Raw genomic sequence first — 55,908 nt, forward strand, 5'->3', positions numbered from 1 at the left:
GCAATACGTGCTTTCAATTGCTGGTTTTCTTGTCTTAACTGTTTATTTTCGTTGATGAGTTTTTCGATGGTCTGTGCTTGACGTTCGATGTTTGCCACCATGCTTTCGAGTGTGAAGACCGCTTCTTGGAAGCCAAAAGCAACATTTGCCATTGTGTTCACCTCCCATGTCTATGATGGTAATTAGTATAGACAAGGAAGGTACGAACAAACCGGCTCTCGTAAATTTTTTCTATGTACGGGCTGAATAGTTACTTTCACTAAGTATGCGAAAAAAGTCATCTTTCATTATTTATTCTACCGAATGTTACCTTTAGCAATATCCGATTGGTCAATTGCTTACTTTGTTCAATATGTAAATTTTTTGTCATAATTAAGAGAAAGAATGAGAAGCCAAATCGACACACACTGGTTGGATGAGAGAGCCTAGCCAGTGTTTTTTTGTGACAGAAGGCAAGAACTTTTCTCTTTTCTCTCCTTGTCTCCGGATATGAAGATCAAAACTTTATGATGAATAACTCGAAAAAACTTTGTTTGTATTATGGACAAACAAATAAAATTGCTTTATAATTTACTTGAAAGTTTCTTGAAAGTTTTTAAAAATTACTACCTATTAGGGGGGATATTATGAAGAAAGCTTCAAGGTTCCTAAGTCCTGTCTTATTCCTTTTTCTCTTTCTCATCCTATTGTTGTCGGCCTGCGGGCAAGATGTTGCCAAAAATGAAAGCGGAAACAACAGTGGAGGTCAGGCAAGTCAAGACAAAAAAATTAAAATTGGTTTTTCTGTATCCGACCTTACACTGGAAAGATGGCAACATGACCGTGATATCTTTGTCGAAGAGGCGAAAAAGCTGGGAGCTGATGTCATTGTCCAGTCAGCAAATGGGGATAGCGAGAAACAATTATCCCAAATACAAAATATGTTATCTCAAGGAATTGACGTTTTAGTCATTGTAGCTGTTAATACGGAATCCTTATCCCCTGTTGTGCAACAGGCTAAAAAAGAAGGAGTCAAAGTGCTTGCCTATGACCGTCTCATCATGAATGCAGATGTCGATGCGTATGTGTCTTTTGACAACGTGCGTGTTGGGGAGATGCAGGCCGATTACTTGGTAAAAAAAGTACCTAAAGGGAACTACTTCTTGTTAGGCGGCTCACCGACTGATAATAATGCCAAGATGTTTAGAGAAGGACAAATGAAGGTATTGCAACCACTAATCGATAAAGGTGATATCAAGGTTGTGGGGGATCAGTGGGCTAAAGACTGGCAGGCCTCTGAGGCAATGAGAATTATTGAAAATGCATTGACGGCTAATAAAAACCAAATTGATGCGATTGTTGCATCGAATGATAGTACCGCAGGTGGAGCAATCCAAGCATTAAAGGCTCAGGGACTCGCCGGCAAAGTAGCCATTTCTGGTCAGGATGCCGACTTGGCTGCTGTGCAACGGATCGTGGAAGGAACTCAATCTATGACAGTATATAAGCCGATCAAAAGCATTGCAACCAAAGCGGCTGAAGTCGCTGTCCAGTTGGCTAGAGGAGAAAAAATTCAAGCAGATGAAACGGTGAATAACGGCAAAGTAGATGTGCCATTTATTAAACTGGATCCCATTATGGTAGATAAAGATAATGTCATTGATACTGTTATTAAAGATGGATTCCATTCGTATGACGAAGTATATAAAAATGTACCTGAGGACAAACGCCCGCCGAGGCCATAATCTGATGTGATTCGGTATACGGACAGCATTCCAGACTGATGGTATATGGATGCTGTCCGTCATTTCCTGTTAAATTTGATAGATTGGTGGGTGGGATCGATGCAACCATACGTTTTAGAGATGAAGGGGATTACAAAAGAGTTTCCGGGAGTTCGAGCGTTAGATAAAGTGACCTTTTCTGTCCGCAAAGGGGAAATTCACGCTCTTTGCGGTGAAAATGGCGCAGGAAAATCAACCTTAATGAAAGTGTTAAGTGGTGTTTATCCGCATGGGTCGTATGATGGCAAGATTTATATAGAGGGGAAAGAGGTCCAGTTTCGAAACATTAAAGAATCACAGGAAGCAGGAATTGCTATTATTTATCAGGAACTAGCGGTTGTCGAGGAAATGAGTGTCGCTGAGAATCTATTTCTCGGTCATGAGTTGATGAGAGGAAAGTATATCGACTGGAACCGCGTGTATGCGGAGGCACGAAAATGGCTAATGAAAGTGGGTTTAGATGTTGATCCGGAAACCAAGGTTAGAAACTTAACCGTCGGCAAGCAACAATTAATTGAAATCGCCAAAGCATTGGCTAAAAATGCCAAAATTATTATTTTAGACGAGCCGACGGCAGCATTGACGGACAATGATGTAGAAGTTTTAAAACAGATCCTCCGTGATCTTCGCGCTCAAGGGGTCACTTGTATTTATATTTCTCATAGGCTGAATGAAGTGATGGAATTGGCTGATACAGTAACTGTCTTGCGTGATGGACAAACGATCAGTACGGATCCTATTGATCAACTGACAGAAGAGCAGATTATTGCCAAGATGGTAGGGCGGGAGCTGAATGAATTATACCCGTACGAGCCCAGGGATATAGGCAGAGAAGTGCTTAAAGTGGATCATTATTCTGTTAGTGATGAACGCACAGGAAGAAAAATCATTGAAGATGTGTCATTTTCTTTGAGGTCAGGTGAAATTCTTGGAATTTCAGGACTGATGGGTTCAGGGAGAACAGAGCTGTTCACTAGCCTATTTGGAGTTTACCACGGAAAGAAAGAAGGAAACGTATGGATTGACGGCAAGCAGGTTGAGATTCATCGCCCTGCTGAAGCGATTCGATACGGTATGGCTTATGTGTCAGAAGATCGAAAAAAATATGGTCTTGTTTTAGAAATGGATATTATTCAGAATGCTACACTTGTAGCTTTGAAAAAAGTGGCAAAGCGAAACATTATTGACCATGCCTTAGAAGTGAAGCGGGCGGAGGAAATGACAAAAAAAATGAAATTAAAAGCTCCTAATTTAGAGGCAAAAGTATCCCAATTAAGCGGTGGAAACCAACAAAAAGTCGTGTTGAGCAAATGGCTGTTGAATAATCCGAAAATATTGATTTTAGATGAGCCGACCCGGGGAATCGATGTCGGAGCAAAGTATGAGATTTACAAAATTATGAATGAACTCGCTCGACAAGGCGTCGGTATTGTTCTAATTTCATCTGAATTGCCGGAAGTAATGGGTATGTCCGACCGAATTTTGGTTATGTCGGAAGGGAAATTTGTTGGAGAGTTTCAACATCACGAGGCAACACAGGAAAAAATTATGGCTTGTGCAACAGGGGGGAAAAGAAGATGAAGGGATCAGCAATTGAGGCAACATCAAATCATCGAAAGGAAGAGAAGAAACTGCAGTTGAAGTTTGATTTGCACTCTTATACGTTGATCGTTGCTTTAATCGTTATTGCTGTGATTTTTGGCGTTTTGACTGACGGGGAGTTTCTATCATCACGGAATTTATCCAATTTGTTTATGCAAATGTCCGTCATATCTATTCTAGCGATTGGCATGACGCTAGTGATCATAGCGGGTCATATTGATTTATCGGTCGGATCGGTAGTTGGGTTGACTGGAGGAATTGCGGCCATTTTACAAGTTTGGTATGGTTGGGGGACAGTTCCTGTTATTCTTATAGCTATTATGGTTGGCGCCTTCATTGGGTTATGGCAAGGTTGGTGGGTGGCCTATCGGAATGTTCCTGCTTTTATTGTCACCTTAGGGGGGATGCTTGTTTTTCGCGGAATTTTGATTGGGATCAGCAATGGGGAAACTGTAGCTCCGTTAGATAACAGTTTCGAAGCCATCGGCAATAGCTATCTTCCGTACGTGATCGGTTATATATTAGCGGCCATTGGCATCATTTTATTGTTTGTTTCTGTCGAGCGAAATAGAAAAAAACGGAAAGCATTAGGATTGACGCTCAGTCCAAAAATCAGTCACTATGGGAAAACAACACTTTACTCGTTTTGTATTTTGGTGTTGGTATATATGTTAAACCGTTATTACGGCGTCCCCATTCCGATGCTTATCGTTGTTTTATTGGCGATGATCTTTGTATTCATTGCCGTCAAAACACCTTTTGGGAGATATATTTATGCCATTGGGGGCAATATCGAAGCGGCTGCTTTGTCTGGAATCAACATTAAACGCGTTGTGTTAGCTGTTTTCGTTTTAATGGGAATTCTTTCAGCTATAGCTGGTATTATCTTGACAAGTCGGCTCAATGCAGCGACAGTGAGTAGCGGAGAAATGTACGAATTGGACGCCATTGCGGCTTGTGTCATTGGGGGCACAAGCCTCATGGGAGGAAGAGGAAATATTGTGGGTGCCATTGTCGGTGCCTTGATCATGTCTAGTATTGACAATGGCATGAGTATGATGAATATTGAAACTTTCTGGCAATATATTGTGAAAGGATTAATTTTAATTATCGCCGTTTGGGCAGATATCTCAAGTAAAAGTAAGGCAAGTTGAGTTCAAGATGTAAAAAAGCGGGAAGAGGCTAGCTCATTTTAATGCTAGCCTATCTCTTTGAAAATCGAAAGGAGAGAATGAAAAATGAAACGCCAAGTCCACTTTGGCATCATCAGCACCGCCGCTATTGCCAAAGAGGTGATGATTCCGGCGATTCGCCGAACGAGTCATGCGGAAGTTGTGGCAATCGCCAGTGAAAATGGAAAGGCCAATCAGGTGGCGCGGGAACTCGGGATTCCGAAGGCGTATGACAGCTATGAGAAGCTGCTCGATGATCGTGACGTCGATGCAGTGTATATTCCGCTTCCCAACAGCTTGCACGTCGAATGGACAATCAAAGCAGCGAAGAAGAAAAAGCACGTGCTTTGCGAAAAACCCGCCGCCTTATGCGAAGAGGATGTCCGGCGTATGATCGGGGGATGCGAGGAAAACGGCGTTTTATTTATGGAGGCATTCATGTACCAATTCCATCCGCAGCATGAACGGGTCAAACAGCTTTTGGCCGCTGGCGAGATCGGCGAAGTCAAGTATATGCGCACCCATTTCTCCTTTTACTTGCAAGACCGAGAAACGAATATCCGCATGAACGATGAGCTTGGCGGGGGAAGCCTGCTCGATGTGGGCTGCTATTGCGTGCACTCGACGAGACACATTCTTGACGCCGAGCCCGTTGAGCTGTTCGTCCAATCTCGTTTTGATCCGCATCGTTCGGTCGATTTGACGACGAGCGGCTGGATGAGGATAGAAAATGGCGTTTTTGCCCAGTTCATGTGCAGTTTTGATATGTTTCCGCAAAATGAATACGAAGTTATTGGCACGAAGGGGAAAATCATTGTTTCGCGGGCGTATCGGCCGGATGTGGATAGTGGAGAGGGACGGATTACGATCGTAACGGCTGATGGCAGCGAGCGCGAGGAAACGGTGGCAGGCGACCAATACGCGCTGCAAATCGAGCACTTTTCGCGCGCCATTCTCGAAGGGACGCCGCTGTTGTATTCGCCGGAGCGCATGATCAAACAGGCGCGGGCGCTCGATGCTTGCCGCACATCGATGAAAACGGGAGCGATCGTACAGTTATATAAGGAAGGAGAATCGAGATGAACATTACATACGAAAAGTGGTCCGAACTTAATGGAAACGATATTCTGTTGTTCACCTTGGTCAATGATCGCGGCATGGAACTGTCGGCGACAAACTACGGATGCATCGTGACGGACATCCGCGTTCCAGACCGGAACGGCAATATCGAAAATGTCGTACTTGGGTTTGATCGGTTTGAACCGTATTTAACCAACGCTCCTTATTTTGGGGCGGTGATCGGCCGGGTGGCGGGGCGCATTCAAGGGGCGAGTTTTGAGCTTGATGGCGTCACGTACCGGTTGGCGAAAAATGAGAACAACAACCACTTGCACGGCGGCCCGAACGGATTCCATCGTGTGCTTTGGCAGGCGGAACCGGTTCAGCGCGATGATGCGGTTGGGATCGTCTTTTCGTACACAAGCCCGGACGGGGAGGAGGGATATCCGGGAACGGTTCATGTTCAAGTAGCGTATTGGCTCAATAATAACAACGAATGGACCGTCACGTACCGGGCTCGTTCGGACAAAACGACGCTCGTCAATTTGACGAACCATACGTATTTTAACTTGAGCGGCAACGGCAAGCGTGATATTTTGGATCACACGCTGACCATCCAAAGCTCCCGTGTGTTGGAGCTGAATGAGGAGTTGATTCCGACAGGCCGCGTCTTGGATGTCGCCGGCACGCCGTTTGATTTGCGGAATGGAAAGACGATACGGGAGGCGGTCGAATCCGGGCATCTGCAAATCGAACTCGTTGGCGGAGGCTATGACCATCCGTTTTGGCTCGACCGGCATCATGACAAAGAGATTGTGCTTTCCGATCCAGAGAGTGGGCGGATATTGACCGTCGAGACGGATGAAGTCGGCGTCGTCGTGTACACGTCGAACCAGTTGCCGGAAGGGTTGGATTTGGGCGGCGTGCCGTCGCGGAAATATCTCGGCATTTGCTTAGAAACGCAAGGGCTTCCGGATGCCATTCACCATCCGCAGTTTCCGTCGATCGTATTGCCGGCTGACAAGGAGCAGGTGTCGATGACAAGGTATCGATTTAGTGTTGACTAAGTTGAATTTTAAAATCAAAGCAGTTGTGGAAACAGAAAGTCATCATAACAAGTGTCGGGATGTAAAGCATTACGTAATAAAAAACGGTAACATCTAGAGTGTGGGGGATCGTATGCCCATCCCCCCTGTAAAACTTCAACCAACATAGTTGTGGTTTTACAGGTGAGAATACTTTGTTTATATGATAGACAAACAAATATGAAAGCGTTATAATAAAACTGAAACAAATCATTCTCGCTTATTTAAGGAGGACTTGGACATGGCGTATTTCCCGAATATCGGAAACATTCCATATGAAGGACCGGAGTCGCGCAATCCGTTGGCGTTTAAGTTTTATAATCCGGAAGAAAAAGTCGGCGACAAAACAATGGAGGAGCATTTGCGTTTTTCGGTCGCCTATTGGCATACGTTCACGGGGGATGGATCGGATCCGTTTGGCGTCGGCAATATGATTCGCCCGTGGGACAAATACAGCGGCATGGATTTGGCCAAGGCGCGCGTGGAGGCGGCGTTTGAACTGTTTGAAAAGCTGAACGTTCCGTTTTTCTGCTTCCATGATGTCGACATCGCGCCGGAAGGGGAAACGCTCAGCGAGACGTACAAAAACTTGGATGAAATCGTCGATATGATTGAAGAGTACATGAAAACAAGCAAAACGAAACTGCTGTGGAATACGGCGAACTTGTTCAGCCATCCACGCTTCGTTCACGGGGCGGCAACGTCATGCAATGCCGATGTGTTCGCCTATGCGGCGGCGAAAGTGAAAAAAGGGTTGGAGATCGCCAAACGGCTCGGAGCGGAAAACTACGTGTTCTGGGGCGGCCGGGAAGGTTATGAGACGCTGCTGAACACGGACATGAAGCTGGAGCTTGACAATTTGGCTCGCTTCTTGCACATGGCGGTCGACTATGCGAAAGAAATCGGCTTTGACGGCCAGTTTTTGATCGAGCCGAAGCCGAAAGAGCCGACGAAGCACCAATACGATTTTGATGTCGCGACGGCGTTGGCGTTCTTGCAAACGTACGGGCTGAAAGATCATTTCAAATTCAATATTGAAGCGAACCATGCGACATTGGCCGGGCATACGTTTGAACATGAACTGCGCGTCGCCCGCATTCACGGCATGCTTGGCTCGGTCGACGCAAACCAAGGGGATACATTGCTTGGCTGGGATACGGACGAATTCCCGACGGATTTGTACGCTACGACGTTGGCGATGTACGAAATTTTGCAAAACGGCGGCCTTGGACGCGGCGGCTTGAACTTTGACGCGAAAGTGCGGCGGGGCTCGTTTGAACCGGAAGATTTGTTCTACGCTCATATCGCCGGGATGGACAGCTTTGCGATCGGCTTAAAAGTCGCGCATCGATTGTTGGAAGACCGCGTGTTTGAACAGTTCATCGAAGAGCGGTACAAAAGCTATACGGAAGGCATTGGCCGCGAAATTGTCGAAGGAACGGCCGATTTCAAAAAACTCGAGGAGTATGCCTTGCAGCTCGGCGAAATTCGCAATACGTCCGGCCGCTTAGAGCGGCTGAAAACGCTGCTCAACCAATATTTGTTGGAAGTCAGCGTGCCGAGCGTATCCCGTTCGTGAAAGAGGGATGACTTTGGAATACGTCATTGGCGTCGATTTAGGAACGAGTGCAGTCAAAGTATTGCTTGTCGATCGAAACGGGCAGGTAAGAGGGGAATGGACCGAGTCCTATCCTCTCTACCAGCCGCATTCCGGCTATAGCGAGCAGCGCCCCGACGATTGGGTGGAAAAAACGATCGTCGCACTGCGCCGCGTCTGGGAGACGGCGGGCGTTTCCCCGGAGTCGATCGTCGGCTTGAGTTTTTCTGGACAAATGCACGGGCTTGTGCTGCTTGATGACGACGGGAACGTCGTGCGCAATGCGATTTTGTGGAATGATACGAGAACGACAGCACAGTGTCGGGACATTGAAGAAAAGGTCGGCCAAGACGCGCTGCTGGCAATCGCCAAAAACCAGGCGCTTGAAGGATTCACCTTGCCGAAGCTCCTTTGGGTGAAACAACACGAACCCGAGCTGTACGAGCGGGCGCGGGTGTTTTTGTTGCCGAAAGATTACGTCCGCTTCCGCTTGACCGGGCACATCGCGATGGATGTATCGGATGCGGCGGGGACGTTGCTGTTGGATATGGAAACGAAAATGTGGAGCGAGATGATCGCCCGGGCGGTCGGCGTCGATCTTTCGCTTTGCCCGCCGCTTGTTGAAGCGACGGCGTTCGTCGGGACGCTGCGCCCGGAGATTGCCGAGCAGACCGGGCTGCCGTCATCGGTGAAAGTGTTCGCCGGTGGGGCGGACAATGCTTGCGGCGCGGTTGGCGCGGGCATTTTGGCAGAAGGCCGCATGATGTCAAGCATCGGCACATCCGGCGTCGTGTTGGCGTATGAACAAAGCGGGGAAAAAGATTTCGCTGGAAAAGTGCATTACTTCAACCACGCCGAGCCGGATGCCTACTATATTATGGGAGTGACGCTGGCGGCGGGCTACAGCTTTGACTGGTGGAAGCGCACGTTTGCCGAAGACGTGCCGTTCGCTGAGATTGTAAAACGCGCGGCCAAGTCGCCGATCGGCGCGAACGGCTTGTTGTTTACGCCCTATCTTGTCGGCGAGCGGACGCCTTATGCCGATGCCGATGTTCGCGGGTCGTTTATCGGCGTCGATTCGCGGCAGACGAAATGGGATTTTGCCCGCGCGGTCATGGAAGGCATTACGTTCTCGCTCAACGAATCGGTTGAGATCATCAAAGCGAGCGGCAAAACGATCGAATCGGTCGTCTCGATCGGCGGCGGGGCAAAAAGCGCCGAGTGGCTGCAAATCCAAGCCGATATTTTCGATCTCCCGGTGGAAAAGCTGAAGAACGAACAAGGGCCGGGACTAGGCGCTGCGATGATCGCCGCGTGCGGCGTCGGCTGGTTCGATTCGCTCAAGCAATGCGCGGATGCGTTCAAACAAGTCGAATCCGTCGTCGAACCGCGGCCGGATGCGGTCGCCCGATACAAAGAGCTGTTTGCGATTTATCGCGATGTATATCCGCGTACGAAAGAACTGGCGAAACGGTTAAAGGCGTTTCGGCCTTGACGACAAACTCCCTAAACCAAATGGATGGTTTGGGGAGTTTTTTGATCGGGCAACGAGGCAGGATGACCCGCCACGTTTGTCGAAAGGAGAACTTGAAAGGTGGAGATGAAACATGGACATTCGAAAAGAGTTCGAACATCTTCAATATTTCTTCGACTCGTATTACAGACCTGCGAGCGAGAAAGCCCACTCCTTTAGGGGTGGGATGAAAGCGAGCCGTTTTCTTATATTGAATGATTATGAAAAAAACGGTATCCTGTAATCGTCACAAGGAGGTGAATCCATGCCCACGATCACACTAAGGCTGGAAYTGCACAAACCAACGAAAGTCAAACAAGACATGTAYGAACGGATGACAGAAGTGAATACAGCGTTTGCGAATTGGCTGTTGAATCATCCCGAGCTGAATCAAGCGACGAGCAAACTATTTAAAGAGTTTTCGTCGCAGCRGTTTCCTTCTGCCGTCGYGAATCAGACGATTCGAGAAGTGAAGTCCCAAAAGAAAAACCAGAAAACAAAGAAGTTTCGAACATTATGGTGTTGCTTCAACAATCAAAACGYAAAGGTGGAAAAGAAAGGAGAGTTCTACACCGTTTCATTCCCCACACTGGAGAAGCGAATTGGCGTRCCGGTGGTCACGCGCCCCTATCAAGAAGCATGGCTGAATCGATTGTTGGACGGAACCGCCAAACAAGGGGCAGCCAAGCTCTACAAAAAGAGAAAGAAATGGTACTTGGCTATCGCGATCACATTTGAAGTGGAGCCGCGACACGAAACAAAGGTGATGGGGGTTGACCTTGGGCTTCGCTATATCGCCGTTGCCAGCGTAGGAACGAAATCGCTGTTTTTCAAAGGGAACCGATGCGCCTTCATTCGCCGACGATATGCGGCTTTGCGGCGAACGTTGGGCAAAGCCAAGAAGCTCCATATGATTCGCAAAATCGGCCGTAAAGAGTCCCGCTGGATGAAGGATATAAACCATAAAATCAGCCGTCAAATCGTCCGTTTTGCCCTTGCCAACGGTGTTGGCGTGATTCGGATGGAAGAGTTGACGGGGATTCGAAAACGGGCAACATCGGCCAAAGAAGCAGGACGAAGCCTTCATTCCTGGTCGTTTCATCAAYTGCAAACGATGATTGCCTATAAAGCGGAAATGGCGGGCATTCGGGTGGAGTGGGTGAAGCCGACCTATACAAGCCAAACATGCCGATGCGGGCATCGAGAGAAAGCGAACCGAAACGGCATCCACTTCCAATGCAAAAAATGCGGATATACGATTCATGCCGACTTGAATGGCGCGATCAACATCGCCAAAGCGATTTCGGGCTTCGCCGCCGAACCTAGCGCACTGGTCACAGGTGCGCCGCCCATTGGGGTACATCTTAACCCGATGGGACGGGGTGATGACACACCCCTAAACTTGGGCGTTGTCCGAACCAGAAATGGATGAGGGCGCAAACGACCCAAGAATCCCACGCCCTTTAGGCGTGCGGAGTGTCAAATTTTTGTTAATGTCGACGCGAGGCCGTTCTATCGGCGTTCGTTTTGACATAAGACATATATGGTGCGACATAGGCAAGGAGGGATGGAAATGGGCGATGTGATGAGACGCCTCTTGGCGGTGGCTGGTGTGGCGGTATGCGTCGGACTGTTGTTTCTTGTCGGCGCCAACGGATGATTGGATGAATATTCGCAAAACGGTTGTCCTTTCTTGCGGTAATGCGTTATAATGAGAAAAACAGCAGGAGAGGAGAAACACCGATGTTGACCGATTATCATAACCATTTGGAACGAGGGACGTTGACGCTTGATTATTTGCGCCAGTTCACGGATGCAGCGGTCAAAAAAGGCATCCAGCATTTCGGCATTTCCGAGCACGCGTACCATTTTTACCAAACGAAAAACATTTTGTCCAATCCGTGGGTCGACGCGCGCCGCTGCTACGATATGGACGATTATGTCCGGCTGTTCCACGAAGCGTGGGATGCGGGCCTCGATGTGAAAATGTCGATCGAAATGGATTATACGCCGGGCAAACACGAGGAAATGGCCGCCTTTATCCGCTCATACGAGTTTGACTATGTCATCGGTTCGATCCATTGGGTCGACGATTTCGGCATCGACTTAGCCGAATATCGCCACGAGTGGGAACGGCGCGATTTGTACGATACATACCGCAAATATTTCGATCAAGTCGTGACGCTCGCCGAGTCGAATTTGTTTGACATTATCGGCCACCTCGATTTGGTGAAAATTTTTAAATACGTCCCGGAAGATGAGGAATTTTTGCTTGAACAATACGACCGGGCGACAACAGCGCTCGCCAATTCGAAAACGTGCGTCGAAATCAGCACCGCCGGGCTGCGCAAGCCGGTCGGCGAACTGTATCCGGATCCGCGCCTGCTCCAAATGTGCTATGACAAAGGCATTCCGATTGTGTTGTCGTCCGACGCGCACGTGCCTGAGCACGTCGGCGCCGACTTTGACAAGGCGGTCGAACTCGCCCGCAGCGTCGGCTACACCGAACTGATGACGTTCTCGAAAGGCGAGCGTAAGGCGGTGCCGCTCGGCTGAACGGAACTGACAAAACACGAGGGTGTCCCAAAAGGATCAGGACACCCTTTCTTATTACCGTATGTAGGCATAAAACAATCATTAAGAAACGATGTGTTGTGTTTTGTTTAAGGAAAAACAACCTTTTGGGTCAGCCCCATTTCATCACCGCTTTTTCGCAAGAGGGAACTATACGATGCGAATGGCTGCTGTGGGGCTTGCTCGAACGAAAAACGCAGGCTCCTTTCTGGGAAGGCCTGCGTTTCGGTATGATCTGCCCGCAGAAGCGGGTGGTTACGCTTCGAGCCGTTTCACCGTTTCGATGTCATCAATTTGCGCCAACGCCTGCAATACCTCATCATCGACCGGTTTGTCAAGCGATAAGATCATCATCGCCTTGCCCCCCGCTTCTTGGCGGCCGACTTGCATGGTGGCGATGTTGACATCGTACGCCCCAAGCACGTTCCCGACTTTGCCGATCATCCCCGGCCGGTCTTGGTGCTGAATGTATAGGAGATGGCCTTCCGGGGCAAAGTCGATGGCGACGCCGTCAAAATGGACGATGCGGTCGCCGTAGTTCGGCACGTGCGTTCCTTTGATCGTGAACGTTTTGTTTTCGCCATGGACGGTGAGCGAAATGCAGTTCGCATAGCCGTGCGTTTCATCGGAAAATTTTTCGCCGTATGTGATGCCGCGCTCTTTGGCGACCATGGCGGCGTTCACCTCGTTGACGGTTGAGGCGACGCGCGGCCGCAGGAAGCCGGCGAGCAGGCTGCGGGTGATGTACGTCGTCTCCAGATCAGCGACCGTGCCGGCGTAGGTGACCGACAGCTCTTGCACCGGGATGTTCATAAACTGCGATGCAATCAAGCCGAGCTTCCGGCCTAAATGATAGAATGCTTGAATTTTTTCATAGACGTCTTTCGATAACGCCGGCAAGTTGATCGACGACGTGACCGGCCGCCCTTCAAAAAAGTGGAGCAGCTCTTCCGCGACTTGGGTGGCGACGTTCAGCTGCGCTTCGACGGTCGACGCCCCTAAATGCGGCGTGACGATCACATTGTCAAACGCCAAAAGCGGATGATCCCCTGGCGGCTCTTGTTCAAAGACGTCGAGGGCGACGCCGGCGACATGTCCGTTTTCCAAAAACGGAATGAGCGCCTGTTCGTCGATGATGCCGCCGCGGGCGCAGTTGATCAAATAGACGCCTTTTTTCGTTTTGGCTAAGTTGTCTTTGCCCAGCAATCCTTTTGTCTCTTTTGTCAACGGCGTGTGGACGGTGATGATGTCAGCCACGGCCAGCACTTCGTCAAGCGAGTGAATCGAGACGCCGAGTTTTTCGGCTCGATCTTTTGTTAAAAATGGGTCGTACACGTGCACGCTCATGCCAAAGGCGCGCGCCCGTTTGGCGACCTCCGAGCCAATGCGGCCGAAGCCGATGATGCCCAATTTCTTGCCAAACAGCTCGTTGCCGACAAACGCCGAGCGGTTCCATTCCCGCGATTTGACGGAAATGTGCGCCTGCGGGATGCGTCGGACGAGGGCTGCCATCATGGCAAAGGTATGCTCGGCGGCCGAAATCGTATTGCCGTTGGGCGCGTTAATGACGACGATGCCGCGTTTCGTCGCTGCTTCGACATCAATGTTGTCGACGCCCACCCCGGCGCGGCCGATAATTTTTAAGTTCGGCATTTTTTCCAATAGTTCTTCCGTCACTTTGGTGGCGCTGCGCACGAGCAAAGCGTCAAATGTGTGCAATTCCTCTTCCGCTTCGCTTACTTTCTTTTGTACGATGTCGATCTGCGCCGATGCGCAGAGCGGCGCCAAACCTTCTTCACTGATGGCGTCGGAAACGAGTACGCGAAACACAGTGGGTGCCCCTTTCTGTTTCAAGGATGTTAAATTTCTGATAATTTAACATGCGAAAGCGGTTTCTGTCAATGGGGAGAGAAGAAGTCATACCAATGAAAACGTTTTTTTGAGTAGGAATGTTCGGGTTTTGAAAAAGAAAAGCGCCCATATCAAACGACATGGGCAAAATTGTTCGGAAATGGAAAAAACGGCGTCTGACGAAATGATATTTTGGGCGGATTACTTGTTTTTCTGTTCGTTGTAGCGGGCGATGCATTCGTCGATCAATTTGGCCGCGGCTTCCGGCCCTTCCCATGTGCCGATTTCCGTCCGTTTCCCTTGCAAGTCTTTATACCGCTCAAAGAAGTGGGCGATTTCTTTCAGTTTGTGCTGCGGGAGGTCTTCAATCGAGCGCACTTCGTCAAAGCGCGGATCTTCGACCGGAACGCCGATCAATTTCGCATCTTCTTCGCCGCTGTCGACCATGTTCAAATAGCCGATGACGCGTGTATCGATGACGCAGCCCGGGAACGTCGGGTTTGTCGTGATGACCAAAATGTCGAGCGGGTCGCCATCCAGCGCCAACGTATTTTGCAAGTAGCCGTATTCAGCCGGGTAAAACATCGGCGAATACAAGACACGGTCGAGCTTGAAAATGCCCCGTTCTTTGTCGAATTCGTATTTGTTTTGGCTTCCGGTTGGAATTTCGATAAACGCTTCGACAATTTTATTTTCGAATGCCATAACCCGTTCCTCCTTTGTTGGTTATGTATACATGAAAACTTGTCCACCCAGCAGGCGCGGCGGACAAGCCAATCTTATTGTAGCACGTTCGCTCAAGATGCGCTACTTGTGAAATGCCATTTTTTCACGCTTGCATCAAAAAACCCTCTTGCCGACAAAGCAAGAGGGGGAATGTCAGTCGAATTTATTCGGATCGCCGTCAAACGGCTCGTCAGCGACTTTAATCGACTCGGTCGGACAGCCTTCGAAGGCGTCCATCATATCGTCAATCAAAATCTCCGGCACTTCGACGATGCCTTGGTTGTCATCAAGGGTGACGTAGGCAATGCCGTCCTCGTCGTAGTCGTAAATGTCCGGAGCGGCGGCGCCGCAAGCTCCGCAGGCGATGCAAGTTTCTTTATCAACAATCGTATACTTTGGCATAAAAATCGAACCTCCCCAAGTTTATTGGAAACGGACGGGCCATCTCCGTGTTGCCTGCTCGGAAATGAACTTTCACTTTTATAATAAGACCGTACGGCCGGCTTTTCAACAAAAAAATCGCTCTCTTGTATTTTTACACATATGCATCTTATTTAATTTTGTTATCATATGGCGGAACTGTCAACCGATCGATTTTTTCTGCCGACCAGTCGGGCGATTTTTTGCTACAATAGAGGCGAGGGAGGAACGTAGGATGCGGCATGGCTATGCCTCATTTTTGCTCGCCCATTGCTTGCGCCGCTTCAACGGCGAACGGACGCTGGCGGCGGCGTATCATTTGTTTTCGGGAAAAAAATCGGCACAAACGCTCCAAGACAGCAAATGGTTTCAGCTTGAGCCGCTGTTTGGCACATGGAAGAATGTGACGATGACGGCGCTCGAGGCGGCGGCAGCGGCGCTTGTCGAACAGCGACTCGCTTTATCCGCGAAACAGCGGACATACACGTTGACCGCGGCGGGGGAAGAGTGGTTTGTTGGGCAGGCGGCGCTTTTCCCCCGCCATCTGAACGGCTGGCGCTATCATGAGGCGGAACCGCTGTTTTGGCAGCGTCTTTCCTTGATCGGGCAGACATTGTCAAACCTCGTCTATGGGCGGCGTTTTGCGCCGATTTGCCGCGATGAGCGAACGCTTCAATGGGTGAAGCAATATTTGCTTGCAAAAGGATCGCGCCAGATGTTGGCCGAGGCGCTGTATCAAGAGCTCATCCGGCTGCTTGAGGCGGTTTCGGAAGAGGCGGCGGCGATCTTTACGCTGCGTTTGACGAGCGCGGTCCGCATCGGTTGGACGATGGAGCAAATCGCCGCCCATTTGCAAAAGGACGCGCTCTACGTGCAGTTTCAATTCCGCAACGTGCTTCATTACATCATGGCGGAAGCTGAGGCTGGACGCGCTCCGATGATGGCCGAATTGATGAGCGGGCTGACGCCGGCGGTGCTGACACAATCGGCGCAAAAAACGTACGAATGGCTGCGGAAAGGAAAAACGGTGGAAGACATTGCCAAGCTTCGCCGCTTGAAGCGAAGCACGATTGAGGATCACGTTGTCGAAATCGCTGCCAATGTGCCCGGTTTTTCGATCGCCCCGTTTGTCGACGATGAAAAGGCGGCGGCCATTCGAGCGGCGGCGCAGGCGCTTAGGACGCGGAAATTGAAAGAGATTCGCGAGGCGCTTGACGGCAAAGTCAGCTATTTTGAAATTCGGCTCGTGTTGGCAAAGGAAGTGGGACGTTGGACGAGTTGACGAAAACGCTGCACATGCAGTTCGGATATGCTTCATTCCGCCCGGGTCAGCGGGAAGTGGCAGAAGATGTGCTTGCTGGGCGCGACGTGCTGGCGATGCTGCCGACCGGAAGCGGCAAGTCGCTTTGCTATCAGCTGCCAGCGTATTTGCTTCAAGGCAGTGTGCTGATCGTTTCGCCGCTTGTGTCGCTCATGGAGGACCAAGTCGAGCAGCTGCGCCGGCGCGGGGAAAAGCGAGTGATTGCTTTTCACAGCCTGCTTGATGCCGAAGAAAAATGGCAGGCGCTCGCTTCGCTTGCGAAGTTTCGCTTTATTTACGCGTCGCCGGAGATGCTGCAGTCGGCAAAATTTTTAACGGCGCTTCGGCGCGTATGCATTTCGCTTTTTGTCGTCGATGAGGCGCACTGCATTTCTCAATGGGGATATGACTTTCGCCCGGACTTTTTAAAGCTTGGGGAGATCCGGCGCACGCTCGGGGCCCCGCCGTGTCTGGCGTTGACGGCGACGGCGCCGCCCGAGGTGCAGGAGGATATCATTCGCACGCTCGGGATGGATGGCGCCCGCCGCCATATTTATTCCGTCGACCGTCCGAACATCGCCTTACGGGTGGAGCATTGTTCATCAACGGAGGACAAAGCGGCGCGCTTGGCCGACTATGCCAAGCGTCTCGAAGGCCCGGGAATCATTTATTTTTCGAGCCGTCAATGGGCGGAAGAGATGGCGCGCCGGCTCGAGCAGCGCGGCGTGGGACGGGTCGCCTATTACCATGCCGGCATGGACGGGGAGCAGCGGTTGCTCGTGCAGCAGCAATTTTTCTACGGCCAGCTTGACATCGTATGTTGTACGAGCGCATTCGGCATGGGCGTGAACAAAGAAAACGTCCGATTTGTGCTTCATTTTCATATGCCGGCCCAGCTCGAGGCGTACGTGCAGGAAATCGGGCGCGCCGGGCGCGACGGAGCGCCAAGCCTTGCCGTGTTATTTTATGCGGACGGCGACCGAGCCATTGCCCAGGCGATGGCGGAGGCGGAGCTGTTAAGTCCGCGTGAGCTGCGTGAGTGGTGTCGGCGGCTGCCGGAAGGAGCCGGATGGGAAGCAGTGATGGCGGCGCTCGAGACTGCCGGATTCACCGACATACAAAAGCGGCTGTTGGCGTATTTTTTAGAACGGGAACAACGGGCGATGCCGGGCTGGCTGACAGCGGAGGCGAAAGAGCGGCTGTACGGCAAGATGGCAGCCGCCATCGAGGCGCGGCGGCGCTGGAAGCGGAAAAAACTGCAGGAAATGGATGAATGGGTGCACTTGTCTTCGTGCCGGCGTCAAGCGCTCGTCCGCGCGTTTGGCGAGGAGCTGACGGATCGGCGGAATGTCTGCTGTGATCGCTGCGGGCTTTCGCTTGACGGCTATGAACGAGCCGTCCGGCGTCCAGAGGCGGCGCCGGTTCGCCATTGGCGCGAGGAGTTGTGGGACATGTTTTTTGGCGGGGGGCGGACGAATGAAGCGGCAAAGTGAACAAATCCGGCAGATGACGGAGCGCGAGGTGCTTTTTCACCTTTATGTAACGCAAGGGCTCCTGCTTCTTGCTGCCGGCGGCTGTTCGCTCTTTTTGTTCGATTGGGCGGAGTGGCACCGGCTTTGGCGGTTTGATCTCACCGATGTGCTGCTATACGGAGCGGGCGGGGCGGCGCTCGTGCTGGCGGTCGATTTTTTGGCCATGCGCTATTTGCCGGATGATTGGCATGACGACGGCGGGGTGAACGAAAAAATATTCCGCGGCCGTTCGATTCCGCATCTCTTTTTTTTATGCGCACTCATCGCTGTGACGGAAGAATGGCTGTTTCGCGGCGTTGTGCAGACGCATTGGGGGCTTGGGGCGGCAAGCGTCATTTTTGCTGTGCTGCATGTGCGCTATTTGGAAAAATGGTTTTTGTTTCTGATGGTTGTGCTCATCAGTTTGTTTCTCGGTGCACTTTACGAACAGACCGGGAGCTTATGGGTGACGGTTGTCGCCCACTTTTTGATCGATGTGGTGCTCGCTTTGCATATTCGGCTGCAGCGGGAGGAAGGGGTGAAGCGATGAAAGGAACACAGGAGCGCCGAGCGGGGCGGCGCTTGCGGCTCGATGAGAGCGCGCCGTCCTCACGCATCAAACGGCGGAGGGAAAAAGAAGAACAAAAGCGAAAATATGTCCCGTCCCGCCTGCTCGTGTTCTTGTTTTTGGCGTTGCCGGCAGTCGTGCTGGCCATCCACCATGTCCAATCGAAGTCCGACACGGTCACAGTCGTTCGGCACGAAGATCAAAGCGGCCGTGAGACGGTGCGCATTATTCAGGACGACGAAGTCAAGGGGACAGAACAAGCGGCCAAACCGAAGCAGAAGGGCGCCGCCGATCGAGGAAACGTCGGCGGTCGGGAAAAGACCGACCAACGGGGAAAGACCGGTGATGAACAAGGAAAAATCATCACCCATGTCGTCGCAGCCAATGAAACGCTCTACAGCATCGCCATGAAATATTACGGCACACCGAGTGCGATCGACCGCATCAGAAAGGAAAACGGCTTGTCGACGGGCCGTCTTAAGCCAGGGCAAACGTTGCGCATTCCGCTTGGCGAAAACCATTGAGCGACCCCGTCTTTTTTTGAACAAAGCATTGTCTGCCGCTCCCTTCTTTGTTCTAATGCTACCTTCTGCGGCATATGATGGACAATAGAAACGGGACAAGGGGGAGAGCATGATGGCCCATTTTCCAGATGAATTTCCCCTCGATGAAGTGGCGAAGGAAATGTTGATGGCCGTCATCGAAAAAAAGAAAAAATGGGAGCGGCTCGAAAAGCGGACGTTGCTCTTGCAGGCGGCCGCGTTTTCCGGTTTGGCCATTTTCCTTCTTTATCTTTTGGCCAAGGCGGCGGCTTTCGGGACGTGGGGGGAGAGGATCGCCTGGTTTTTCGCTGCGCCTGCCCATGTGTTTATTCTGCTTCTTTTAAGCACCGTTTATTGGGCAGCCGTCTACTACAAAGGAAAAAGCGAAAAGGCGGAAGACGATTTTCACGCCCTCCGCTGTGAGATCATTCAAAAAAGCATCGATTTATGGCAGAACCAAGAACAGTGGAACGGGCGCCATCGGCTGTTTGAATGGATGAAGCGGGAGTATGGCATCAATCTTTATTATGAACAAAGTTGAGCGGGGGTTCCGCTCAGCTGCTGTTGGCTTAGAAAACCTTTTTATGGTTGCGCTCCTCTTTTAAAATTTCCACCGCTTCACGGAACCGTTGGGCATGGATGATTTCCCGCTCGCGCAAAAAGCGGAGTCCGTCGTTTAAATCCGGGTCGTCGCTCATATTGATGATCCACTGATACGTCGCGCGCGCTTTTTCTTCGGCCGCGATGTCCTCATACAAGTCGGTGATCGGGTCGCCTTTCGCCTGGATGTACGTCGCCGTGAACGGAACGCCGGCGGCGTTATGGTAAAAGAGGGCGCGCTCATGGTCGATGTAATGCGGCTCCAGCCCGGCTTCTTTTAGCTGCTCAGGCGTCGCGTCTTTCGTCAGTTTGTACACCATCGTTGCGATCATTTCAAGGTGGGCGAGTTCTTCCGTACCGATGTCGTTTAGCAGCCCGATGACTTTCGGCGGCAGCGTATAGCGCTGGTTTAAGTAGCGGAGCGCCGCCGCCAGCTCCCCGTCTGCCCCGCCGTATTGCTCGATCAAATATTTTGCCAGCCGCGGATTGCACGTGCTGACGCGGACCGGGTATTGCAATTTTTTTTCATAAATCCACATGATCCGTTCCCCCTTGCGTTCGTGATGGATCGGCTACACTTGCCAAGGCCATGGCGCATCGTCCCAGTTCCACGGATAGTTGGAATAGCTATGGCCAAACTGTTCAAGCGGACCGTAGGCGGCTTCAAATTGTTTTTTCAGCTGTTTCCGTTTTTGGGCGAGTTGGTTAAATTGTTGAATCGCTTGATAGTCGGTCGGGTGGGTGTCCAAGTAGAGTGTCAGTTCGACGAGAGCAAAGTCGACGGCTTGCAGCTCTTCAAGCTGTTCATAATACTCCTTTGGCATTTGTTTCATGAGCCATCACCTTTTGTCTTTGTTTCGTAAGGGCTGTAGTACGGATCGTAAAACACTTGCCAAAGCGTCCCTTTCATCAACGCTTCACGAAGAGGGAATTGCGGCAAGTTGGGCGGCTGGAATCCGACGTATAAGTTTGGTGCGGTGACGTATGTTTTCACGCGGATCGGCGGGCATGGGTCAAACGGGCTGGTGTACGGCTCATATTGTTTGCGCGTTGTAAACATGAAACCCCTCCTTTTTTGGCAAAGTTCAGTCTATATGTATGATAGAGCAGTATCGTTCATGCCTGTTTGTCATGGCGAATCATGGCAATAATAAGGAGGAAAAAATGGGCCGCCTATGGATGATCGCCTTTGTCGCTGTCTTGTGCACGTATTTGTTTTTTCGCTGGCTGCCGCCCCTTGAGCCGTTTTCCCCAACCTTGTTTTTGACGCAGCTGTTGTTTTCCCCGCTTCGAACATGGCTTGCTTTTGCCTGTTTTTTGCTCGGCGTCGCCGCCAACGGGGCGCTTCTTTGCATCGCTGTAACCGGGATGATGCGCCTGTTGTCCGGCCGGCGGCTTCGCTTAGGCCAATGGTTGCTCAGCTTGGCGGCGCTCGGCCATTTTTATTGGGCGTTTCAGTTCCATTGGCGGTTGGCGGTGCTTTTTTTCGTTTTTTCCTTCTTTTATGGTATGATGATGTTGAGAGATCGCCAGGCGATGCCGCATCGCTGGCCATGACAGGGGAGGAAGTATGCTCATCGGGGGAACAGTCATTGCTTTGCTTGCTTTGCTCAGTTATATGTGGAAAGAGGCGCACAGAAACGAAGTTCGCCATTTGACACTGTCATTTCCCAATTTCCCTGACGACTGTCCGAGACTGGCGATTTTCTTTATCTCTGATATTCACCGGCGGACGGTATGTGCCCAAATGCTTGAGACGGTGAAAGGAAAAGCCGACTTCGTCTTGATCGGCGGGGATTTGGCTGAAAAAGGGGTGCCGGCGGCGCGCGTCCGTGAAAACGTGCGCCGGCTGCGATCGGTTGCCCATGTTTATTTTGTTTGGGGAAACAACGATGATGAAGTCGATTACCCGGAAAACGGGGCGGTCGAGAAAAAATGCTTGTCTAAAACGGGGAAAACGATGTAAACTCATTAATAACAACAAACGAACCAATCGCCGATTGCATCATACAATAACGGTAAGAGATGGCTCTGTAGGTAAGGAGGGGTGCCGATGCGTCTTGAGCGCTTGACCCACAACAAAATCAAAATTTTCCTGACGTTTGACGATTTGCTGGACCGCGGGTTGACGAAAGACGATTTATGGAAAGATACGTTTAAAGTCCATCAGCTGTTCCGCGATATGATCGAGGAAGCAAGCGAAGAGCTCGGTTTTGAAGTGAACGGATCGATCGCGGTCGAAGTGTACTCTTTACCGGCGCAGGGCATGGTCGTTATCGTTACGAACGAAGGCGACTACGACGACATGGAAGAAGAATTCGCCGACGATTATATTGAAATGCAAGTAACGCTCGATGAGAGCGATGACATATTTTACGAATTCCAAACGTTTGAAGATGTCATCCAGCTCGCTCATCGCCTGCATGCGGTCGGCTGCCTCGACGGCACACTTTATTCCTATCAAGGCCGCTTTTACTTGCATGTTCCCGAAGAACCCCCTATTCCGCTCGACAACTTTGTCGCCTTGCTGGCCGAGTTTGGCAACCCGGCTACGATAACGATACATCGTGTGCAAGAATATGGGAAGCGACTGATTGAACGCCGCGCGATCGAACAGCTCGTTCGTTATTTCCGCGCCAACTAAGGCATAGAAAGACTCCTTGAAATGGACAAGGAGTCTATTTTTTGCGCCAACTGTTCGGCGCCGCTTCGCCATTTTTCCTTTGCATCCGGCCACAGAAGGTGTATACTATGACATGAAAGGCGACAAATTATTATAGCGAGCTTATAGGAGGTTTACGTATGGCAGCCGATAAGCATACGGAAGAGAAGGAGCAACAATACGACGTGTTGGCGTCGACACAAATTGTTATACATAGAGCATTGGAAAAGCTCGGCTACCCGGAAGAAGTGTATGAGCTGTTAAAAGAGCCGATCCGCGTGTTGACAGTCCGCATTCCGGTGCGCATGGACGACGGGTCGGTGAAAATTTTTACCGGCTACCGCGCGCAGCATAACGATGCGGTCGGCCCGACGAAAGGCGGCGTGCGTTTCCATCCTGATGTGACGGAACGCGAAGTGAAAGCGCTGTCGATTTGGATGAGCTTAAAGTGCGGCATCGTTGACTTGCCGTATGGCGGCGGCAAAGGCGGCATCGTCTGCGACCCGCGCACGATGTCGTTCCGCGAGCTCGAGCGGCTAAGCCGCGGCTATGTGCGCGCCATCAGCCAAATCGTCGGACCGACAAAAGACATTCCGGCGCCGGATGTGTTTACGAACTCGCAAATTATGGCGTGGATGATGGATGAGTACAGCCGCATCCGCGAGTTCGATTCGCCGGGTTTTATCACCGGGAAGCCGCTTGTCCTCGGCGGTTCGCACGGCCGGGAAACGGCGACGGCCAAAGGAGTGACGATTTGCATCCGCGAGGCGGCAAAAAAACGCGGCTTGTCGCTCAAAGGGGCGCGCGTCGTCGTGCAAGGGTTCGGCAACGCCGGCAGCTATTTGGCCAAATTTATGCACGACGCCGGGGCGAAAGTCGTCGGCATTTCCGATGTGTACGGCGCGCTGTACGACCCGAACGGGCTCGACATCGACTATTTGCTTGAACGGCGCGACAGCTTTGGCACGGTGACGAAGCTGTTTAAAAATACGATTTCGAATCAAGAGCTGCTTGAGCTCGATTGCGATATTTTGGTGCCGGCGGCCATCGAAAACCAAATTACGGCCGAAAACGCTCCGCGCATTAAGGCGAGCATCGTCGTCGAGGCGGCGAACGGGCCGACGACGCTTGAGGCGACGGAAATTTTGACGCAGCGCGGCATTTTGCTCGTTCCGGACGTGCTTGCAAGCGCTGGGGGCGTGACCGTGTCGTACTTCGAATGGGTGCAAAACAACCAAGGTTACTATTGGACGGAAGAAGAAGTCGAACAGCGGCTTGAGAAAGTGATGGTCAAAGCGTTCAACAACGTGTATGAAATGGCGCAGACGCGCCGCGTCGACATGCGCCTTGCCGCCTACATGGTCGGCGTCCGCAAAATGGCGGAAGCGTGCCGGTTCCGCGGCTGGGTGTGAGCGCAGCAAGCGCCAATGTTTGCAAGCTTTGGTGAAATCCCCTATCATAAGATAGGGGATTTTTTGCTTCGTGCGAGGTGACAAGAACGATGAAAGAGGAGAAAATCATTATTGTCGGCGGCGGGCCGTGCGGGCTGGCGGCGGCGATCGCTTTGCAAGACGCCGGATTTTCGCCGCTGGTGATCGAGAAAGGAAACATCGTCCATTCGATTTACCGTTTTCCGACGCATCAGACGTTTTTCAGCACGAGCGACCGGCTGGAGATCGGCGGCGTGCCGTTTATCACCGAAAACCGGAAGCCGACGCGAAATCAAGCGCTCGCTTATTATCGGGAAGTCGTGGTCCGCAAGCAAGTGCGCGTCAATACGTTTGAAGAAGTGAAAAACGTCAAGCGGCAGGAAGACGGGACGTTTTTTATTGAAACGACAAAAGGGACGTACCGCGCGCAGTACGTCGTCATCGCCACCGGCTATTACGACCATCCGAACTATATGAACGTGCCGGGGGAAGAGCTGCCGAAAGTGATGCATTACTTTAAAGAAGCGCATCCGTACTTCAACACCGACTGCGTCGTCATCGGCGGGAAAAACTCGAGCGTCGACGCGGCGATGGAGCTTGTGAAAGCCGGGGCGCGCGTGACGGTGCTGTACCGCGGCAACGAGTATTCGAAAAGTATTAAGCCATGGATTTTGCCGGAGTTTGACTCCCTTGTGAAGAAAGGCGTCATCCGCATGGAGTTTCGCGCTCATGTGAAAGCAATTACCGAAGATGCGGTCGTTTATGAAGTGGACGGGGAAACGAAAACGATCAAAAACGACTTTGTGTTTGCCATGACCGGCTATCATCCGGACCATCGCTTTTTGACGAACATCGGCGTTCAGATCGACCCGGAAAGCGGCCGGCCGCATTATGATCCGGAGACGATGGAAACAAACGTGCCGGGGGTGTTTATCGCCGGGGTGATCGCCGCCGGCAACGATGCGAATGAAATTTTTATCGAAAACGGCCGCTTCCATGGAGACGCTATTGCTGCCTGCATCGTCCGGCGCGAACGGGAGGCGTCAGCCAAGCAGCTGCAGTAGCGCTTCATTGGCCAATATCTTAATGATGCTAAAGCGAGAAAGCGAGGATGGCTTGCGTGACGAAACGGAAAGTGGTGCTCCTGACAACCGGCGGCACGATTGCGAGCAAGCGGAACGAACGCTCTGGCCGCCTGCGGGCCGGGGCGCTAAGCGGTGAAGAGCTCGCCGCGATGTGCCATTTGCCGAAGGAGATTGAGGTCATCGTTGAAAGTGTATTTCAACTTCCTAGCATGCATTTGACGTTTTCGCATTGGCTTGAGCTGAAAAAGCGAATTGAGGCGCATTTCACCGATCCATCCGTTGATGGCATCGTCGTCACTCACGGAACCGATGCGCTCGAAGAAACGGCCTATTTCCTTGATTTGACGATCGATGACCCGCGGACGATCGTCGTCACCGGTTCGCAGCGGGCGCCGTCTGATTTGGGCAGCGATGTGTACATCAACATCCGCCATGCCATTTACGCCGCGTGCGCCGAGCCGCTGCGTGGGGCGGGGACGGTCGTTGTGTTCAATGAACGCATTTTTGCCGCGAAATACGTGAAAAAAGAACACGCCTCGAACATTCAAGGATTCAACGCTTTCGGCTTCGGCTATTTAGGCATCATTGACAACGATGAGGTGTACGTGTACCAAAAGCCGATCCGACGCGAATATTACAAGCTTGTGCGCCCGCTTCCGCCCGTGGACATTGTGAAATGCTACTTGGAGGCGGACGGCAAGTTCATTAAAGCGGCTCGAGAAAGCGGCGTCGCTGGCATTGTGCTCGAAGGGGTCGGCCGCGGGCAAGTGGCGCCAAAAATGGTCGATGAAATCGTCAAAGCCATCGAAGCGGGGATCAAAGTCGTTGTGACGACGAGCGCCGAGGAAGGGGCGGTGTATACAACATACGATTACCCCGGCAGCGCCTACGATTTGCATAAGAAAGGAGTTATTCTTGGCAGCGACTACGATGCGAAAAAGGCGCGCATCAAACTCGCCGTGGCTCTCGCAGCCGACGCCGCCCTCGACGGCTTGTTCGCCTATTAGGCGACAAGCGGGCCGGCAATTCCCCTTTTTTTCTCCCTCGTTTCGTGGTACGATGAAGTTAAAAATGCCAAAGAAACGGGGATCGGGGATGTTTTCGTTGATTTCCGCCGGCGTCGCCCCCGGGGTGGCGTTGCTTAGTTATTTTTATTTAAAGGACGAGTATGAGGCTGAGCCGCTTTCGTTTGTGTTGCGCATGTTTTTGTTCGGCGTCTTGCTTGTGTTTCCGATCATGTTCATCCAATACGTGCTGGCGGCAGAAGGGATCGTCGCGTCGCCGGCAGCCGAGGCGTTTCTTTCCGCCGCGCTCCTTGAGGAGTTTGTCAAATGGTTTGTCGTTTATTTTTTTGTGTATGACCACGACGAATTTGACGAGCCGTATGACGGCATTGTGTACAGCGCCAGCGTCTCGCTCGGGTTCGCGACGCTGGAAAACATTTTGTACTTATTGGCCAACGGAGTGGAGACGGCCATCGCCCGGGCGCTTTTGCCGGTGTCCAGTCATGCGCTCTTTGCCGTCATCATGGGGTTTTATTTCGGCAAGGCGAAGTTTGCCGGCCAAAAGCGCCGCTATTATTTATGGGCGTCGTTTTTGTTGCCGTTTTTCCTTCATGGCGTCTATGACTGGCTGCTGCTCGCCAAAGAGCGATGGGGCTATTACATGGGGGTGTTTATGCTCGCCTTATGGTGGGTGGCGTTGCGCAAAGTAAAACAAGCGAAAGGATACGCCCGCTGTCAGGCGGTGCCGCCTGTGAAAAGCCAAGCGTAAAAGCTTTGGCTTTTTTCTTTTTTTCGCATAAAAAAGGGAAACGGAAGGAAAATAGGGGTAAAAACGGTGAGTGTTGACGGGAGGTTCACATATGGCAAGGAAATGGGTCCTATTCATCGCATTGGTTGTTTGGACATGCATTTACCCATCAGGCCATGCTTCTGCGTTTTCCCCGCAAGTGATTCAGCGCGGAGCGGTTGGCGATGATGTCATTGAACTGCAGGCGCGGCTGCAATACCTTGGGTTTTACAACGGCAAAATCGACGGCGTGTTCGGCTGGCGCACGTATTGGGCGCTGCGCAATTTCCAGTACGAATACGGCTTGCCGGTCGATGGACTAGCTGGATCGGAGACGAAACGGAAGCTTGTGAACGCTTCAAAATATTACGAGCAGTTTGTGAAAGAGCAAATCCGCCAAGGGAACGATTTCACCCATTATGGCGGCATTCCGCTCAGCCAGCAGGTGAAAAAACGCGGCGGAGGATCGTCGCGAGCAGCGAAAACGACGGCGTCGAACGTGCCGAAAGGGTTTTCGCAAAACGATATTCGGCTGATGGCAAACGCCGTTTACGGGGAAGCACGCGGGGAGCCGTACATCGGACAAGTGGCTGTTGCCGCTGTCATTTTAAATCGGCTGGAACATCCATCGTTTCCAGATACGGTCGCCGGGGTGATCTTTCAGCCAGGCGCGTTCACCGCGGTCGCCGATGGGCAAATTTGGCTGACGCCGAATGAAACGGCGAAAAAAGCGGTGCTTGATGCGATCAACGGCTGGGACCCGACCGGCGGAGCGATTTACTACTTCAACCCAGCCACGGCGACGAGCTCATGGATTTGGAGCCGTCCGCAAATCAAGCGGATTGGAAACCATATTTTTTGCAAATAAAAGGAGGGAGACGAGATGATGCGAAATTTACTGATTGCAGCGCTTGTCGTCGCTGTCGTCGGTACTGGTTACTGGGGCTACCGCGAGCATCAGGAAAAAAACGCGATCTTAATTCATGCGGAAAACAATTACCAACGCGCGTTCCACGATTTGGCCTACCAGATCGATTTGCTGCATGACAAGCTAGGTGCGACGCTGGCGATGAATTCGCACGCCTCATTGTCGCCAGCGCTCGCCGAAGTGTGGAAAATCGCATCCGAAGCCCATTCCGACGTAGGCCAGCTGCCGCTGTCGCTTTTGCCGTTTAACAAGACGCAAGAGTTTTTGTCGAAAATCGGCGAGTTCAGCTACCGGACGGCGGTGCGCGATTTGGAAAAAGAGCCGTTGACCGAAGAAGAGCACAAGACGCTCGAGGCGCTGTACAAAAGCGCCGGCGCGATCCGCCAAGAATTGCGCAACGTGCAGCATTTAGTGCTGGAAAACAATTTGCGTTGGATGGACGTCGAGCTGGCGCTGGCGACGAACGACGAGAAAGGCGACAACATCATTATTGACGGCTTGAAAGCAGTGGAGAAAAATGTCGATACATTCTCAAGTTCGTCCGAGTTCGGCCCGTCGTTTATCGGCCTCGCCAACGAGGAAAAAGGCTTTGTCCGCGCGAAAGGACGCCCGATTTCCAAAGACGAGGCGAAACGGATCGCCCGCGAGTTTCTCGGCTTAAAAGGAACAGAGAAAATCAAGGTGACGGAAAGCGGCAATGGGGCGGACGAGCGGTTTTACAGTTTAACGATTCACGACCCGAAAACAAAAGGCGACATTTATATGGATGTGACGAAAAACGGCGGATATCCGATTTGGGCGTTAAACAGCCGGCCAGTCGGCAAGCCGAAGATCAGCTTGCATGAGGCGGCCAACCGCGGGATGGCGTTTTTGCGACGGCATCAATTCACCGGCTTTGAGTTGTACGACAGCACGCAATACGATAATGTCGCTGTGCTGACGTTTGTCAAAAGCGAAAACGGCGTCCGCATTTACCCGGAAGCGATCCAAATGAAAGTGGCGCTTGACAACGGCCATGTCGTCGGCTTTACGGCGCGCGACTATTTGTCATCATCGATCTCGCGCCCGCTGCCAAAACCGACGCTCACCGCTGAGGCGGCGAAGAAAAAGTTAAATCCACATTTGAAAGTGATGGAAGAGCGCCAGGCGGTCATTATGAACGATTTGCAAAAACCGGTGCTTTGCTATGAGTTTTTAGGAACGCTTGGTGATGAAACGTATCAATTGTTCATTAACGCCGCAACCGGCCTTGAAGAAAAAGTCGAGAAGCTCGAAAGCGTGGAGCCGAATTACAGATGAAAACAAGGGAGGAAAAGCTGGGGCTGTCAGCTTTTCCTCTTTTTTTGGCCAAAGGCAGCCGGGCGGTATGGTATAATAGTCGTGGGACATCATGCGGGTCAGCGAAACGATCGCCAGTTCGGCAGCTGACTGAAAAGGGGAAAAAGGAAACATGATGATCAAAATTGGGGATTCGATCCGGCTTGAGCCGTCGGACGGCTCAGCGCGGCAATACCGAAGCAAAGCACTCGCCATCGCTGACGGGGCGGTTCATATCAGCTATCCGATCGATGAACAGAGCGGAAAAACCGTTTATTTGTTGAACGGGATGCAGTTTAAAGCGACTTTTGTCGGGCAAGACGGCGGTTTGTACATGTTTGATACCGAAGTGAGGGGGAAAATCCGCGATCCGTTGCCGATGGTCGTCTTGGCTTACCCGGGCGAGGAATACGTTGTGCGCATCCAGCGCCGCCGTTATGTGCGGGTGAAAGCGAATGTCGATGCGGCCGTCCATCCGTCTGACGGCGAGTTCACCCCGTTTGTGACGATGACGGTGGATATCAGCGCCGGCGGCGCCGCCCTCCTTGTGCCGCCGGCGCACGCTCCGCTTCTTCGCCCCGGCATGGCGATCGAGCTTTGGCTTGCGTTGGCGATGCGCTCCGGCGAATACCATTACGTGCAAACGAAGGCGTCCATTGTGCGCATGGCTGATGACGAGCGCGGCATGGCGAAAATGTCGGTGGAGTTCACGGACCTCGCCCCCCAAGACCGCGTTCGGCTCATTCGCTACAGCTTTGAACGGCAGCTTGAGGAGAGAAAATGGGAGAACGAACAGAATAAATGAGCCGGGCGCGTGGAATACTGCTAGAAAAAATGGGAAGCAGGGGGCTCGCGCCATGAAACGGATCGAACAGATGTTGTGGAAGCTTGTCGTCATCCAGGCGATTTGCCTGTTGATTGCCCAATGTCTTGTGTTGTACACGCCAGCGGCGTTGTATATCGGCAAGGTGTACGAATACGAAGGTGTGGCCAAGCCGGAAAAAACGAAAACAGTTGAAACGGCCGTCGACCGTTGACGGCGGATATGGTACAATGAACATGGAGACATGCAGGGTTTTCCTGCATTTTTCTTTGTGCATTCATCAAGCGATTTTCGGCAAAGCAGGAGGAAATTATGAAACGACGAATCAGCATTGCGATCGACGGACCCGCCGCGGCGGGGAAAAGCACGGTCGCCAAACGGATCGCTGGGCGGCTTTCCTACGTATACATCGATACCGGCGCCATGTACCGCGCGCTGACGTACCGGGCGCTTGCATGCGGCGTCGACATCCATGATGAGCAGGCACTCCTGTCGCTGCTTCGCGATACATCAATTGAGCTGAAGCCGTCGCCGCATGGGCAGATCGTCCTGGTCAACGGCGACGATGTTACCGACATCATCCGCGGCGAGGCGGTGACGAATGCGGTGTCGCTTGTCGCGAAGCATCCGCTTGTGCGCGAGGAGATGGTCGCCCGCCAGCGCGCCTTGGCGGAAGGGGGCGGCGTCGTCATGGACGGGCGCGATATCGGAACGCATGTGCTGCCGAACGCCGAAGTGAAAATTTTCCTGAAAGCTTCGGTCGAGGAGCGGGCGCGGCGCCGGCATGAGGAAAATATCGCACGCGGCTTTCCATCCGATCTTGAAAAGCTGAAAGAAGAGATCGCCCGCCGCGACCGGCTCGATTCCGAACGGGAGACAGCACCGCTTCGCAAGGCGCCGGATGCGGTGGAAATCGATACGACATCACTGTCGATTGAGGAAGTCGTGGATCGGATTATGGAGATTGTCAACGAAAGGATTGGATGACGGTGGATTTTTATTCATTCGCCAAAGGAATCGTCAAAGGAGTGCTCACTCCTTTGTACCGCATTCAAACGATCGGGATTGAACAATTTCCGAAGGAAGGCGGCGTGCTTCTTTGCGCCAACCATATCAGCAACCTAGATCCGCCGGTCATCGGCATTACGGCGCCGCGCCCGATTCGATTTATGGCGAAGGAAGAGCTGTTTCGCGCTCCAGTCGTGAAGACGCTCGTCAAAAGCTTGCACGCCTTTCCGGTCAAGCGCGGCATGAACGACCGCCAGGCGCTGCGCACGGGGCTTGAGGTGCTGAAGCAAGGCGAAGTGCTCGGCATTTTTCCGGAAGGGACGCGCAGCAAAGACGGGCGGTTGAAAAAGGCGCTGCCCGGCGTCGGCTTTTTCGCTTTGCGCACCGAGGCCGCCGTTGTCCCGTGCGCCATTGTCGGCCCGTACCGTCCGTTTGTGCCGCTTAAGGTTGTGTACGGAGCGCCGATCGATATGGCGCCGCTGCGCGCGCGGAAAGCGAGCCCGGAAGAAGCGGCCGATTACATTATGGATCATATCCGCCGGCTGCTGGAAGAGCATCAGCGAGCATGAAAGGAACATGCTGTTCGAGGCATCCCTTCCGTCGCCTCAATGAGCATTATAGTACATGTTGATTGAGAAAATATGGTATACTAACTAGAAAAGCGTCCTTATTTTGCCGACAGCCGGCCGCGGCCTCGGCGCGAGGCGCGCTTTTGACAGTTGTCAGTCGATGAAGGAGGGTTTTTGCGATGACAGAAGAGATGAATGTGCAAGTCAATGTGTATGAAGTGGGCGACATCGTCCGCGGCAAAGTGGTGAAGCTTGAGGACAAGCAAGTGCTTGTCGAGGTGGAAAACAGCAAGCAAAGCGGCATCATTCCGATCAGCGAGCTGTCGAACTTGCATATTGAAAAACCGAGCGACGCCGTCGCTGTCGGCGATGAAGTGACGGCCAAAGTCAAAAAAGTGGAAGAAGGAAAAGACGGGGAAGAAGGGTTGCTCATTTTATCGAAAAGAGCGGTGGACGCCGAGCGGGCGTGGGAAGATCTTGAGCGCAAATTTGCAAGCGGCGAAACGTTTGAAACAGTCATTAAAGACATCGTCAAAGGCGGTCTTGTCGCCGATGTCGGCGTGCGCGGCTTCATCCCGGCGTCGCTTGTTGAGCCGCATTACGTCGAAGATTTTTCCGATTATAAAGGAAAAACGCTCTCTGTGAAAGTCGTCGAGCTTGACCGCGAGAAAAACCGCGTCATTTTGTCGCATCGGGCGGTCGTTGAGGAAGAACAAGCGCGGCAGCAAAAAGAACTGCTCTCCCGCCTTGAGCCGGGGCAAGTGTTGGATGGCGTCGTCCGCCGCATTGCCGATTTCGGCGTCTTTGTCGATGTCGGCGGGTTTGACGGGCTCGTACATATTTCCCAGCTTTCCCATACGCGCGTCGCTCATCCGTCGGAAGTGGTGAAAGAAGGCGATGTGGTGAAAGTGAAAGTGTTGGCCGTCGATCCGGAGAACGGGCGCCTGTCGCTGTCGATCAAAGAAGCGCTGCCGGGCCCATGGGAAGGCCTCAGCGAAAAAGTGAAACCGGGTGATGTCGTCACCGGGACGGTGAAACGGCTCGCTTCGTTCGGCGCGTTTGTGGAAGTCTTCCCAGGCGTCGAAGGATTGGTGCATGTGTCGCAAATCGCCAACCGCCGCATCGGCTCGCCGCATGAAGTGCTGAAAGAAGGCGACGTGGTGAAGGCGAAAGTGCTCGACGTCAACGAAGCGGATCACCGCCTTTCCCTCAGCATCCGCGCGCTGCTTGAGGAAGAGGCGGCCGCGCCGGCCGAGGATTACAGCCAATACACAAGAACGTCGGAAACGCGCGGCTTTCAGCTCGGCGAAGTGATTGGCGAGCAGCTGAAAAAATTGAAATGACGAACTGTGAAGCAACCCCATTTTGGTGGCAGCCGCCATCAAGGTGGGGTTTTTTGTTTAGCCAAAAGTTGATGCCTCGTTCTATCTAGTTGAACCTGCCATCAACAGAAGTTGTTTGTTTTGTATCGGGAGGAGGTTGCGGTAGACTACACCGAAAAACGAATGTTCAATCTTTAAGGAAGATCCTTGACACATAGAGGAGAATAGACCATTTTTCGTTCGAAATCGTTTTTTCGCCGTAAACGAAAGCTAGCCGTCCTTATTGGCGCGGCTAGCTTTTCATCATTGGCAATGGAAACGCCGTTTTTTTGGAATCAAACGAACAGAGTGGTTGTAGAGAAAGGCCTTTCGTCATTTTTAGTGCTCGTTCCGTTCCCGCGCTTCGTCCGGTGTGTCGAGCCGGGCTGCTCCTTTGTATGAGAGCGATTGGTCGCGGTCTGACTCGACGCGCCGCGACTGTTTCAGTTTTTTCTCCTGACGGTCTTTTCCCACCACACCCCGCTCCTTTCTATGCGAATGTCATTTTTACTATGGCCGGGCGCTCTTTTTTCTATGCATGAATGAACGGTCATAAAAGATGACATAATGAACATAATAAGGAGTGGAAAAGATGGAAGGGTCTTATTTTTATTTCTTTTTTTGGGCGTTATGGATTGCAGCGACATTTTTGATGAAAAAGACCGCCGAGCGGACGAAGTTGGCCGCATTTTCGCTTTTCATGATCAGTTCGGCCTCGATGACGGTGAAGATCAGTCCCATTCATATGGCGGCGTCCTTTTTTGTGCTTTTTTTCTCCTCTTGTTACGTGGCGGTCAAACAGCGGCCATGCGGATGGCTGCGGATGGCGCTGTCAGCGTCCGGTTTGGCGTTTGCCTATGCCGCTTTTCGTCTGCTTGCCTTGTTTGATCCGGTCTGGATTTGGCTTGATGGCCAATGGATGCTTGGCTGGTGGATGGCCTTGATCAGCAGTCTGTTCCACCGCCGCATGTCCGCCCGCCTTCTTTGTCTGGCGCTCGGCGGCTGTCAAGGGGAAGTGGTGTACGCCATGTCCATCTTCCGCATGGCGCCGGGGTATGTGCTTGGATCGTTTTCCTTTTTGGATGCGCTCGCCATTAGCGCATCATCTTTGCTCGTTTGGGAATCGATCCGCTTCTTCTCGCTGCAGCTTGAGGAAAAACGGCCTGTAAGGGGGACGAGGCAGCCGTGAACGAATACACGTTTCCGATTTTATACGGCGTCGCTGCCGGGGTGTTGACGCGGCTTTATTTGTTGCGCACCGATTACCGGCAATACCCGACGTATTTGCACGGTCGGACGATCCATATCGCCTTAGGGGCCATTGCTGCGGGCTTAGGAACGGTCGCCGTGCCGGCGATTATGGAAAAAGAGTTTGCCGCAATTACGTTTTTGGCGCTGGCCGCCTCGCAGTTCCGCGATGTGCGCAATATGGAGCGCAACACGTTAAACGAATTGGACCAGTATGAACTCGTGCCGCGTGGAAAAACGTACATTGAAGGGATCGCCATCGTGTTTGAAGGGCGGAATTATTTAGTCATTTTTGTTTCCTTCCTATCAACGCTTGCGTATTTAGTATGGAACGTGTGGGCTGCGCTTTTGGCGAGCATGGTCGGCCTGATCGTGGCGCGGCGGTTTATGAGTGGAAGCCGGCTGAAAGACATTGCCGACGTCCAATATGTCAAGCCGCATTTTGAAGGGGCGGGGTTGTATGTTGACAACATCTATATCATGAACATCGGCTTGCCGGCGCGGCGCGAAGAAATTTTGCGCTATGGGATGGGATTTATTTTAACGCCGAAAAATTTCAACGCTCGCACGACGATCGCCAATCTTGGGCAGCGGCAGGCGATTTTGCATGATGTATCGACCGCCCTTGGCATTTACCGCGACTCCGGAACGCCGGCGCTCGTGCCGCTCGCCAAGCGCGATTTGAACGACGGGCGCGTCGGTATTTTCATTTTGCCGCAAGTCGAGGATGTCGAGAAGGCGAAGGCTGTCATCGAAAACGTGCCGGTGCTTGAGAGCGCCATCCGCATGCCGGGCAAACGGCGATGGAAGCGGAAAGGGGGGAGCGGCGATGACGCATGAAAAAATAATTTTGGCCGTCATTACGATGAACGGCGGGCGTGTCGCCGGCGGTGCGCCGATCTTTATTTGCCAAACTAAAGAGGAAATGGAACAGATCGCCGCGAATTTAGAGGCGATTTTGGACGGCATCGCCCATGAAGTGGCGGAGGGGCTTCTTATTATCGTCAAACATTAGTTGTTGAGCGTTTCGCTTTTTGATAAAATAAAGCAGTTGTAGCCTGCCCTGGTTCATCGCTAAAAGATGCACTTGATTGGTCAAAAGTCATTTCCTTCCTAGCCTCGCAGTCAAGTGCCCTTGGCGTTGATGGACCGATGCCCTTCCGAAAAGGGCGTTTTTTTTCAGCGACAAAGGTAAGGAGAAAACGAAGATAAAGGGTGGTAGCATGGCAAATCCAGTCGTGGCCATTGTCGGCCGTCCAAATGTAGGAAAATCGACGATTTTCAACCGCATTGTCGGGGAACGCATTTCGATCGTCGAAGACGTGCCTGGAGTGACGCGCGACCGCATTTACAGCCGAGCCGAATGGCTGAACCATTCGTTTTATTTGATCGATACCGGCGGCATTGACATTGGCGACGAGCCGCTGCTTATGCAAATTCGCCAGCAGGCGGAAATCGCCATCGATGAGGCGGATGTCATCATCTTTATGACGAACGGCCGGGACGGTGTGACTGCGGCTGATGAAGAGGTGGCCAAGCTGCTCCGCCGGTCGAACAAGCCGGTTGTGCTCGCGGTGAACAAAATCGACAATCCGGAAATGCGCGATTTGATTTACGACTTTTACGCTCTCGGCTTTGGGGAGCCGTATCCGATTTCCGGGGCTCATGGGACGGGGCTTGGCGATTTGCTTGATGCTGTCGTCCGTCATTTTCCGAAGGGCGGCGGACAAGAGTACGAAGAAGACGTCATTAAGTTTTGCCTCATTGGCCGGCCGAATGTCGGCAAATCGTCGCTTGTCAACGCCATTTTAGGCGAGGAGCGGGTCATCGTCAGCGACATCGCCGGTACGACGAGGGACGCCGTCGACACCTCGTTTGTGCGCGAAGGGCAGGAATATGTTATCATTGATACGGCAGGGATGCGCAAGCGAGGAAAAATTTACGAAAGCACGGAGAAATATAGCGTCTTGCGCGCGTTAAGAGCCATTGAGCGCTCGGACGTCGTGCTTGTCGTGTTAAACGCCGAGGAAGGCATCATCGAGCAGGACAAAAAAATTGCCGGATATGCCCATGAGGCCGGGCGCGGGGTCATTCTTGTCGTCAATAAATGGGATGCGATTGAAAAAGACGATAAAACGATGGTCGAATTTGAGCGGAAGATTCGCGACCATTTTCCGTTTTTGGACTATGCGCCGATTTTGTTCGTATCGGCGAAAACGAAGCAGCGGCTGCATAAGCTCTTGCCGCTCGTCCGGCTTGTGAGTGACAACCATGCGATGCGCGTCCAGACAAATGTGCTCAATGAAGTCATCATGGATGCGGTGGCGATGAATCCGACGCCGACGCATAACGGGCGGCGTCTGAAAGTTTATTACATGACGCAAGTTGCCGTCAAACCGCCGACGTTTGTCGCGTTTGTCAACGACCCGGAACTGATGCATTTTTCATATGAACGGTTTTTGGAAAACCGCATCCGCGATGCATTCGGCTTTGAAGGAACGCCGATTAAAATCATCGCCCGCCCGCGGAAATAAGAAAATGAGACAATGAGATAAAGGAAGTGGAAAACGATGGAGAACATCGCCGTATTGGGGGCTGGAAGCTGGGGGACGGCGTTGGCGCTCGTGCTGGCTGACAACGGGCACCGCGTCCGGCTCTGGGGTCATCGGACCGAGCAGATCAACGAAATCAACGAAAAGCGGACAAATGAAAAATATTTGCCAGGCGTCCGCCTGCCGGACGCCATTATCGGCTATGACGACCTTTGCGCTGCGCTTGACGGCGTTGCGATCGTTGTGCTCGCCGTGCCGACCAAAGCGATCCGTTCGGTGCTTACGGACGTGCGCGCCTGCTTGGCGGCGCCGATCACCGTCGTTGCCGTCAGCAAAGGAATCGAACCGGGGACGCATAAGCGGGTGTCGGAAATGGTCATCGAGGAAATGGGGGAATGGCTTGCAGATGTTGTCGTTCTCTCCGGGCCGAGCCATGCCGAGGAGGTCGTGCTCCGGCACCCGACGACCGTGGCGGTATCATCGCCAAATATGGAAGCGGCGCGCCGCATTCAAGACTTCTTTATGAACCATCACTATTTTCGCGTGTATACAAACCCGGATTTAATCGGCGTCGAAGTCGGCGGGGCGCTGAAAAATATCATCGCCTTGGCCGCAGGCATCAGCGACGGGCTTGGCTATGGGGATAACGCCAAAGCGGCCCTCATCACACGGGGGCTCGCCGAGATTGCCCGCCTCGGCTGTGCCCTCGGCGCTAATCCGTTGACATTCGCCGGTTTGACGGGAGTCGGCGATTTGATTGTCACGTGCACGAGCGTCCATTCCCGCAACTGGCGGGCCGGCTACATGCTCGGCCAAGGAAAAAAGCTGGACGAGGTGCTTGAGAGCATGGGGATGGTCGTCGAAGGGGTGCGGACGACAAAAGCCGCCTATGAGCTGGCGAACGAACTCGGGGTGAAAATGCCGATCACCGAAGCCCTCTATGAAGTGCTGTTTGCGGGGAAAGATCCGAAAGAGGCGGTCGATTCGCTCATGGCGCGCGGAAAAAAAGAGGAAATGAATGACTTAAACAACATTTTTACCGAACAAGAATGACGAAAGTAGGCCAATGGCGGTACAAGTCGTCTTCGTTTTGCATACAATATGGCGAACCATCATCGGCTTGAGCTTCCGGAAGGGTATGAGGCATGCTGAAGTAAAGAAAGCCCCGCTTTACTTCAGCTTTTTTTTTGCCAATGCTATAATAATAGTTGTCGAAAAAAAGGAGGAGCGTCCATGTCACCGGCGTTAGCGAAAATGTGGATCGCCATCGCCTCGATGGCGTTTATGTTTATTTCCGTCGGCTTCATTTATTTAAGCCGCTACAAAGTCAAGATGAAATGGCTTCGTTTCCTGTTGGCGCTCGTCGCCTACGTTCTTTTGATTTTTGCTGGCATCATCATCATTTTCGTTGTATTCAGCGGACCGACACCGCAATAGGCAAAAAGGTGGGGAAAGATGGAACGAATCGCTCGCTTGTTGTTGTCATGTATATGTTTGGCGCTGCTTTCCGGCTGCTTGTATCCACAAGAGCGGCTGAAACAAAACCAAATTCCTTACAAAGACCAAGTGGCGGCCGTCCAATCGGCGGTTGATGAATACCGAAGGGCGACCGGCGGGCTTCTGCCGATTAAAACGCGCGACATGAACACGCCGATGTATTTGAAGTATCCAGTCGATTTTCAAAAACTCGTTCCCCGCTATATGCAGGAGCCGCCGGGAAATGCCTATGAAAGCGGGGGCGTCTTCCAGTATATGATCATTGATGCGGAAACGAACCCGACGGTCAAGCTGCTTGATTTGCGCTTAGCCGAACGCATCCGCGAGCTGAAGCTGCGGCTGGGCATGTACACGGACAAGCATAAGTATCCGCCGTTTCAAGACGTCGTTGCGCCGGGCGTATTTACGCTCGATTACAAAAAGCTCGGCTACAAAGAGCCTCCGTATGTCGTCAGCCCGTTTTCCGGCAACAACTTGCCGTTTGTCATCGACGGGAATGGAGAAATTTACATTGACTACCGTTCTGATTTGTATGCGGCGTTGAAAAAATATCCGCACCACTACAAGCCGGGTGACGACATTCGCCCGATTTTGACCGACCATTCGCTGTTTGTGCCGGCGTATTCGTTGCCCTATACGATCGACGCCAAGACGAACGAACCGATTTTTTTCACAAAATGAGTCATCTTCCCTTCTCTAGGAAAATACATTCTAGAGAAGGGATTTTTTCTATTTTAGTCATAACCGAATCGGACAACATCATATGCATATAGTGTCCGACTATGCTAACTCATTCCACTGTTTCTTATAACGACCGAAGGACTGGAGGGGAGTCATTTGGAAAAGGTCGATATTTTTAAAGATATCGCCGAGCGGACCGGCGGCGACATTTATTTAGGGGTCGTCGGCGCCGTCCGCACCGGAAAATCGACGTTTATTAAACGGTTTATGGAGTTGGTCGTTATTCCGAACATTAAAAACGAAGCCGATAAAGCGCGCGCCCAAGATGAACTGCCGCAAAGCGCCGCCGGCAAGACGATCATGACGACAGAACCGAAGTTCGTGCCAAACCAGGCGGTGACGGTGAAAGTTGATGAGGGGCTTGAAGTCAACATCCGTCTTGTCGACTGCGTCGGCTACGCCGTGCCCGGCGCAAAAGGATATGAAGACGAAAACGGGCCGCGGATGATCCACACGCCTTGGTATGAAGAGCCGATCCCGTTCCAAGAGGCAGCGGAAATCGGGACAAGAAAAGTCATCCAAGAACATTCGACGATTGGAGTCGTCATTACGACGGACGGCACGATCGGGGAAATTCCGCGCCAAGACTATGTCGAAGCGGAAGAACGGGTCATTAGCGAGCTCAAAGAAGTCGGCAAGCCGTTCATTATGATCGTCAACACCGTTCGGCCGCACCATCCGGAAACCGAGGCGCTTCGCCGCGAGCTCGCCGAAAAGTACGACATTCCGGTGCTCGCCATGAGCGTGGAAAGCATGCGCGAAGCCGACGTGTATAACGTGCTTCGCGAAGCATTATATGAATTCCCGGTGCTTGAAGTGAACGTCAACTTGCCGAGCTGGGTGATGGTGCTTCGCGAAGATCATTGGCTGCGCGAAAGCTACCAAGAAGCGGTGCGCGACACAGTCAAAGACATCAAACGGCTGCGCGACGTCGACCGGGTTGTGCAGCAGTTTGCCGAGTACGATTTCATCGAAAAAGCGGCGCTTGCCGGCATCGAAATGGGGCAAGGGATCGCCGAAATTGACTTGTATGCACCGGATGAGCTGTACGATCAAATTTTAAAAGAAATCGTCGGCGTCGAGATTCGCGGCAAAGACCATCTGCTTCAGCTCATGCAAGACTTCGCCTATGCGAAAGCGGAATATGACCAAATCGCCGACGCCTTGAAAATGGTCAAACAAACCGGCTACGGAATCGCTGCGCCCGCTTTGTCCGACATGAGCCTTGACGAACCGGAAATCATCCGCCAAGGGTCGCGCTTTGGCGTCCGTTTGAAAGCCGTCGCGCCGTCGATTCATATGATCAAAGTCGACGTCGAATCGGAGTTTGCCCCGATCATCGGCACGGAAAAGCAAAGCGAAGAGCTCGTCCGCTATTTAATGCAAGACTTCGAAGACGATCCGCTGTCGATTTGGAACTCTGATATTTTCGGCCGCTCGCTCAGCTCGATCGTCCGTGAAGGCATCCAAGCGAAACTTGCGCTCATGCCGGAAAACGCCCGCTACAAGCTGAAAGAAACGCTTGAGCGCATCATCAACGAAGGTTCCGGCGGCCTTATCGCGATTATTTTATAGAAAAGCGGAGGCGAGCGGTTCGCCGCGACGGGCAAATGTTCTTCGCCTGGAGGGATTTACAATCCCGAAGGCGAAGGTTATTTGACCCCGAGCGGCGGCGAGCCGGAGCTAGACAATAAGAAAAGCGGAGGCCGCGTGCACAGCTCCCGAGGCAAAATGTTCTCCGACCGCAGAAGTGCTTGCACTTCGAGGGCGGAGGTTATTTTGCGGAAGGGAGCTAGCGGCCGCAGCTAGACAATAAGAAAAGCGGAGGCGCCGAGATTAGCTCTCGAAGCCAAATGTTCTTCACCCGCAGGGGGTGCTTGCACCCCGAGGGGGAAGGTTATTTGGCAGAAGAGAGCTAGGCGCCGCAGCTAGACAGAAAGAAAAGCGGAGGCCGCGTGCACAGCTCCCGACAAGGGGGCTTTTTTTGATGCCGTTCTTTTCAGTTGCTAAGTGGCAAAGGGAAAAAATCGCCAAAACCCTTGAGAAATCAGGATTGGCACTTGATTATGGGCATGGCGTTATGGTAATCTTTTATCTGAAATCGTTGTTTTGGTGAAATATGCCTAAAATTGGCCGTTTTTGCGAAAAAAGATGTTGAATTTCCGCGGTCAATTGGTTAAGATTAGGCATGTCACCGCCTGTTGGTGGGAAGAAGGCGGTTTCCTCGTCCTTTGCTTCGTTTGCGCCCGGCGAAAACAGGAGGAGCCCAAACCGTTGGGAAGGGGCTTCAGCCGGCGGCATAGGCGCATCTCCTGCGGGCTGTCGCGAGGCAAACATAGAATGATTGGCTGCGCCGGCGCGGCGCGCAGGCCTTCTTGCCGCTGGAATTGGATGTCTATGTATAGAAAAGCAGAAAAGTGTGCACAAATGGTAGTAAACAAGATCAGCCCTTTGGGAGGAGGTGAATGGCATGAACAAAACGGAATTGATCAACGCGGTCGCTGAAACAAGCGGTCTTTCCAAAAAAGATGCAACAAAAGCCGTTGATGCGGTGTTTGATTCGATTACAGAAGCGCTGCGAAAAGGCGATAAAGTGCAATTAATCGGTTTTGGGAACTTTGAAGTGCGCGAGCGCGCCGCCCGGAAAGGACGCAACCCGCAAACGGGCGAAGAAATGGAAATTCCGGCAAGCAAAGTTCCTGCATTCAAACCGGGCAAAGCGTTGAAAGATGCCGTCAAGTAAGCCTACATAGCAGGAGCGCAGGAGGGAAGGGCAGGTGATTCACCGCCCTTCTTTTTTGTTTTTTTTGGCTCCCTATGCTAGAATCGGATTACATGCAGCTTTTATGACGCAGGAGGATGTTGTTTGTATGCCAGAGATCAATTTTGCGCAAATTGAATATGCGGTCCGCCTCATTCTTGAGGCGATCGGGGAAGATCCAAACCGCGAAGGGCTCGTCGATACGCCGAAGAGGGTGGCGAAAATGTACGCCGAGGTGTTCGCTGGGTTGCAGGAAGACCCGAAGCAGCACTTTCAAACCGTATTCAGCGAGGAACATGAGGAGCTTGTGCTCGTCAAAGATATTCCGTTTTATTCGATGTGCGAACACCATTTAGTGCCGTTTTTCGGCGCTGCCCACGTCGCCTATATTCCGCGGGAAGGGAAAGTGACCGGGCTGAGTAAGCTCGCTCGAGCCGTTGAGGCGGTGGCGCGCCGCCCGCAGCTGCAAGAGCGCATCACGGCAACGATCGCTGATTCGATCGTCGAGGCGCTTGAGCCGCACGGGGTGATGGTCGTCGTTGAGGCGGAGCATATGTGCATGACGATGCGCGGGGTGAAAAAACCGGGAGCCAAAACAGTGACAATGGCGGTGCGCGGCGTGTTTGAAACAGATGCCAACGCCCGCGCTGAAGTGCTTTCGTTAATCAAAGCGTAAGGAGGGAAGAGGATGTACACAAACAGCGATTTTGTCGTCATTAAAGCGCTCGAAGACGGGGTGAACGTCATCGGGCTGACGCGCGGCGCGGACACAAGATTTCACCATTCGGAAAAGCTTGACAAAGGCGAAGTGTTGATCGCTCAGTTCACGGAACATACGTCGGCGATCAAAGTGAGAGGAAAAGCGTATATTCAAACGCGCCACGGTGTGGTTGAATCGGAAGGGAAAAAGTAAACCGGTAAATTTCTAGCAAACTAGAGCGTTTTCGACAAAATTATGTTATAATGAGTCCGTCATGGCGGTGCGGATATTTTTGGGGGACAAGGGTGAGAAGAGTGAATGACATCATGGTGAAATTGGCGTCATTGAAGGAACAAATCGAACGGCTGCTTGACCATCCATATTTGCGCGCGCATGTGCCGGCGCCGGCTGTTGATGAAGACCGGCTGCTGCTTTCGCTGTCGATGATGACTGACGCTCCGGCGGCGCCGAATGAGCCGGACCGGTGCATCATCGCCATGATGCTCATGCAAATCGCCCTTGACACCCATGATAAGGTGACAGACCGCGGCGGCGATTTGCGGACGCGGCAGCTTGTCGTTTTGGCCGGCGACTTGTACAGCGGGCTTTATTACGACTTGCTGGCGCGCTCGGGCGATGTCGCGCTCATCCGTTTGTTCGCCGAAGCGGTCCGCGAGATTAATGAGCAAAAAGTGCGGCTGTATGAAAAAAAGGTGGAGCGGATCGAGACGCTGTTCGCCGCGGTTGGCACGATCGAGTCGGCGTTGCTTGCGAAGCTTGCCGAGCGCATCGGGGCGCCGCAATGGGGGGGATTTGCCGGCCATTACTTGCTTTTGCGGCGCTTGCTGCTCGAGCAGGGAGCGTTCGTCCGCACCGGGTCATCGATGCTGTTTGAGCAAATGGCGCATATCGCCTTTCCGTGGGCCAAAGGGCTGACGAAAGAACAAAAGCGGCATTTGCTTCGCCTTTGCGAGCGTTATATCGACCATTGCAAGGAAGCGTTGCTGGCGGCGAATTTGCCGATGAATGACCTGCTGCGGTTTCGTATGGCGGAACTTGCCGGCGGATTTCAAGCCATCGTCAAAAAGTCGGTGGAAGAAGGGTAGAACGATGCATCAATCGAAAGAAGAGCGAGTCCATCGCGTATTTGAAAAAATTTCCGCGCATTATGACCGGATGAATTCTGTCATCAGCTTCCGCCGCCATTTGAAATGGCGCGAAGACGTCATGCGGAGGATGAATGTGCAAAAAGGGAAAAGGGCGCTCGATGTTTGTTGCGGAACGGCCGACTGGGCGATCGCGCTGGCTGAGGCGGTCGGGCCGGAGGGGGAAGTGTACGGCCTTGACTTCAGCGAAAACATGCTGAAAGTCGGCGAACAAAAGGTGAAGGCGCGCGGCCTCGGCAATGTCAAGCTCATTCACGGCAACGCCATGCAGCTGCCGTTTCCCGACAATTCGTTCGATTATGTGACGATCGGCTTCGGCTTGCGCAACGTTCCTGATTATATGACGGTGCTTAAGGAAATGCACCGCGTCACCAAGCCGGGCGGCATGACCGTCTGTCTGGAAACGTCGCAGCCGACGTTGTTTGGTTTCCGCCAGCTTTACTATTTTTATTTTCGGTTTATTATGCCGCTGTTTGGCAAGCTGTTGGCGAAAAGCTATGAGGAATACTCGTGGCTGCAGGAATCGGCGCGCGAATTTCCAGGGCGGGACGAGCTGGCCGAGATGTTCCGCGAAGCCGGTTTCGTCGATGTCGAGGTCAAACCGTACACGTTCGGCGTAGCGGCCATGCATTTAGGCTATAAACGATGAGTCAAGGTGAACACCATGAAGTTAAAGGCGATGTATTCGTTTTTAAGCGATGATTTGGCGGCGGTCGAAGAGGAGCTGGAACGGACGGTCCGATCCGAATACGGGCCGCTCGGGGAAGCGGCGCTCCATTTATTGCAAGCGGGCGGAAAGCGCATCCGTCCCGTTTTTGTCTTGCTGTCCGCCCGCTTTGGCCATTATGATTTCGAACGGATTAAACATGTAGCCGTAGCGCTCGAACTCATCCATATGGCATCGCTCGTTCACGACGATGTCATCGATGACGCCGACGTGCGGCGCGGCCGGCCGACGATCAAGGCGAGATGGAGCAACCGCTTTGCCATGTATACAGGCGATTATCTCTTCGCCCGTTCGCTTGAGCGGATGGCGGAGCTTGACAGTCCCCGCGCTCATCAAGTGTTGGCGAAAACGATCGTTGAAGTGTGCCGCGGGGAAATCGAGCAAATCAAGGATAAATATCGATTTGATCAGCCGCTTCGCACGTACTTGCGGCGCATCCGCCGAAAAACGGCGCTATTGATCGCCGCCAGCTGCCAGCTTGGCGCCCTTGCCGCCGGCGCGCCGGAGGCGGTGGCCAACCGGCTGTATTGGTTCGGCCATTACGTCGGCATGTCGTTTCAAATTACCGATGACATTCTCGATTTCACCGGCACGGAAGAGCAGCTCGGCAAGCCGGCCGGAAGCGACTTGCAGCAAGGAAACGTCACCCTCCCGGTGCTGTATGCCCTTTGTGATGAACAGGTGCGGGCAAAAATTACGGCCGTCAACGCGGACACGGATGTCGAGGAGATGGCGGCGGTGCTAGCGGCCATTAAACAGACGGACGCCATCGAACGATCGTATGCGCTAAGCGATCGCTATTTGGAAAAGGCGCTCCGCCTGCTCAACGAGCTGCCGGCCAACGAAGCGCGCACGCTGCTTCATGATCTCGCCCTCTACATTGGGAAAAGGGATTATTAGCGCTTTCAAGGACGCTGTTGCCAACGGCGGAAAACAATGATACTATGATGGGTGGGAATCCGTTTCCCAGTACATACGACAGTAGAGGTGGAGAGCGAATGGCAGAACGGACATTCATCATGGTAAAACCGGACGGGGTTCAGCGCAATTTGATCGGCGAGATTGTCGCCCGTTTTGAAAAAAAAGGCTTCCAGCTTGTCGGCGCGAAGCTGATGCAAGTGTCGCGCGAACTCGCCGAGCAACATTACGCTGAACATAAGGAGCGCCCGTTTTTCGGCGAGCTTGTCGACTTTATCACCTCGGGGCCAGTGTTTGCAATGGTGTGGGAGGGCGAGAACGTGATCGCCGCCGCCCGGCAAATGATGGGGAAAACGAATCCGCAGGAGGCTGCCCCTGGCACGATCCGCGGCGATTTCGGCTTGACGGTCGGCAAAAACGTCATCCACGGCTCCGACTCGCCGCAAAGCGCCGAACGCGAAATCAGCTTGTTCTTTAAAGAAGAAGAGCTCGTCAGCTATTCGAAACAGATCAATGCATGGCTGTACTGATGCGAAGACCGGCCGCCATTCGGCCGGTTTTTGCCGTTTTTGTACATTGACAGGGGAGAGGAAAAGGCGACGATGGACGATTATGCGCAGTTCATTGCCAAAGTGAAGCGAAAAACAGGCATTGACTTATCGCTATATAAGGAAGCCCAGATGAGGCGGCGTTTGGCGTCGTTGTACATGAAAAAAGGGCTAAAAAGCTTTGCCGAGCTGTTTGCAGCGATGGAGAAAGAGCCGGCGCTATGGCATGAATGCTTGGATCGGATGACGATCAACGTCTCGGAGTTTTACCGGAACGCCAAGCGTTGGGAGGTGCTTGAGCACACCATTTTACCGCGGCTATTGGCGGAAAACCCGCGCCCGAACGTGTGGAGCGCTGCCTGCTCAACCGGCGAGGAGCCGTATACGCTCGCGATGGTGCTCGCAAAACGATTGCCGCTTCACCGCGTGTCGGTGTTGGCGACCGACATTGACGATAATGCGCTCGCCCGCGCGCGCCTCGGTTTGTACAGCGAACGGTCGCTTGTAGAGCTGCCCGAGGAAATGAGAAAAAAGTTTTTTACGAAAGAAGGCGAGTATTATAAAATAGACGAAAAGATTAAACAAACGGTCAAGTTTCAAAAGCACAACTTGCTCGCGGATCCGTTTCCGCGCAACATGGATTTGATCGTTTGCCGCAACGTGCTCATTTATTTTACGGAAGAGGCGAAGCGGATGCTGTATCGCAAATTTCACGACGCGCTCCGGACGGGAGGCGTGCTGTTTGTCGGCAGCACCGAGCAGATTTTCAATCCCGGCCTGTACGGTTTTGAAGTCGAAGAGACGTTTTTTTACCGAAAAAAATAGCTCGCGCCGGCTTCTTTTTTTCCTGAAACTATTTTCATTTTTCGAATTTATGATATATTTTTACTTAAACGCGTTAAAGACCTGAAGGGAGAGACAAACATGCGGTATTTGACGGCAGGGGAATCGCATGGGCCGCAATTGACGGCCATTTTGGAAGGAGTGCCGGCCGGGCTCGCGCTATGCGCCGAGCACATCAATAAAGAGCTGGCGCGCCGGCAAAAAGGATACGGACGCGGCCGCCGCATGCAGATTGAAAAAGATGAAGTGAAAATCACAGGCGGCGTTCGGCACGGGAAAACGCTCGGCTCGCCGATTGCGCTCGTTGTCGAGAATCGCGATTTTAAACATTGGCAAACGATTATGGCGGTTGAGCCGATTGATGACGAAGCGGAAGTGAAGCGGAAAGTGACGCGTCCGCGCCCAGGGCATGCCGATTTAAACGGCGCCCTGAAATACGGACATCGCGATATGCGCAACGTGCTGGAGCGCTCGTCGGCGCGTGAAACGACGGTGCGCGTGGCGGCTGGAGCGGTGGCGAAACGCATTTTGGAGGAGGTCGGCATCCGCGTCGCCGGGCATGTCATCGAAATCGGCGGAGTGCGCGCAAAGAAGCTCGATTATCGTTCGCTTGAAGAATTGCAGGCAGTGACGGAAGAATCGCCGGTGCGCTGCTTTGACCCGGAGGCGGGGCAAAAAATGATGGAAGCGATCGATTGGGCGAAGAAAAACGGTGATTCGATCGGCGGCATCGTTGAAGTGATCGTTGAAGGCGTTCCGGCCGGAGTCGGCAGCTACGTCCATTACGACCGAAAGCTTGATGCGAAAATCGCGGCCGCGATCGTCAGCATCAACGCGTTTAAAGGCGTTGAATTCGGGATCGGCTTTGAGGCGGCGCGCCGCCCGGGAAGCGAAGTGCACGATGAAATCATTTGGAGCCCAGAACAAGGCTTTTCGCGCCGGACGAACCGGGCGGGCGGCTTTGAAGGCGGGGTGACGACCGGGATGCCGATCGTCGTGCGCGGAGTGATGAAGCCGATCCCGACGCTGTACAAGCCGCTTCAAAGCGTGGATATCGAGACGAAAGAGCCGTTTGCGGCAAGCATTGAGCGATCGGACAGCTGCGCCGTGCCGGCGGCGAGCGTCGTCGCTGAGGCCGTTGTCGCCTGGGAAGTGGCGGCGGCGATCGTTGAGCAGTTTGGGCAGGATCGGATGGACTTGATTAAGGAAAATGTGGAACGCGCCCGCCGCTATGCAAAGGAGTTTTGACGATGATCGAACGGACGATTGAAACGGCGACGAAGCGCTATCCGCTTCTTTTGGGCGATGGGGCGGCCCGCATGTTGCCAAGCTTGCTTCGGTCGCTCTCCTGTCCGCCAGGGACAAAACTTTTCATCGTTACCGACGATACTGTGGCGCCTCTTTATTTGGATGAGGTGCGGGCGTTGCTTGCCGCCGCTGAGTATGACGTGTACGCCTACGTCATTCCAAGCGGGGAGGCGGCCAAGTCATTTGATAATTATTACGCCTGCCAGACAGCGGCATTGCAGTGCGGCCTCGACCGCCGCTCGGTCATCATTGCGCTTGGCGGCGGCGTTGTCGGCGATTTGGCTGGGTTTGTCGCCGCCACCTATATGCGCGGCATCCGTTACATTCAAATGCCGACGACACTCTTGGCCCATGACAGCGCCGTCGGCGGCAAAGTCGCCATCAACCATCCGCTCGGCAAAAATATGATCGGCGCCTTCCACCAGCCGGAAGCAGTCGTGTATGACACCGCCTTTTTGCGCACGCTGCCCGAGCGCGAGCTTCGGTCCGGGTTTGCCGAGGTGATCAAACATGCGCTGATCCGCGATCGCCGCTTTTACGACTGGCTGCGCGCGGAAATCAAGACGCTCGCCGACTTGCGCGGCGAGAAACTCGCCTATTGCATTGAAAAGGGCATTGACATTAAGGCGTCCGTTGTGCGTGAGGATGAAAAAGAAACCGGGGTGCGCGCCCATTTGAATTTTGGCCATACGCTCGGTCATGCGCTGGAAAGCGAATTAGGCTACGGCGCGCTCACTCACGGGGAGGCGGTTGCGGTTGGCATGCTGTTTGCCGTCTTTGTCAGCGAACGGTTTTACGGCCGATCGTTCGCCGAGCATCGATTGGCCGACTGGTTCGCCGGATACGGCTTCCCGGTGTCGCTGCCGACAACGGTTCAGACGCGCCGCCTGCTTGAGAAGATGAAAGGCGACAAAAAAGCGTACGCCGGAACAGTGCGGATGGTGCTTCTCTGTGAGATCGGCGACGTGGAAGTGGTGGAACTCGAAGACGACAACCTGCTCGCGTGGCTGGACGAGTTTGCCAGACAGGGGGGAAAAGGATGATTCGCGGCATTCGCGGAGCGATTACGGTGGATCGAAATGACGCCGAGGAAATCGTGGCGGCAACTGAAACGTTGCTTCGTGAAATGATCCGCGCAAACGATGTCGCCGCCGCCGATGTGTCGTTTGTGCTCATTTCCGTCACCGACGACATCACCGCCGCGTTTCCGGCGCAGGCGCTGCGCCGTTTGGACGGCTGGACGTATGTGCCGGTCATGTGCACGAGGGAAATTCCGGTGCCCGGTTCATTGCCGCGCTGCATTCGCGTCATGATGACGGTGGCGACTGAGAAACAGCAAGAAGAGATCTGCCACGTGTATTTAAAAGGGGCGGTCGTGCTGCGCCCGGATTTGTCGTTGACAAAAAAAACAGAAATGTAATATAGTTAAAATAACTTCTTTGCCCCCCTGAGACAACGGGGGCGTTAGAAGCTGAGCGAGAGCAGAGAGCGAGTGTAGGGTAGATGAGAATGAGCGAGTTTAGCTGAGGTGAGCATTTTTTTCATTCGCCGGCATCTGCCCAAAGACGGTCGTCTTTGGGCGTTTTATTTCCCTCTTTTTATTTCGCCTCATAAACCCTCATTCTCCGCCCGTCGATCATGAAGGGAGGAGAAGTGATGTCTGCTGATGGGCTGGCCGCTTTTTTGGCGGAAGCGAACGAATTTCGCACCATCCCGATTGTGCGCAAATTTTTAGCCGATGTCATTGAGCCGCTCGGCGTGTTTGCCAATTTGCGCGAGGAAGCCGTGTTTTTGCTTGAAAGCAAGGATGACGAATCGCCGTGGGCGCGCTATTCGTTCATCGGTGTGGCGCCGTTTTTGACGCTGGAGAGCGAAACGGGCGAAACGTTTTCGGTGAAAGACGAAAACGGGAACGAACAAATCACCGCACCGACGCTGAAAGAAGCGTTTCAATGGGTCGAGCGGACGCTTGCCGTCAAGCCGCTCGCCGAGACGGTGCCGTTTACAGGCGGTGCAGTTGGGTTTTTAGGCTACGATTTCATTTCCGCCATCGAAAAAGTGCCGCGCCACAAAAACCGCGATGTGCCTATGAAGGCGGGCTATTTCGTGTTTTGTGAATCGCTGTTTGCTTTTGACCACCAAAAGCGTGAACTGCTCGTCATTCACTATATTCGGTTGAGCGGCAACGAAACGGAGGAAGAGAAAATCGAAGCGTACCGTGCGGCCGAACGGCGCATGGCCGATCTCGCGGCGAAAGCTGCCCGCCCTCAAGCCGAGCAGCCGCTCTTGCCGGCGGAAGGCGAATCGGGGCGGGCCGCCTCGTTTGCCAAAGCGGTGTCCAACTATGACAAAAAACAGTTTTTGCGCGATGTTGAGGCCGTGAAACGGTACATCGCGGCCGGCGATGTGTTTCAAGCCGTTCTGTCACAGCGCTTCTGCGTGCCGGTTCAAGCCGGAGGCTTTGCCATTTATCGGCTGCTCCGATACATCAACCCGTCGCCGTACATGTTTTATTTCCAGCTTGACGGTGTGGAAATTGTCGGCAGTTCGCCGGAAAAACTGATTCAAGTGCACCGTCGGCGCGTTGAAATCGATCCGATTGCCGGCACACGGCGGCGCGGCCGATCGCCGGAGGAAGACGAAAGGCTGGCTGATGAGCTGTACCACGACCCGAAAGAACGGGCTGAGCATTATATGCTTGTCGATTTGGCGCGCAACGACATCGGCCGGGTCGCCAAGTACGGAACGGTCGAGGTGCCGGTGTTGCTTCAGATCGGCAAGTTTTCACACGTGATGCACTTAATTTCCAAAGTCGTCGGTGAGCTGGACGACAACGTCCACCCGATCGATGCACTCCTTGCCGCCTTTCCGGCTGGAACGGTGAGCGGGGCGCCGAAAGTGCGGGCGATGCAAATTTTGCAGGAACTCGAGCCGACAGCGAGGGGGCTGTATGCCGGAGCGATTGCCTATATCGGGTTTGACGGCAACATCGATTCGTGCATCGCCATCCGGACAGCGGTCGTGAAAGACGGCTATGCCTATGTGCAAGCCGGCGCCGGCATTGTCGCCGACTCCGTTCCGGAACTGGAGTGGAAAGAGACGCGCAATAAGGCGAGCGCCTTGATGAATGCGATTGAACAAGCGGAACGACTATTTGCTAAAGGGGAGAGGGTCGTATGTTGAAGCAGCTGCTTTCGAAATGTGCGGAAGGGAAAGCGTTGACGGAAGACGAAGCGTATGCGGCGATGAATGTCATCATGTCCGGCGAGGCGACGGACAGTCAAATCGCAAGTCTGTTGTCCATGCTCCGCCTGCGCGGAGAGACGGTCGATGAGCTCGTCGGATTTGTGCGGGCGATGCGCGACCGGATGACCGCCATTGAGGCCAGTGATGATGTCATCGATACGTGCGGCACGGGCGGCGATGGGGCGGCGACATTCAACGTTTCCACCGCCGCGGCGATCGTCATTTCATCGCTCGGCGTCAAAGTCGCCAAGCACGGCAACCGCGCCGTTTCGTCAAAAAGCGGCAGCGCCGATGTGCTCGAGCGGCTCGGCATCGACATTCAAACGTCGCCGTCGGCCGCCAAACAGGCGTTGGAAACGAAAGGGCTGGCGTTTTTGTTCGCCCCGCTCTATCACGCGGCGATGAAACACGCCGCCGGGCCGCGGAAGGAAATCGGTTTCCGCACCGTTTTCAACTTGATCGGCCCGCTCGCCAATCCGGCGCGCTGCAAGCGGCAAGTCGTCGGTGTCTATTCGACCCGCTACGCTGAGAAATTGGCGGAGGCGATGCGCCGCCTCGGTTCGGAACATGTGTTGTTTGTCACCGGGCGCGACGGACTTGATGAATGCAGCATCGCTGCAGAAACGGATATCGTGGAGTTGAAAGACGGCGCGATCCGCCGCTTTGTCATCGCTCCAGAAGACGCCGGCTTGCCGCGCGGCGAGCTTGCCGATGTGCAAGTGCGCGATCCGGAAGAGAGCGCCGCGCTTCTTGAGGCGGTGATGGCGGGAACAGCGCCGGAGAGCGCCATCAATATCGTTGCGCTGAACGCCGGCGCCGCCCTGTATGCCGCCGGCAAAGCCGAAACGATTGCCGCAGGAGTGGCGATGGCGAAAGAGGCCATTTTGTCCAAAACCGCATACGAACAACTGCAACGCCTGCGGACGAAGGAAGTGGTTCATGATGCTTGAGCAAATTTTAGCGGCCAAACGGGAAGAAGTGGAAACGTTGATGCTGCCGGAGCCATTGCCAGAGCGAAAGCGCCGTCCATTTGCGGCGGCGCTCCGCCGGCCGCGGCGGATGCTTGGCTTGATCGCTGAGGTGAAAAAAGCGTCGCCGTCAAAAGGCATCATTCGCCCGGATTTTGACCCAGTGGCCATCTCTAAAGCGTATGAACGCGCCGGCGCCGACGCGATCAGCGTGCTGACGGATGAACGGTATTTCCAAGGGCATCGCCGCTATTTGCGAGCGATAAAAGAAGCGGTTAACGTTCCCGTGCTGCGCAAAGATTTCATCATCGATCGGCGGCAAGTCGAGGAAAGCGTCCGACTCGGGGCGGATGCGATTTTATTGATCGGCGAGGCGCTCCCGCCGGAAACGCTCGAGGAGCTCTATCATGAAGCGTACAGCTTGGGGCTCGAATGTCTGGTCGAGGTGCACGCGAAAGAGACGCTCGAGCGGATTTTAGATCGGTTTACGCCGGAGATCGTCGGCATCAACAACCGCGACTTGCATACCTTTGTGACAACGCTTGAGGCGACCAAAACGCTCGCTCCGCTCATCCCGCCATCGTGCGTCATCGTCAGCGAAAGCGGGATCGGTTCCTACAATGATGTGAAGACGGTCGAATCGTACGGAGCGCAGGCAATGCTCGTCGGCGAGTCGCTCATGCGCCAAGACGATGTGGAGCGGGCAGTCTACCGGCTGTTTGGGGAGGAAGATGGGGATGATTCGGCTTAAATATTGCGGCAACCGTTCGGCTGAAGACGTGCAGGCCGCTATCGCGAGCGGGGCTGACTACCTCGGCTTTATTTTCGCCGAAAGCAAGCGGAACGTCTCACCGAGTGAAGTGCAGCAATGGCTCGCGCCCCATGAGCTTGGCGCAAAACAGCTTGTCGGCGTCTTTGTCAACGCCCCCGTTAGGCGGATCGCCGCTGTCGCCGCCGAGCTGCCGCTTCATGTCATCCAATGCCACGGCCGTGAAACGCCGGCGGAGCTGGCGGCGGTGAAAGAGGCGGTGCCGCTTTCCGTCTGGAAGGCGATCCACCATGGCGACGGGGCGCTTGCGGCGATGAGGCAGTACGCTGGCATCGCTGATGGCTACGTCGTTGACAGCCGCGTCGCCGGCGCTTGGGGCGGGACGGGCGTCGCCTTTGATTGGGAGGCGGTGCCGCGTTATTTGGAAGAGGCGGCCCGCCAAGGCGTGCCGTGCTTCATCGCCGGCGGCATCACTCCGGACAATATCGAGCGGCTGCTTGTCTACCGCCCGGATGGCATCGATATCAGCAGCGGCATTGAAACGGACGGACGCAAAGATCCAACGAAGATGAAGCAAATCGAAGAAAAAATGAAACATTATTCTAAATAACAAAGCGAAGGGCCAAAAGACGGCGCTGACGCTCGGACGGTTAACAAACGCAGGCGCTTTGAAGAAATGCGGCTCTTCGTCTTTCAACTTTTATGAAGGAGAAGGTGGGGTTAGATGATGGAACGCGTTCCGAATGAATACGGCCGGTTTGGCGATTTCGGCGGCAAGTTTGTCCCTGAGACGCTCATGCTTCCGCTTGAGGAAATTGAAGCGGAGCTTGACAAAGCGCTTGCCGATGAATCGTTCAAACAAGAATACATCCGCATTTTGCAGCATTACTCCGGTCGCCCGACCCCGCTCACGTTCGCGCCGAATTTGACACAACGGCTTGGCGGCGCGAAAATTTATTTAAAGCGCGAAGATTTAAACCATACGGGCGCCCATAAAATTAACAACGCGATCGGCCAGGCGCTTTTGGCGAAACGGATGGGCAAGAAAAAGCTGATCGCTGAAACCGGCGCCGGCCAGCACGGCGTCGCCGCGGCGACGGTGGCCGCCCATTTCGGCATGGATTGCATCGTCTTTATGGGCGAAGAAGACATTAAGCGGCAGGAGCTGAACGTGTTTCGCATGAAGCTGTTGGGCGCCGAAGTCGTGCCGGTGTCAAGCGGCAACCGAACGTTGAAGGATGCGACGAACGAAGCGATTCGCTATTGGGTCGCCCACTGCGACGACCATTTTTACATGATTGGCTCGGTCGTCGGTCCGCATCCGTACCCGAAAATGGTGCGTGAGTTTCAGCGCGTGATTGGCGATGAAGCGAAAGAACAGTTTCTCGCCCGTGAAGGGAAGCTGCCGGATGTCATCGTCGCCTGCGTCGGCGGCGGCAGCAACGCCATCGGCATGTTTTACCCGTTTTTGCAAGATGACGTCCGCCTCGTCGGCGTCGAGGCGGCCGGCAAAGGGATCGACACTCCACACCATGCGGCGACAATCACAAAAGGGACGAAAGGGGTCATCCACGGGGCGATGACCTACCTGTTGCAAGACGAGTACGGACAAATTCTCGAACCGTATTCGATCTCAGCCGGCCTTGATTACCCCGGCGTCGGCCCGGAACATGCGTATTTGGCGAGCATTGGCCGCGTCTGCTATGAAAGCGCGACCGATGACGAGGCCGTCGCTGCGTTTCAATTGTTGGCGCAAACGGAAGGCATCATTCCGGCCATCGAGTCGGCCCATGCGGTGGCGAAAGCCGTCGAGCTCGCCCGCGAGATGCCGCCGGATGAAACGGTGCTCATTTGCCTGTCCGGCCGCGGAGATAAAGATGTGCAAACGATGATGCGCCATCTTGGCGCGAGGGAAGGTGAAGACATTGCCACTGTCCGTTAATCCGCCGCTATTTATCCCGTTTATCGTTGCCGGTGATCCGGATCCCGATGTGACGATCGATCTCGCCTTGGCGCTTGAGGAGGCCGGCGCTGACATATTGGAGCTTGGCGTGCCGTACTCCGACCCGCTCGCTGACGGACCGACGATTCAACGCGCCGCCGCAAGGGCGCTTGACGGGGGCATGACGCTTCCGAAAGCCATTCAGCTTATTGGCGAGATGCGAAAAAAAGGGGTAAACATTCCGATTATTCTCTTTACGTATTACAATCCTGTGTTACAATTAGGAGAAGAATCCTTTTTTGCTTTAGCGCAGGAAAATGGCGCCGACGGCGTGCTCATTCCCGATTTGCCGTTTGAGGAAAGCGGTTCGCTCCGCGAACTTGGCGAACGGTTTGGTCTCCCGCTCATTTCGCTTGTTGCGCCGACGTCGAAGCAGCGGATCGAGCGGATCGCTTCGGCGGCGCAAGGGTTTTTGTATTGCGTCTCCTCGCTTGGCGTTACAGGTGTGCGCGAGACGCTGCCGGAGACGCTCGGCGATTTCCTCCGTGAAGTGAAGCGGCATAGCCGCGTCCCGGTCGCCGTCGGCTTCGGCATTTCGGCGCCGGAGCAAGTCGCGATGTTAAAAGAGGTGTGCGACGGCGTTGTCGTCGGCAGCGCGCTCGTGCAAAAAGTCGAGCAGCTGGCTCCGAGGTTGCAGGCGCCGGACGAAAGGGAAGCGGCCGTCGCCGAGTTTGCTGCCTACGCCCGTTCGCTTGCCGCGCCGCTTCGGGAGCCGTGTTCTTCGCGCTAAAAGTTCCGAATCGAAGGAGTTGGCGACAATCATGCAAGTAAAGGAATCGCTCCGGGGACTTTCTCCGTACCAGCCGGGAAAATCGATCGAAGAAGTCAAGCGGGAATACGGCTTGTCTGAGATTATCAAACTTGCTTCTAACGAGAATCCGTACGGTTCGTCTCCAGCGGCAAAAGCGGCCATCGCCGCTGAGCTTGACCGCCTCGCCGTCTATCCGGACGGCTACGCCCGCACGTTGCGCGAAAAGGTGGCGAAGCATCTTGGCGTCAAGGAAACACAGCTTTTGTTTGGCAACGGTTCGGATGAGGTGGTGCAAATTCTTTGCCG

General features: G+C 53.4%; 62 protein-coding genes and 1 pseudogene (1 of these 63 only partly in view). 54 read left to right on the plus strand and 9 right to left on the minus strand.

What is annotated here, in order from left to right:
• Window positions 1-152 (minus strand): annotated as a pseudogene (locus B1A75_RS19340) (IS66 family transposase); the annotation flags it as partial.
• 474 nt (window positions 153-626) lie between these two features.
• On the opposite strand from B1A75_RS19340, the gene xylF reads away from it, so the two are divergent.
• The 9 genes from xylF to B1A75_RS09585 all read left to right on the plus strand — a co-directional run bounded on the left by xylF (window position 627) and on the right by B1A75_RS09585 (window position 12,347).
• Window positions 627-1,724 (plus strand): D-xylose ABC transporter substrate-binding protein, encoded by a 1,098-nt coding sequence (xylF, locus tag B1A75_RS09545; protein ID WP_079936115.1) that lies wholly within the window; start codon window positions 627-629, stop codon window positions 1,722-1,724.
• Window positions 1,725-1,823: 99 nt separating this feature from the next.
• Window positions 1,824-3,344, plus strand: a complete 1,521-nt coding sequence (locus tag B1A75_RS09550) for a xylose ABC transporter ATP-binding protein (RefSeq protein WP_079936116.1) — start codon at window positions 1,824-1,826, stop codon at window positions 3,342-3,344.
• Entirely contained in the window at window positions 3,341-4,519 is a 1,179-nt protein-coding gene (locus B1A75_RS09555) for a sugar ABC transporter permease (protein WP_079936117.1), read from the plus strand. Before B1A75_RS09550 ends, B1A75_RS09555 begins: the two co-directional genes overlap by 4 nt.
• Before the next feature lie 84 nt (window positions 4,520-4,603).
• Complete coding sequence (locus tag B1A75_RS09560; protein ID WP_079936118.1) at window positions 4,604-5,620, plus strand: Gfo/Idh/MocA family protein; 1,017 nt, start codon at window positions 4,604-4,606, stop codon at window positions 5,618-5,620.
• On the plus strand, window positions 5,617-6,663 hold the full coding sequence (locus B1A75_RS09565; RefSeq protein ID WP_079936119.1) for an aldose epimerase family protein: 1,047 nt from the start codon (window positions 5,617-5,619) through the stop codon (window positions 6,661-6,663). The genes B1A75_RS09560 and B1A75_RS09565 overlap by 4 nt, the downstream gene beginning before the upstream one ends.
• 259 nt (window positions 6,664-6,922) lie before the next feature.
• A complete protein-coding gene (gene xylA / locus B1A75_RS09570; protein WP_068895146.1) occupies window positions 6,923-8,260 on the plus strand; it encodes a xylose isomerase in 1,338 nt (445 codons plus the stop codon).
• Window positions 8,261-8,273: 13 nt separating this feature from the next.
• A complete protein-coding gene (xylB, locus tag B1A75_RS09575) occupies window positions 8,274-9,773 on the plus strand; it encodes a xylulokinase (RefSeq protein ID WP_079936120.1) in 1,500 nt (499 codons plus the stop codon).
• 283 nt (window positions 9,774-10,056) lie between these two features.
• Window positions 10,057-11,223, plus strand: a complete 1,167-nt coding sequence (locus B1A75_RS09580) for a transposase (RefSeq protein WP_254866621.1) — start codon at window positions 10,057-10,059, stop codon at window positions 11,221-11,223.
• A gap of 311 nt (window positions 11,224-11,534) precedes the next feature.
• A complete protein-coding gene (locus tag B1A75_RS09585; protein ID WP_074043953.1) occupies window positions 11,535-12,347 on the plus strand; it encodes a histidinol-phosphatase in 813 nt (270 codons plus the stop codon).
• Between the two features lie 273 nt (window positions 12,348-12,620).
• Here B1A75_RS09585 and serA read toward each other — a convergent pair whose 3' ends face one another.
• From serA to B1A75_RS09600, 3 genes are all read right to left on the minus strand, one after another.
• Window positions 12,621-14,195, minus strand: a complete 1,575-nt coding sequence (gene serA / locus B1A75_RS09590) for a phosphoglycerate dehydrogenase (protein ID WP_074043362.1) — start codon at window positions 14,193-14,195, stop codon at window positions 12,621-12,623.
• Between the two features lie 222 nt (window positions 14,196-14,417).
• Window positions 14,418-14,921, minus strand: coding sequence for an inorganic diphosphatase (locus B1A75_RS09595; protein ID WP_011231730.1), 504 nt, complete (start codon window positions 14,919-14,921; stop codon window positions 14,418-14,420).
• Window positions 14,922-15,095: 174 nt separating this feature from the next.
• Window positions 15,096-15,344 carry a ferredoxin gene (locus B1A75_RS09600; protein WP_011231729.1) on the minus strand — a complete coding sequence of 83 codons (249 nt, stop codon included), beginning with the start codon at window positions 15,342-15,344 and terminating at the stop codon, window positions 15,096-15,098.
• Between the two features lie 253 nt (window positions 15,345-15,597).
• On the opposite strand from B1A75_RS09600, the gene B1A75_RS09605 reads away from it, so the two are divergent.
• The 5 genes from B1A75_RS09605 (at window position 15,598) to B1A75_RS09625 (ending at window position 19,824) form a co-directional block, all read left to right on the plus strand.
• Window positions 15,598-16,644 carry a YpbB family protein gene (locus B1A75_RS09605; protein WP_074043361.1) on the plus strand — a complete coding sequence of 349 codons (1,047 nt, stop codon included), beginning with the start codon at window positions 15,598-15,600 and terminating at the stop codon, window positions 16,642-16,644.
• Window positions 16,632-18,155 (plus strand): RecQ family ATP-dependent DNA helicase, encoded by a 1,524-nt coding sequence (locus tag B1A75_RS09610; protein ID WP_074043360.1) that lies wholly within the window; start codon window positions 16,632-16,634, stop codon window positions 18,153-18,155. Before B1A75_RS09605 ends, B1A75_RS09610 begins: the two co-directional genes overlap by 13 nt.
• Entirely contained in the window at window positions 18,139-18,723 is a 585-nt protein-coding gene (locus B1A75_RS09615) for a CPBP family intramembrane glutamic endopeptidase (protein ID WP_079936121.1), read from the plus strand. Before B1A75_RS09610 ends, B1A75_RS09615 begins: the two co-directional genes overlap by 17 nt.
• A complete protein-coding gene (locus B1A75_RS09620; protein WP_074043358.1) occupies window positions 18,720-19,265 on the plus strand; it encodes a LysM peptidoglycan-binding domain-containing protein in 546 nt (181 codons plus the stop codon). Before B1A75_RS09615 ends, B1A75_RS09620 begins: the two co-directional genes overlap by 4 nt.
• 112 nt (window positions 19,266-19,377) lie before the next feature.
• A complete protein-coding gene (locus tag B1A75_RS09625; protein ID WP_074043357.1) occupies window positions 19,378-19,824 on the plus strand; it encodes a YpbF family protein in 447 nt (148 codons plus the stop codon).
• Window positions 19,825-19,852: 28 nt separating this feature from the next.
• On the opposite strand, the gene B1A75_RS09630 is transcribed toward B1A75_RS09625, so the two are convergent.
• The 3 genes from B1A75_RS09630 to B1A75_RS09640 are packed head-to-tail and all read right to left on the minus strand — an operon-like array spanning window position 19,853 to window position 20,943.
• Window positions 19,853-20,422, minus strand: coding sequence for a manganese catalase family protein (locus B1A75_RS09630; protein WP_074043356.1), 570 nt, complete (start codon window positions 20,420-20,422; stop codon window positions 19,853-19,855).
• Between the two features lie 33 nt (window positions 20,423-20,455).
• Complete coding sequence (locus B1A75_RS09635; RefSeq protein ID WP_074043355.1) at window positions 20,456-20,716, minus strand: spore coat protein CotJB; 261 nt, start codon at window positions 20,714-20,716, stop codon at window positions 20,456-20,458.
• Window positions 20,713-20,943, minus strand: coding sequence for a spore coat associated protein CotJA (locus B1A75_RS09640; RefSeq protein WP_014196217.1), 231 nt, complete (start codon window positions 20,941-20,943; stop codon window positions 20,713-20,715). The genes B1A75_RS09635 and B1A75_RS09640 overlap by 4 nt, the downstream gene beginning before the upstream one ends.
• Before the next feature lie 104 nt (window positions 20,944-21,047).
• Here B1A75_RS09640 and B1A75_RS09645 point away from each other — a divergent pair, with 104 nt between their 5' ends.
• The 14 genes from B1A75_RS09645 (at window position 21,048) to rpsA (ending at window position 32,839) form a co-directional block, all read left to right on the plus strand.
• Complete coding sequence (locus B1A75_RS09645; protein WP_074043354.1) at window positions 21,048-21,440, plus strand: hypothetical protein; 393 nt, start codon at window positions 21,048-21,050, stop codon at window positions 21,438-21,440.
• A gap of 13 nt (window positions 21,441-21,453) precedes the next feature.
• Window positions 21,454-21,849 (plus strand): metallophosphoesterase, encoded by a 396-nt coding sequence (locus B1A75_RS09650; RefSeq protein WP_139761723.1) that lies wholly within the window; start codon window positions 21,454-21,456, stop codon window positions 21,847-21,849.
• An 87-nt stretch (window positions 21,850-21,936) separates the two neighbouring features.
• Window positions 21,937-22,527, plus strand: a complete 591-nt coding sequence (locus B1A75_RS09655) for a genetic competence negative regulator (RefSeq protein WP_011231720.1) — start codon at window positions 21,937-21,939, stop codon at window positions 22,525-22,527.
• A gap of 158 nt (window positions 22,528-22,685) precedes the next feature.
• Entirely contained in the window at window positions 22,686-23,957 is a 1,272-nt protein-coding gene (locus B1A75_RS09660; protein WP_011231719.1) for a Glu/Leu/Phe/Val family dehydrogenase, read from the plus strand.
• 89 nt (window positions 23,958-24,046) lie between these two features.
• On the plus strand, window positions 24,047-25,039 hold the full coding sequence (locus B1A75_RS09665; protein WP_074043353.1) for a YpdA family putative bacillithiol disulfide reductase: 993 nt from the start codon (window positions 24,047-24,049) through the stop codon (window positions 25,037-25,039).
• A 56-nt stretch (window positions 25,040-25,095) separates the two neighbouring features.
• Window positions 25,096-26,067: an asparaginase gene (locus B1A75_RS09670; protein WP_079936141.1), complete on the plus strand. Its 972-nt coding sequence runs from the start codon at window positions 25,096-25,098 to the stop codon at window positions 26,065-26,067.
• 88 nt (window positions 26,068-26,155) lie between these two features.
• Window positions 26,156-26,833, plus strand: a complete 678-nt coding sequence (gene prsW / locus B1A75_RS09675; protein ID WP_079936122.1) for a glutamic-type intramembrane protease PrsW — start codon at window positions 26,156-26,158, stop codon at window positions 26,831-26,833.
• Between the two features lie 91 nt (window positions 26,834-26,924).
• Window positions 26,925-27,719, plus strand: coding sequence for a spore cortex-lytic enzyme (gene sleB / locus B1A75_RS09680; protein ID WP_079936123.1), 795 nt, complete (start codon window positions 26,925-26,927; stop codon window positions 27,717-27,719).
• Between the two features lie 15 nt (window positions 27,720-27,734).
• A complete protein-coding gene (ypeB, locus tag B1A75_RS09685) occupies window positions 27,735-29,078 on the plus strand; it encodes a germination protein YpeB (RefSeq protein ID WP_079936124.1) in 1,344 nt (447 codons plus the stop codon).
• 154 nt (window positions 29,079-29,232) lie between these two features.
• A complete protein-coding gene (locus B1A75_RS09695) occupies window positions 29,233-29,901 on the plus strand; it encodes a flagellar brake protein (RefSeq protein ID WP_079936142.1) in 669 nt (222 codons plus the stop codon).
• Between the two features lie 52 nt (window positions 29,902-29,953).
• Window positions 29,954-30,133 carry a YpfB family protein gene (locus B1A75_RS09700; protein WP_074043352.1) on the plus strand — a complete coding sequence of 60 codons (180 nt, stop codon included), beginning with the start codon at window positions 29,954-29,956 and terminating at the stop codon, window positions 30,131-30,133.
• Between the two features lie 98 nt (window positions 30,134-30,231).
• Window positions 30,232-30,906: a (d)CMP kinase gene (gene cmk, locus B1A75_RS09705; RefSeq protein WP_074043351.1), complete on the plus strand. Its 675-nt coding sequence runs from the start codon at window positions 30,232-30,234 to the stop codon at window positions 30,904-30,906.
• Window positions 30,903-31,496, plus strand: a complete 594-nt coding sequence (locus B1A75_RS09710; RefSeq protein ID WP_074043350.1) for a lysophospholipid acyltransferase family protein — start codon at window positions 30,903-30,905, stop codon at window positions 31,494-31,496. The genes cmk and B1A75_RS09710 overlap by 4 nt, the downstream gene beginning before the upstream one ends.
• A gap of 179 nt (window positions 31,497-31,675) precedes the next feature.
• Window positions 31,676-32,839: a 30S ribosomal protein S1 gene (gene rpsA, locus B1A75_RS09715; protein WP_020754082.1), complete on the plus strand. Its 1,164-nt coding sequence runs from the start codon at window positions 31,676-31,678 to the stop codon at window positions 32,837-32,839.
• Window positions 32,840-33,196: 357 nt separating this feature from the next.
• Here the strand turns inward: rpsA and B1A75_RS09720 are convergent, their stop codons facing one another.
• Complete coding sequence (locus tag B1A75_RS09720) at window positions 33,197-33,331, minus strand: YpzI family protein (protein ID WP_074043349.1); 135 nt, start codon at window positions 33,329-33,331, stop codon at window positions 33,197-33,199.
• Between the two features lie 118 nt (window positions 33,332-33,449).
• Here B1A75_RS09720 and B1A75_RS09725 point away from each other — a divergent pair, with 118 nt between their 5' ends.
• The 8 genes from B1A75_RS09725 to spoIVA all read left to right on the plus strand — a co-directional run bounded on the left by B1A75_RS09725 (window position 33,450) and on the right by spoIVA (window position 40,470).
• Window positions 33,450-34,046 (plus strand): YphA family membrane protein, encoded by a 597-nt coding sequence (locus B1A75_RS09725; RefSeq protein ID WP_074043348.1) that lies wholly within the window; start codon window positions 33,450-33,452, stop codon window positions 34,044-34,046.
• Window positions 34,043-34,945, plus strand: coding sequence for a YIEGIA family protein (locus B1A75_RS09730; RefSeq protein ID WP_074043347.1), 903 nt, complete (start codon window positions 34,043-34,045; stop codon window positions 34,943-34,945). The genes B1A75_RS09725 and B1A75_RS09730 overlap by 4 nt, the downstream gene beginning before the upstream one ends.
• Window positions 34,935-35,120 carry a capping complex subunit for YIEGIA gene (locus B1A75_RS09735; protein ID WP_074043346.1) on the plus strand — a complete coding sequence of 62 codons (186 nt, stop codon included), beginning with the start codon at window positions 34,935-34,937 and terminating at the stop codon, window positions 35,118-35,120. Before B1A75_RS09730 ends, B1A75_RS09735 begins: the two co-directional genes overlap by 11 nt.
• Before the next feature lie 208 nt (window positions 35,121-35,328).
• Window positions 35,329-36,639 carry a ribosome biogenesis GTPase Der gene (gene der, locus B1A75_RS09740; RefSeq protein ID WP_074043345.1) on the plus strand — a complete coding sequence of 437 codons (1,311 nt, stop codon included), beginning with the start codon at window positions 35,329-35,331 and terminating at the stop codon, window positions 36,637-36,639.
• A gap of 36 nt (window positions 36,640-36,675) precedes the next feature.
• Window positions 36,676-37,710 carry an NAD(P)H-dependent glycerol-3-phosphate dehydrogenase gene (locus B1A75_RS09745; RefSeq protein WP_079936125.1) on the plus strand — a complete coding sequence of 345 codons (1,035 nt, stop codon included), beginning with the start codon at window positions 36,676-36,678 and terminating at the stop codon, window positions 37,708-37,710.
• Window positions 37,711-37,890: 180 nt separating this feature from the next.
• Window positions 37,891-38,094: a DUF2768 domain-containing protein gene (locus B1A75_RS09750; protein WP_079936126.1), complete on the plus strand. Its 204-nt coding sequence runs from the start codon at window positions 37,891-37,893 to the stop codon at window positions 38,092-38,094.
• An 18-nt stretch (window positions 38,095-38,112) separates the two neighbouring features.
• The gene (locus B1A75_RS09755) at window positions 38,113-38,835 is read left to right on the plus strand and encodes a hypothetical protein (RefSeq protein ID WP_074043342.1); all 723 of its coding nucleotides are present in this window, start codon (window positions 38,113-38,115) and stop codon (window positions 38,833-38,835) included.
• Window positions 38,836-38,991: 156 nt separating this feature from the next.
• A complete protein-coding gene (spoIVA, locus tag B1A75_RS09760; protein ID WP_074043341.1) occupies window positions 38,992-40,470 on the plus strand; it encodes a stage IV sporulation protein A in 1,479 nt (492 codons plus the stop codon).
• 516 nt (window positions 40,471-40,986) lie between these two features.
• Here spoIVA and B1A75_RS20270 read toward each other — a convergent pair.
• On the minus strand, window positions 40,987-41,196 hold the full coding sequence (locus B1A75_RS20270; RefSeq protein WP_239691211.1) for a hypothetical protein: 210 nt from the start codon (window positions 41,194-41,196) through the stop codon (window positions 40,987-40,989).
• 169 nt (window positions 41,197-41,365) lie between these two features.
• On the opposite strand from B1A75_RS20270, the gene B1A75_RS09770 reads away from it, so the two are divergent.
• From B1A75_RS09770 to hisC, 18 genes are all read left to right on the plus strand, one after another.
• The gene (locus tag B1A75_RS09770; protein WP_008879623.1) at window positions 41,366-41,638 is read left to right on the plus strand and encodes an HU family DNA-binding protein; all 273 of its coding nucleotides are present in this window, start codon (window positions 41,366-41,368) and stop codon (window positions 41,636-41,638) included.
• Between the two features lie 127 nt (window positions 41,639-41,765).
• Window positions 41,766-42,332, plus strand: a complete 567-nt coding sequence (gene folE / locus B1A75_RS09775) for a GTP cyclohydrolase I FolE (RefSeq protein ID WP_074043340.1) — start codon at window positions 41,766-41,768, stop codon at window positions 42,330-42,332.
• 12 nt (window positions 42,333-42,344) lie between these two features.
• The gene (gene mtrB, locus B1A75_RS09780) at window positions 42,345-42,569 is read left to right on the plus strand and encodes a trp RNA-binding attenuation protein MtrB (RefSeq protein ID WP_011231698.1); all 225 of its coding nucleotides are present in this window, start codon (window positions 42,345-42,347) and stop codon (window positions 42,567-42,569) included.
• A 113-nt stretch (window positions 42,570-42,682) separates the two neighbouring features.
• Window positions 42,683-43,462, plus strand: a complete 780-nt coding sequence (locus B1A75_RS09785) for a heptaprenyl diphosphate synthase component 1 (protein ID WP_074043369.1) — start codon at window positions 42,683-42,685, stop codon at window positions 43,460-43,462.
• Window positions 43,463-43,466: 4 nt separating this feature from the next.
• Complete coding sequence (menG, locus tag B1A75_RS09790) at window positions 43,467-44,171, plus strand: demethylmenaquinone methyltransferase (RefSeq protein ID WP_011231696.1); 705 nt, start codon at window positions 43,467-43,469, stop codon at window positions 44,169-44,171.
• A 15-nt stretch (window positions 44,172-44,186) separates the two neighbouring features.
• Window positions 44,187-45,149, plus strand: a complete 963-nt coding sequence (gene hepT, locus B1A75_RS09795) for a heptaprenyl diphosphate synthase component II (protein ID WP_074043339.1) — start codon at window positions 44,187-44,189, stop codon at window positions 45,147-45,149.
• 98 nt (window positions 45,150-45,247) lie between these two features.
• Window positions 45,248-45,697, plus strand: a complete 450-nt coding sequence (ndk, locus tag B1A75_RS09800) for a nucleoside-diphosphate kinase (RefSeq protein ID WP_013524132.1) — start codon at window positions 45,248-45,250, stop codon at window positions 45,695-45,697.
• Window positions 45,698-45,769: 72 nt separating this feature from the next.
• Complete coding sequence (locus B1A75_RS09805; RefSeq protein ID WP_011231693.1) at window positions 45,770-46,540, plus strand: CheR family methyltransferase; 771 nt, start codon at window positions 45,770-45,772, stop codon at window positions 46,538-46,540.
• A 99-nt stretch (window positions 46,541-46,639) separates the two neighbouring features.
• A complete protein-coding gene (gene aroC / locus B1A75_RS09810; protein ID WP_079936127.1) occupies window positions 46,640-47,806 on the plus strand; it encodes a chorismate synthase in 1,167 nt (388 codons plus the stop codon).
• 2 nt (window positions 47,807-47,808) lie between these two features.
• The gene (gene aroB, locus B1A75_RS09815) at window positions 47,809-48,909 is read left to right on the plus strand and encodes a 3-dehydroquinate synthase (protein WP_074043337.1); all 1,101 of its coding nucleotides are present in this window, start codon (window positions 47,809-47,811) and stop codon (window positions 48,907-48,909) included.
• Window positions 48,906-49,286 carry a chorismate mutase gene (gene aroH, locus B1A75_RS09820; protein WP_015375269.1) on the plus strand — a complete coding sequence of 127 codons (381 nt, stop codon included), beginning with the start codon at window positions 48,906-48,908 and terminating at the stop codon, window positions 49,284-49,286. Before aroB ends, aroH begins: the two co-directional genes overlap by 4 nt.
• 236 nt (window positions 49,287-49,522) lie before the next feature.
• Window positions 49,523-51,049, plus strand: a complete 1,527-nt coding sequence (gene trpE / locus B1A75_RS09825) for an anthranilate synthase component I (protein ID WP_079936128.1) — start codon at window positions 49,523-49,525, stop codon at window positions 51,047-51,049.
• The gene (trpD, locus tag B1A75_RS09830) at window positions 51,043-52,062 is read left to right on the plus strand and encodes an anthranilate phosphoribosyltransferase (protein ID WP_074043335.1); all 1,020 of its coding nucleotides are present in this window, start codon (window positions 51,043-51,045) and stop codon (window positions 52,060-52,062) included. The genes trpE and trpD overlap by 7 nt, the downstream gene beginning before the upstream one ends.
• On the plus strand, window positions 52,055-52,831 hold the full coding sequence (gene trpC / locus B1A75_RS09835) for an indole-3-glycerol phosphate synthase TrpC (RefSeq protein ID WP_074043368.1): 777 nt from the start codon (window positions 52,055-52,057) through the stop codon (window positions 52,829-52,831). Before trpD ends, trpC begins: the two co-directional genes overlap by 8 nt.
• Window positions 52,818-53,459: a phosphoribosylanthranilate isomerase gene (locus B1A75_RS09840; RefSeq protein WP_074043334.1), complete on the plus strand. Its 642-nt coding sequence runs from the start codon at window positions 52,818-52,820 to the stop codon at window positions 53,457-53,459. The genes trpC and B1A75_RS09840 overlap by 14 nt, the downstream gene beginning before the upstream one ends.
• Before the next feature lie 117 nt (window positions 53,460-53,576).
• Window positions 53,577-54,791, plus strand: a complete 1,215-nt coding sequence (gene trpB, locus B1A75_RS09845) for a tryptophan synthase subunit beta (RefSeq protein WP_074043367.1) — start codon at window positions 53,577-53,579, stop codon at window positions 54,789-54,791.
• Window positions 54,775-55,581, plus strand: coding sequence for a tryptophan synthase subunit alpha (trpA, locus tag B1A75_RS09850; protein WP_074043333.1), 807 nt, complete (start codon window positions 54,775-54,777; stop codon window positions 55,579-55,581). Before trpB ends, trpA begins: the two co-directional genes overlap by 17 nt.
• Window positions 55,582-55,612: 31 nt before the next feature.
• Window positions 55,613-55,908 carry the 5' portion of a histidinol-phosphate transaminase gene (gene hisC, locus B1A75_RS09855; protein WP_074043332.1) on the plus strand. Its footprint extends 802 nt past the window's final position, so the window shows 296 of its 1,098 coding nt (coding positions 1-296); the start codon lies at window positions 55,613-55,615; its stop codon lies off the right edge, out of view.

This window comes from Geobacillus sp. LEMMY01, assembly GCF_002042905.1.
In the GTDB taxonomy this organism is placed as follows: Bacteria; Bacillota; Bacilli; order Bacillales; family Anoxybacillaceae; genus Geobacillus; species Geobacillus proteiniphilus.

Bases quoted from the DNA above. Each gene is read 5' to 3' on its own strand.
- folE (WP_074043340.1), top strand. From the start codon at position 41,766: ATGCCAGAGATCAATTTTGCGCAAATTGAATATGCGGTCCGCCTCATT.
- B1A75_RS09805 (WP_011231693.1), top strand. From the start codon at position 45,770: ATGGACGATTATGCGCAGTTCATTGCCAAAGTGAAGCGAAAAACAGGC.
- ndk (WP_013524132.1), top strand. From the start codon at position 45,248: ATGGCAGAACGGACATTCATCATGGTAAAACCGGACGGGGTTCAGCGC.
- sleB (WP_079936123.1), top strand. From the start codon at position 26,925: ATGGCAAGGAAATGGGTCCTATTCATCGCATTGGTTGTTTGGACATGC.
- B1A75_RS09650 (WP_139761723.1), top strand. From the start codon at position 21,454: ATGCTCATCGGGGGAACAGTCATTGCTTTGCTTGCTTTGCTCAGTTAT.
- B1A75_RS09555 (WP_079936117.1), top strand. From the start codon at position 3,341: ATGAAGGGATCAGCAATTGAGGCAACATCAAATCATCGAAAGGAAGAG.
- B1A75_RS09595 (WP_011231730.1), bottom strand. From the start codon at position 14,921: ATGGCATTCGAAAATAAAATTGTCGAAGCGTTTATCGAAATTCCAACC.
- B1A75_RS09655 (WP_011231720.1), top strand. From the start codon at position 21,937: ATGCGTCTTGAGCGCTTGACCCACAACAAAATCAAAATTTTCCTGACG.
- trpD (WP_074043335.1), top strand. From the start codon at position 51,043: ATGTTGAAGCAGCTGCTTTCGAAATGTGCGGAAGGGAAAGCGTTGACG.
- B1A75_RS09560 (WP_079936118.1), top strand. From the start codon at position 4,604: ATGAAACGCCAAGTCCACTTTGGCATCATCAGCACCGCCGCTATTGCC.
- B1A75_RS09755 (WP_074043342.1), top strand. From the start codon at position 38,113: ATGGAACGAATCGCTCGCTTGTTGTTGTCATGTATATGTTTGGCGCTG.
- mtrB (WP_011231698.1), top strand. From the start codon at position 42,345: ATGTACACAAACAGCGATTTTGTCGTCATTAAAGCGCTCGAAGACGGG.
- B1A75_RS09550 (WP_079936116.1), top strand. From the start codon at position 1,824: ATGCAACCATACGTTTTAGAGATGAAGGGGATTACAAAAGAGTTTCCG.
- B1A75_RS20270 (WP_239691211.1), bottom strand. From the start codon at position 41,196: ATGCCGCCGGCTGAAGCCCCTTCCCAACGGTTTGGGCTCCTCCTGTTT.
- trpC (WP_074043368.1), top strand. From the start codon at position 52,055: ATGCTTGAGCAAATTTTAGCGGCCAAACGGGAAGAAGTGGAAACGTTG.
- der (WP_074043345.1), top strand. From the start codon at position 35,329: ATGGCAAATCCAGTCGTGGCCATTGTCGGCCGTCCAAATGTAGGAAAA.
- rpsA (WP_020754082.1), top strand. From the start codon at position 31,676: ATGACAGAAGAGATGAATGTGCAAGTCAATGTGTATGAAGTGGGCGAC.
- B1A75_RS09625 (WP_074043357.1), top strand. From the start codon at position 19,378: ATGGCCCATTTTCCAGATGAATTTCCCCTCGATGAAGTGGCGAAGGAA.
- xylA (WP_068895146.1), top strand. From the start codon at position 6,923: ATGGCGTATTTCCCGAATATCGGAAACATTCCATATGAAGGACCGGAG.
- B1A75_RS09630 (WP_074043356.1), bottom strand. From the start codon at position 20,422: ATGTGGATTTATGAAAAAAAATTGCAATACCCGGTCCGCGTCAGCACG.
- B1A75_RS09605 (WP_074043361.1), top strand. From the start codon at position 15,598: ATGCGGCATGGCTATGCCTCATTTTTGCTCGCCCATTGCTTGCGCCGC.
- B1A75_RS09660 (WP_011231719.1), top strand. From the start codon at position 22,686: ATGGCAGCCGATAAGCATACGGAAGAGAAGGAGCAACAATACGACGTG.
- trpB (WP_074043367.1), top strand. From the start codon at position 53,577: ATGGAACGCGTTCCGAATGAATACGGCCGGTTTGGCGATTTCGGCGGC.
- trpE (WP_079936128.1), top strand. From the start codon at position 49,523: ATGTCTGCTGATGGGCTGGCCGCTTTTTTGGCGGAAGCGAACGAATTT.
- B1A75_RS09725 (WP_074043348.1), top strand. From the start codon at position 33,450: ATGGAAGGGTCTTATTTTTATTTCTTTTTTTGGGCGTTATGGATTGCA.
- prsW (WP_079936122.1), top strand. From the start codon at position 26,156: ATGTTTTCGTTGATTTCCGCCGGCGTCGCCCCCGGGGTGGCGTTGCTT.
- B1A75_RS09665 (WP_074043353.1), top strand. From the start codon at position 24,047: ATGAAAGAGGAGAAAATCATTATTGTCGGCGGCGGGCCGTGCGGGCTG.
- B1A75_RS09735 (WP_074043346.1), top strand. From the start codon at position 34,935: ATGACGCATGAAAAAATAATTTTGGCCGTCATTACGATGAACGGCGGG.
- B1A75_RS09770 (WP_008879623.1), top strand. From the start codon at position 41,366: ATGAACAAAACGGAATTGATCAACGCGGTCGCTGAAACAAGCGGTCTT.
- B1A75_RS09710 (WP_074043350.1), top strand. From the start codon at position 30,903: ATGACGGTGGATTTTTATTCATTCGCCAAAGGAATCGTCAAAGGAGTG.
- aroB (WP_074043337.1), top strand. From the start codon at position 47,809: ATGATCGAACGGACGATTGAAACGGCGACGAAGCGCTATCCGCTTCTT.
- B1A75_RS09635 (WP_074043355.1), bottom strand. From the start codon at position 20,716: ATGAAACAAATGCCAAAGGAGTATTATGAACAGCTTGAAGAGCTGCAA.
- B1A75_RS09640 (WP_014196217.1), bottom strand. From the start codon at position 20,943: ATGTTTACAACGCGCAAACAATATGAGCCGTACACCAGCCCGTTTGAC.
- menG (WP_011231696.1), top strand. From the start codon at position 43,467: ATGCATCAATCGAAAGAAGAGCGAGTCCATCGCGTATTTGAAAAAATT.
- aroC (WP_079936127.1), top strand. From the start codon at position 46,640: ATGCGGTATTTGACGGCAGGGGAATCGCATGGGCCGCAATTGACGGCC.
- B1A75_RS09585 (WP_074043953.1), top strand. From the start codon at position 11,535: ATGTTGACCGATTATCATAACCATTTGGAACGAGGGACGTTGACGCTT.
- B1A75_RS09615 (WP_079936121.1), top strand. From the start codon at position 18,139: ATGAAGCGGCAAAGTGAACAAATCCGGCAGATGACGGAGCGCGAGGTG.
- aroH (WP_015375269.1), top strand. From the start codon at position 48,906: ATGATTCGCGGCATTCGCGGAGCGATTACGGTGGATCGAAATGACGCC.
- B1A75_RS09750 (WP_079936126.1), top strand. From the start codon at position 37,891: ATGTCACCGGCGTTAGCGAAAATGTGGATCGCCATCGCCTCGATGGCG.
- B1A75_RS09565 (WP_079936119.1), top strand. From the start codon at position 5,617: ATGAACATTACATACGAAAAGTGGTCCGAACTTAATGGAAACGATATT.
- ypeB (WP_079936124.1), top strand. From the start codon at position 27,735: ATGATGCGAAATTTACTGATTGCAGCGCTTGTCGTCGCTGTCGTCGGT.
- B1A75_RS09745 (WP_079936125.1), top strand. From the start codon at position 36,676: ATGGAGAACATCGCCGTATTGGGGGCTGGAAGCTGGGGGACGGCGTTG.
- B1A75_RS09620 (WP_074043358.1), top strand. From the start codon at position 18,720: ATGAAAGGAACACAGGAGCGCCGAGCGGGGCGGCGCTTGCGGCTCGAT.
- B1A75_RS09785 (WP_074043369.1), top strand. From the start codon at position 42,683: ATGGTGAAATTGGCGTCATTGAAGGAACAAATCGAACGGCTGCTTGAC.
- B1A75_RS09840 (WP_074043334.1), top strand. From the start codon at position 52,818: ATGATTCGGCTTAAATATTGCGGCAACCGTTCGGCTGAAGACGTGCAG.
- B1A75_RS09645 (WP_074043354.1), top strand. From the start codon at position 21,048: ATGGGCCGCCTATGGATGATCGCCTTTGTCGCTGTCTTGTGCACGTAT.
- cmk (WP_074043351.1), top strand. From the start codon at position 30,232: ATGAAACGACGAATCAGCATTGCGATCGACGGACCCGCCGCGGCGGGG.
- B1A75_RS09695 (WP_079936142.1), top strand. From the start codon at position 29,233: ATGATCAAAATTGGGGATTCGATCCGGCTTGAGCCGTCGGACGGCTCA.
- B1A75_RS09600 (WP_011231729.1), bottom strand. From the start codon at position 15,344: ATGCCAAAGTATACGATTGTTGATAAAGAAACTTGCATCGCCTGCGGA.
- B1A75_RS09700 (WP_074043352.1), top strand. From the start codon at position 29,954: ATGAAACGGATCGAACAGATGTTGTGGAAGCTTGTCGTCATCCAGGCG.
- hepT (WP_074043339.1), top strand. From the start codon at position 44,187: ATGAAGTTAAAGGCGATGTATTCGTTTTTAAGCGATGATTTGGCGGCG.
- xylF (WP_079936115.1), top strand. From the start codon at position 627: ATGAAGAAAGCTTCAAGGTTCCTAAGTCCTGTCTTATTCCTTTTTCTC.